General features: G+C 72.4%; 43 protein-coding genes and 1 pseudogene (1 of these 44 cut by a window edge). 30 read left to right on the forward strand and 14 right to left on the reverse strand.

Features of this window, described 5'->3' with window-relative positions; all coding sequences use genetic code 11:
• Positions 1-617: the 5' portion of an aromatase/cyclase gene (locus tag B0I31_RS30500; RefSeq protein ID WP_106618837.1), read on the reverse strand. 280 nt of this gene lie to the left of the window's left edge; the window shows 617 of its 897 coding nt (coding positions 1-617); its start codon is at positions 615-617; its stop codon lies off the left edge, out of view.
• Between the two features lie 163 nt (positions 618-780).
• Here B0I31_RS30500 and B0I31_RS30505 point away from each other — a divergent pair, with 163 nt between their 5' ends.
• Both B0I31_RS30505 and B0I31_RS30510 read left to right on the forward strand, forming a co-directional pair.
• On the forward strand, positions 781-1,932 hold the full coding sequence (locus tag B0I31_RS30505) for a DegT/DnrJ/EryC1/StrS family aminotransferase (protein WP_106618838.1): 1,152 nt from the start codon (positions 781-783) through the stop codon (positions 1,930-1,932).
• The gene (locus B0I31_RS30510; protein ID WP_106618839.1) at positions 1,929-2,339 is read left to right on the forward strand and encodes a nuclear transport factor 2 family protein; all 411 of its coding nucleotides are present in this window, start codon (positions 1,929-1,931) and stop codon (positions 2,337-2,339) included. Before B0I31_RS30505 ends, B0I31_RS30510 begins: the two co-directional genes overlap by 4 nt.
• 21 nt (positions 2,340-2,360) lie before the next feature.
• Here B0I31_RS30510 and B0I31_RS30515 read toward each other — a convergent pair whose 3' ends face one another.
• On the reverse strand, positions 2,361-3,278 hold the full coding sequence (locus tag B0I31_RS30515; RefSeq protein WP_219910867.1) for an MBL fold metallo-hydrolase: 918 nt from the start codon (positions 3,276-3,278) through the stop codon (positions 2,361-2,363).
• Between the two features lie 225 nt (positions 3,279-3,503).
• Between B0I31_RS30515 and B0I31_RS30520 the strand changes: the two genes are divergently transcribed.
• The 19 genes from B0I31_RS30520 (at position 3,504) to rfbH (ending at position 21,501) form a co-directional block, all read left to right on the forward strand.
• Positions 3,504-4,772, forward strand: coding sequence for a beta-ketoacyl-[acyl-carrier-protein] synthase family protein (locus B0I31_RS30520; protein ID WP_106618840.1), 1,269 nt, complete (start codon positions 3,504-3,506; stop codon positions 4,770-4,772).
• The gene (locus tag B0I31_RS30525; protein WP_106618841.1) at positions 4,769-5,998 is read left to right on the forward strand and encodes a ketosynthase chain-length factor; all 1,230 of its coding nucleotides are present in this window, start codon (positions 4,769-4,771) and stop codon (positions 5,996-5,998) included. Before B0I31_RS30520 ends, B0I31_RS30525 begins: the two co-directional genes overlap by 4 nt.
• Positions 5,995-6,243 carry an acyl carrier protein gene (locus B0I31_RS30530; protein ID WP_106618842.1) on the forward strand — a complete coding sequence of 83 codons (249 nt, stop codon included), beginning with the start codon at positions 5,995-5,997 and terminating at the stop codon, positions 6,241-6,243. The genes B0I31_RS30525 and B0I31_RS30530 overlap by 4 nt, the downstream gene beginning before the upstream one ends.
• 34 nt (positions 6,244-6,277) lie before the next feature.
• A complete protein-coding gene (gene accD / locus B0I31_RS30535) occupies positions 6,278-7,984 on the forward strand; it encodes an acetyl-CoA carboxylase, carboxyltransferase subunit beta (RefSeq protein ID WP_245950557.1) in 1,707 nt (568 codons plus the stop codon).
• Positions 7,981-8,487 carry an acetyl-CoA carboxylase biotin carboxyl carrier protein gene (locus tag B0I31_RS30540; RefSeq protein ID WP_106618843.1) on the forward strand — a complete coding sequence of 169 codons (507 nt, stop codon included), beginning with the start codon at positions 7,981-7,983 and terminating at the stop codon, positions 8,485-8,487. The genes accD and B0I31_RS30540 overlap by 4 nt, the downstream gene beginning before the upstream one ends.
• Positions 8,488-8,497: 10 nt before the next feature.
• Positions 8,498-9,868 carry an acetyl-CoA carboxylase biotin carboxylase subunit gene (locus B0I31_RS30545; RefSeq protein WP_106618844.1) on the forward strand — a complete coding sequence of 457 codons (1,371 nt, stop codon included), beginning with the start codon at positions 8,498-8,500 and terminating at the stop codon, positions 9,866-9,868.
• Between the two features lie 8 nt (positions 9,869-9,876).
• Positions 9,877-10,662: a 3-oxoacyl-ACP reductase FabG gene (gene fabG / locus B0I31_RS30550; RefSeq protein WP_106618845.1), complete on the forward strand. Its 786-nt coding sequence runs from the start codon at positions 9,877-9,879 to the stop codon at positions 10,660-10,662.
• A gap of 38 nt (positions 10,663-10,700) precedes the next feature.
• Positions 10,701-11,642, forward strand: a complete 942-nt coding sequence (locus B0I31_RS30555) for an aromatase/cyclase (protein WP_106618846.1) — start codon at positions 10,701-10,703, stop codon at positions 11,640-11,642.
• Complete coding sequence (locus B0I31_RS30560; protein WP_106618847.1) at positions 11,642-12,733, forward strand: acyl-CoA dehydrogenase family protein; 1,092 nt, start codon at positions 11,642-11,644, stop codon at positions 12,731-12,733. Before B0I31_RS30555 ends, B0I31_RS30560 begins: the two co-directional genes overlap by 1 nt.
• Positions 12,730-13,173, forward strand: coding sequence for a nuclear transport factor 2 family protein (locus B0I31_RS30565; RefSeq protein ID WP_106618848.1), 444 nt, complete (start codon positions 12,730-12,732; stop codon positions 13,171-13,173). Before B0I31_RS30560 ends, B0I31_RS30565 begins: the two co-directional genes overlap by 4 nt.
• A 76-nt stretch (positions 13,174-13,249) precedes the next feature.
• Entirely contained in the window at positions 13,250-14,314 is a 1,065-nt protein-coding gene (locus B0I31_RS30570) for an LLM class flavin-dependent oxidoreductase (protein ID WP_106618849.1), read from the forward strand.
• A complete protein-coding gene (locus B0I31_RS30575; protein WP_219910868.1) occupies positions 14,311-15,264 on the forward strand; it encodes a 3-hydroxyacyl-CoA dehydrogenase NAD-binding domain-containing protein in 954 nt (317 codons plus the stop codon). Before B0I31_RS30570 ends, B0I31_RS30575 begins: the two co-directional genes overlap by 4 nt.
• Complete coding sequence (locus B0I31_RS30580) at positions 15,251-15,688, forward strand: nuclear transport factor 2 family protein (protein ID WP_106618850.1); 438 nt, start codon at positions 15,251-15,253, stop codon at positions 15,686-15,688. The genes B0I31_RS30575 and B0I31_RS30580 overlap by 14 nt, the downstream gene beginning before the upstream one ends.
• 51 nt (positions 15,689-15,739) lie before the next feature.
• Entirely contained in the window at positions 15,740-16,585 is an 846-nt protein-coding gene (locus B0I31_RS30585) for an oxidoreductase (protein ID WP_106618851.1), read from the forward strand.
• 104 nt (positions 16,586-16,689) lie between these two features.
• The gene (locus B0I31_RS30590; RefSeq protein WP_106618852.1) at positions 16,690-17,985 is read left to right on the forward strand and encodes an NDP-hexose 2,3-dehydratase family protein; all 1,296 of its coding nucleotides are present in this window, start codon (positions 16,690-16,692) and stop codon (positions 17,983-17,985) included.
• Positions 17,986-17,992: 7 nt separating this feature from the next.
• Entirely contained in the window at positions 17,993-18,574 is a 582-nt protein-coding gene (locus B0I31_RS30595; protein WP_106618853.1) for a flavin reductase family protein, read from the forward strand.
• Complete coding sequence (locus B0I31_RS30600; RefSeq protein WP_106618854.1) at positions 18,568-19,140, forward strand: NADPH-dependent FMN reductase; 573 nt, start codon at positions 18,568-18,570, stop codon at positions 19,138-19,140. Before B0I31_RS30595 ends, B0I31_RS30600 begins: the two co-directional genes overlap by 7 nt.
• A gap of 68 nt (positions 19,141-19,208) precedes the next feature.
• Positions 19,209-20,207 (forward strand): Gfo/Idh/MocA family protein, encoded by a 999-nt coding sequence (locus B0I31_RS30605; RefSeq protein WP_245950558.1) that lies wholly within the window; start codon positions 19,209-19,211, stop codon positions 20,205-20,207.
• Positions 20,200-21,501: a lipopolysaccharide biosynthesis protein RfbH gene (gene rfbH, locus B0I31_RS30610; protein WP_106618855.1), complete on the forward strand. Its 1,302-nt coding sequence runs from the start codon at positions 20,200-20,202 to the stop codon at positions 21,499-21,501. Before B0I31_RS30605 ends, rfbH begins: the two co-directional genes overlap by 8 nt.
• 91 nt (positions 21,502-21,592) lie before the next feature.
• On the opposite strand, the gene B0I31_RS30615 is transcribed toward rfbH, so the two are convergent.
• Positions 21,593-22,432: an AfsR/SARP family transcriptional regulator gene (locus tag B0I31_RS30615; protein WP_245950559.1), complete on the reverse strand. Its 840-nt coding sequence runs from the start codon at positions 22,430-22,432 to the stop codon at positions 21,593-21,595.
• 602 nt (positions 22,433-23,034) lie between these two features.
• On the opposite strand from B0I31_RS30615, the gene B0I31_RS30620 reads away from it, so the two are divergent.
• The gene (locus tag B0I31_RS30620) at positions 23,035-23,877 is read left to right on the forward strand and encodes an AfsR/SARP family transcriptional regulator (RefSeq protein WP_106618857.1); all 843 of its coding nucleotides are present in this window, start codon (positions 23,035-23,037) and stop codon (positions 23,875-23,877) included.
• Between the two features lie 94 nt (positions 23,878-23,971).
• On the opposite strand, the gene B0I31_RS30625 is transcribed toward B0I31_RS30620, so the two are convergent.
• The 4 genes from B0I31_RS30625 to B0I31_RS30640 all read right to left on the reverse strand — a co-directional run bounded on the left by B0I31_RS30625 (position 23,972) and on the right by B0I31_RS30640 (position 28,636).
• The gene (locus tag B0I31_RS30625; RefSeq protein WP_106618858.1) at positions 23,972-25,408 is read right to left on the reverse strand and encodes a multicopper oxidase family protein; all 1,437 of its coding nucleotides are present in this window, start codon (positions 25,406-25,408) and stop codon (positions 23,972-23,974) included.
• Between the two features lie 8 nt (positions 25,409-25,416).
• Positions 25,417-25,977 (reverse strand): hypothetical protein, encoded by a 561-nt coding sequence (locus B0I31_RS30630; RefSeq protein ID WP_146174000.1) that lies wholly within the window; start codon positions 25,975-25,977, stop codon positions 25,417-25,419.
• A gap of 185 nt (positions 25,978-26,162) precedes the next feature.
• The gene (locus B0I31_RS30635; protein ID WP_106618860.1) at positions 26,163-27,584 is read right to left on the reverse strand and encodes a DHA2 family efflux MFS transporter permease subunit; all 1,422 of its coding nucleotides are present in this window, start codon (positions 27,582-27,584) and stop codon (positions 26,163-26,165) included.
• A 149-nt stretch (positions 27,585-27,733) separates the two neighbouring features.
• The gene (locus tag B0I31_RS30640; RefSeq protein ID WP_342751516.1) at positions 27,734-28,636 is read right to left on the reverse strand and encodes an NADP-dependent oxidoreductase; all 903 of its coding nucleotides are present in this window, start codon (positions 28,634-28,636) and stop codon (positions 27,734-27,736) included.
• Positions 28,637-28,926: 290 nt separating this feature from the next.
• On the opposite strand from B0I31_RS30640, the gene B0I31_RS30645 reads away from it, so the two are divergent.
• The 8 genes and pseudogenes from B0I31_RS30645 (at position 28,927) to B0I31_RS30680 (ending at position 35,945) form a co-directional block, all read left to right on the forward strand.
• Entirely contained in the window at positions 28,927-29,982 is a 1,056-nt protein-coding gene (locus tag B0I31_RS30645; protein ID WP_146174001.1) for a hypothetical protein, read from the forward strand.
• Between the two features lie 79 nt (positions 29,983-30,061).
• Positions 30,062-30,871: an SDR family NAD(P)-dependent oxidoreductase gene (locus B0I31_RS30650; protein WP_106618863.1), complete on the forward strand. Its 810-nt coding sequence runs from the start codon at positions 30,062-30,064 to the stop codon at positions 30,869-30,871.
• Positions 30,868-31,764, forward strand: coding sequence for a glucose-1-phosphate thymidylyltransferase RfbA (rfbA, locus tag B0I31_RS30655; protein WP_106618864.1), 897 nt, complete (start codon positions 30,868-30,870; stop codon positions 31,762-31,764). The genes B0I31_RS30650 and rfbA overlap by 4 nt, the downstream gene beginning before the upstream one ends.
• Before the next feature lie 46 nt (positions 31,765-31,810).
• Positions 31,811-32,524 carry a class I SAM-dependent DNA methyltransferase gene (locus tag B0I31_RS30660; protein ID WP_106618865.1) on the forward strand — a complete coding sequence of 238 codons (714 nt, stop codon included), beginning with the start codon at positions 31,811-31,813 and terminating at the stop codon, positions 32,522-32,524.
• Between the two features lie 49 nt (positions 32,525-32,573).
• Complete coding sequence (locus B0I31_RS30665) at positions 32,574-33,623, forward strand: hypothetical protein (protein ID WP_106618866.1); 1,050 nt, start codon at positions 32,574-32,576, stop codon at positions 33,621-33,623.
• A 32-nt stretch (positions 33,624-33,655) separates the two neighbouring features.
• Positions 33,656-33,841, forward strand: a pseudogene (locus tag B0I31_RS43145) (hypothetical protein); the annotation flags it as partial.
• A 95-nt stretch (positions 33,842-33,936) separates the two neighbouring features.
• Positions 33,937-34,620 (forward strand): hypothetical protein, encoded by a 684-nt coding sequence (locus tag B0I31_RS42110; RefSeq protein WP_181320541.1) that lies wholly within the window; start codon positions 33,937-33,939, stop codon positions 34,618-34,620.
• Between the two features lie 155 nt (positions 34,621-34,775).
• Complete coding sequence (locus B0I31_RS30680) at positions 34,776-35,945, forward strand: nucleotide disphospho-sugar-binding domain-containing protein (RefSeq protein ID WP_106618869.1); 1,170 nt, start codon at positions 34,776-34,778, stop codon at positions 35,943-35,945.
• Between the two features lie 224 nt (positions 35,946-36,169).
• Here the strand turns inward: B0I31_RS30680 and B0I31_RS30685 are convergent, their stop codons facing one another.
• From B0I31_RS30685 to B0I31_RS40875, 7 genes are all read right to left on the reverse strand, one after another.
• Positions 36,170-37,192, reverse strand: coding sequence for an LLM class flavin-dependent oxidoreductase (locus B0I31_RS30685; RefSeq protein ID WP_106618896.1), 1,023 nt, complete (start codon positions 37,190-37,192; stop codon positions 36,170-36,172).
• A 232-nt stretch (positions 37,193-37,424) separates the two neighbouring features.
• Entirely contained in the window at positions 37,425-39,806 is a 2,382-nt protein-coding gene (locus B0I31_RS30690) for a tetratricopeptide repeat protein (protein ID WP_106618870.1), read from the reverse strand.
• A gap of 7 nt (positions 39,807-39,813) precedes the next feature.
• The gene (locus B0I31_RS30695) at positions 39,814-40,215 is read right to left on the reverse strand and encodes a hypothetical protein (RefSeq protein ID WP_245950563.1); all 402 of its coding nucleotides are present in this window, start codon (positions 40,213-40,215) and stop codon (positions 39,814-39,816) included.
• Between the two features lie 106 nt (positions 40,216-40,321).
• Positions 40,322-41,311: a hypothetical protein gene (locus B0I31_RS30700; RefSeq protein WP_106618872.1), complete on the reverse strand. Its 990-nt coding sequence runs from the start codon at positions 41,309-41,311 to the stop codon at positions 40,322-40,324.
• Entirely contained in the window at positions 41,308-41,922 is a 615-nt protein-coding gene (locus tag B0I31_RS30705) for an RNA polymerase sigma factor (protein ID WP_106618873.1), read from the reverse strand. Before B0I31_RS30705 ends, B0I31_RS30700 begins: the two co-directional genes overlap by 4 nt.
• 74 nt (positions 41,923-41,996) lie before the next feature.
• Positions 41,997-42,857, reverse strand: a complete 861-nt coding sequence (locus B0I31_RS30710) for an immunity 49 family protein (protein ID WP_106618874.1) — start codon at positions 42,855-42,857, stop codon at positions 41,997-41,999.
• A gap of 22 nt (positions 42,858-42,879) precedes the next feature.
• On the reverse strand, positions 42,880-44,207 hold a 1,328-nt coding region (locus B0I31_RS40875), incomplete at its 5' end, for a hypothetical protein (RefSeq protein ID WP_181320543.1).

Here is a 44,207-nt window from a genome sequence, read left to right on the forward strand (position 1 = left end):
TCGCGCGTCACCACCTCCACGACCTGCGCGTCACCGGCTTCGTACCGGGTCTCGGCGCTCTCGACGTGGGCCAGCGCGTCCGGCCACTTCGCCGCCTGCCACAGGTAGGCGTAGACCTGCTCCGGCGGCCTGGGCACGTCGACGGTGTCCACGACGACGACCACGAAGGCGGGGTCCTGCTCGGCGGCGGCACGCACCGCGGCCGTCTCGCGCGCCGCGATGTCCTCGATGCCCGCACGCACACCGTCCAGCGCGTCCTCGTCGGCAGTGACGCGGTGCGACAGGGTGAGCAGCGAGCCGCCGGCCGGTGCGGGGGAGACCTGCCACGTCCGCTCCATCGCCGTCACCGGCGGGTGCGGCCGTTCGGGGCGGAAGGTGAGGCGGCGGTGGTCGCGGTCGACCTCGCGGAACGCCGCCCAGTGCTCGATCGCGTCGTCGAAGGTCGCCCACATGCCGACGCGCTCGACACCGTCCCGCCCGCCGAGCGATTCCACCAGCACGAACGGCCGGAACAGGCGGGGCCACTGGTCGAGGTCGGCGAGCAGGTCGAAGACGTGGTCCGGTGCCGCGTCGACGTGGACCTCGTGCCGGGCGGTGTGCTCCGCTGACCGTGCCATCTCGCTGCCCCCTTCGTCGTGGACCTGCCGGTGACCTTGGCCGCACCCGGTCGGCGGGCGCTTGAGGCGCGCTGGACCGCCCCACGTACAGCGGCCCTCGACCGGCGGTCGAGCGGGAGCGGCGACGCTGCACCGGAACGGTCGGCCACCACCGGGAGTGCGGATGATCAACCTGTTCCAACCCCAGGTCGGCGACGCGGAGCTGGCCGCGGTCGCCGAGGTGTTCGAGCGCAGGTGGCTCGGGCACGGCCCGCGCACCACCGCGTTCGAGGACGAGTTCGCCGAGCACCTCGGGGTGCCGCCCGACCGGGTGCTGTTCCTCAACTCCGGCACCGCCAGCCTGTTCGTGGGGCTGGACTTGCTCGACCTCGGCCCCGGCGACGAGGTGGTGCTGCCCTCGGTGGCGTTCATCGCCGCCGCCAACGCCGTCGTGTCGGCCGGTGCGCGGCCGGTGTTCTGCGACGTGGACCCGCGCACCCTCAACCCGACGCTCGCCGACGTCGAGCGCGCCGTCACCCCCGCGACCAAGGCGGTCGTGGTGCTGCACTACGGCGGCTACCCCGGTGACGTGGTGGCGATCGCCGAGTTCTGCGCCGAGCGCGGCATCGACCTGCTGGAGGACGCCGCCTGCTCGCCCGCGTCCCGTGTGGACGGTCGGGCGGCGGGTTCGTTCGGCGACCTGGCGATCTGGAGCTTCGACGCGGCCAAGGTCATGGTGACCGGCGACGGCGGGATGCTCTACGTGCGTGACGCCGACCGCGCCGAGCGCGCGCGCAGGCTCGTCTACCACGGGCTGCGCCACGCCAGCGGCCTCGGCCGGGCGCGCACGGCGGGGCAGTGGTGGAAGTTGGACGTGGAGGAGGTCGGCAGGCGCGTCATCGGCAACGACCTGACCGCGGCCATCGGCTCCGTGCAGCTGCGCAAGCTGCCCGCGATGGTGGCGCGGCGGCGCGAGATCGTCGAGCTGTACGACCGGGAACTGGCCGACGTGGCGGGTCTGGCGCTGCCGCCGCCGTTGCCCGCCGGGCACGAGTCGTCCTACTACTTCTACTGGGTGCAGATGGACCCGGCGATCCGCGACGACGTGGCGTCCGACCTGTTCGCCGAGGGCGTCTACACCACGTTCCGGTACGAGCCGCTGCACCGGGTGCCGCTCTACGGCGCCGTGGACGCGGAGCTGCCGGGCACGGAGTGGCTGGCGGGGCGCACGCTGTGCCTGCCGCTGCACCCAGGGCTGTCCGACGAGGACGTGCGCGTCGTGGCCGACCGCCTGCGCAAGGCCGTCGAGTCCCGGCCCGGGAGGGCGGACCGGTGACGGCGGACCTGCTCGCGTCGGTGCAGCAGTTCTACGGCAGGCAGATGCGGTTGTCCGAGGACGGTGCCGTGGACGAGTGGGCGGCCACCTTCACCGAGGACGCCGTGTTCGAGGACTCCACCGAGCCGGAACCGCTGCGCGGGCGTGACGCGATCCGCGAGTCGGTGCGCCGCGGCGTGGCCCGGATCGCCGCCGCGGACCTGGACTTCCGGCACTGGTTCGGCATGGTCGACGTCGAGCCGGACGCGGACGGCGGCGTGTTCACGCGGTACGCCGCGCTGGCGGTCGTCACACCGCGCGGCGGCACGGCGGCGCTGCTCGGCAACGCCGACTGCCACGACCACCTGGTGCCGTCACCGGGCGGGTGGCTGGTGCGCCACCGCGCCGTGCGGTTCGACGGCACCTGACCGGCCGTCCGGTCGGACCGCTCAGGCGCGGCACGGCAGCGGACCGCCGTGGTGCTCCACCATCTCCAGGAACACCGCCAGCACGTCCAGCGGGGTGCCCTCCGGCGCGCCCCGCTGCTCGGCGTAGGCCCGGTGCAGGTTGCCGACCAGCCGCTCGGCGTCGAGCAGCTCGGCGAACGCGCCGAGATCGGTTTCCCGGGCCAGTTCCAGCGGCGTGAGGCCAGCGTCCACCCCGTCCCGGGCGAGGTCGCGCAGCCACCGGAAGTACGCCTCGGTGGCGTCCAGCAGCTCCGGCCCGCCCACCGGGCCGTGACCGGGCACGATCACCGCCGGTTCCAGCGCGCGGATCAGCTCCAGCGTGCGCAACGACCCCGACACCGACCCCATCAGGCAGAACGGGGTGGCACCGTTGAGGACCACGTCGCCCGCGAACAGCACCGACCGGTCCGGCACCCACACCAGGGTGTCGGTGGTGGTGTGCGCGGGACCGGGATGGATCAGCTCCAGCGGCACGCCGCCCGCGTGCACGGTCGCCCGGTCCCGGTAGGTGACCTGCGGCAGCGCCACCCGCAGGTCGCCCCACGTGACGTCCGGCCACAGCCCGCACATGCCGAGGTCCGCCACCCCCGCCTCGGTCCGCGCCGCCTCGTGCGCGACGACGACGGCCTCCGGCTGGAACACGGAGTTGCCGAACGTGTGGTCGCCGTGGAAGTGCGTGTTGACCACCACGCGCGGTGCGGCCGACGCGACCGAGGCGACGGCGTCCCGGAACCGGCGGGCGCGTTCCTCGGTGGCCGCCGTGTCGACCACCACCGCCTCACCGTCGGACACCACCACCCCGGCGTTGCTCAGGCACCAACCTCCGTCCGGCTGCTCGTGGGCGAAGACACCGTCCGCCACCTCTTCCAGCCGGGACGCCGTCCCACGCCGAACCGCCACCGCGCACCCCCACCACCGTTCCGACCGCCCATTGTGGACGGTGCGGTCACCGCTCCCGGGTGAGCGTCACCGCCACCGCACGACCGCGCCTCGAGAAGTGCTGGAGCCCGGTGGCCTGGATCGGGGCTAAAGCGGGACTTCAGGCGCTGTCGTGCCGCTGCTTGAGGTGCGCCTGCGAGGGTTCGACCAGTTCGTTGTTGATTCTTCGATCGGGAGGCGGACCGGGTGAACCGACGGGTGGTGATCACCGGGGTGGGCGTGCTCGCCCCGGGCGGGTCCGGTGTGAAGAGCTTCTGGAGCTTGTTGAGCGAGGGGCGCACCGCGACCAGGCGGATCACGTTCTTCGACCCCTCGCCGTTCCGCTCGCAGGTCGGCGCGGAGGTCGACTTCTCGCCCGAGCAGCACGGCTTGAGCCCGCAGGAGATCCGGCGCATGGACCGCGCCACGCAGTTCGCCGTCGTCGCCGCGCGCGACGCCGTGGCCGACAGCGGCCTGGAGCCGAGCGAGCTCGACCCGCACCGGGTCGGCGTGACGATCGGCAGCGCGGTCGGCGCGACGATGGGCCTGGAGGAGGAGTACCGGGTCGTCAGCGACGGCGGTCGCAAGTGGCTGGTGGACCACGAGTACGCCGTGCCGCACCTCTACCACCACTTCGTGCCCAGCTCGTTCGCCGCCGAGGTGGCGTGGGACGTCGGCGCGCAGGGACCGGCCACCGTCGTCTCGGCCGGCTGCACGTCGGGCCTGGACTCGGTGGGCTACGCGGTGGACCTGATCCGCGAGGGCTCGGCCGACGTGATGATCGCGGGCGCCACCGACGCGCCCATCTCACCGATCACGGTCGCCTGCTTCGACGCGATCAAGGCCACCACACCGCGCAACGACGACGCCGAGCACGCGTCGCGGCCGTTCGACGGTACCCGCAACGGGTTCGTGCTCGGCGAGGGAGCCGCGGTGTTCGTGCTGGAGGAGTACGAGAGCGCCCGCAAGCGCAACGCGCACGTCTACGCCGAGATCGCCGGTTACGCCTCGCGGTGCAACGCCTTCCACATGACCGGGCTGCGGCCGGACGGCCGGGAGATGGCCGAGGCCATCCGGGTCGCGCTGGACGAGGCGAAGCTCGACGGCGACGACGTCGACTACGTCAACGCGCACGGCTCGGGCACCAAGCAGAACGACCGGCACGAGAGCGCGGCGTTCAAGCGCAGCCTCGGCGACCACGCCTACCGCACACCGATCAGCTCCATCAAGTCGATGGTCGGCCACTCGCTCGGCGCGATCGGGTCCATCGAGATCGCCGCGTCCGTGCTCGCCATGCGGCACAACGTGGTGCCGCCCACGGCGAACCTGCGCACACCGGACCCGGAGTGCGACCTGGACTACGTGCCGCTGACCGCGCGCGAGTGGCGCACCGACACCGTGCTGACGGTGGGCAGCGGCTTCGGCGGCTTCCAGAGCGCGATGGTCCTCACCCGGCCCGATCGGCGGGCGGCGTGAACCGCGTGGTGTTCACCGGGATCGGCGTCACCGCGCCGAACGGCCTCGGAGTCGAGGACTTCTGGGCGGCGACCCTGGCCGGGCGCAGCGGTATCGGCCCGGTGCGGCGGTTCGACGCCACGCGCTACCCGGCGCGGCTGGCCGGCGAGGTGCCCGGTTTCGAGGCGGGCGAGCACCTGCCGAGCAGGCTGCTGTCGCAGACCGACCACATGACGCGGCTGGCGCTCGTGGCGGCGGACTGGGCGCTGGCCGACGCGGGCGTGAACCCGGCCGAGCTGCCCGAGTACGGCATGGGCGTGATCACGGCCAGCTCGTCGGGCGGCTTCGAGTTCGGGCAGCGCGAGCTGCAGAACCTGTGGAGCAAGGGCGGCTCGCACGTCAGCGCCTACCAGTCGTTCGCCTGGTTCTACGCGGTGAACACCGGGCAGATCTCCATCCGCAACGGCATGCGCGGCCCCAGCGGCGTGCTGGTCACCGACCAGGCGGGCGGGCTCGACGCGGTGGCCAACGCGCGCCGGCAGATCCGCAAGGGCATCGACCTGGTGGTCTCCGGCGGTGTCGACGGCTCGATCTGCCCGTGGGGCTGGGTCGCGCACATGTCCACCGGACGGCTCAGCGCCGTGGACGACCCGGATCGCGCCTACCTGCCCTTCGACGCCGACGCGACGGGCCACGTGGCCGGCGAGGGCGGCGCGATCCTGGTCATGGAGGACGAGGACGCCGCCCGCCGACGCGGCGTCGAGCGGTCCTACGGCGAGCTGGCGGGCTACGCGGCCACCATGGACCCGAGGCCGGGCGGCGGCGAGCCGGGGCTGCGGCGGGCCGCGGAGCTGGCCATCGCCGACGCGGGGCTGACTCCCGGTGACGTCGACGTGGTGTTCGCCGACGCGGCGGGCGTGCCCGAGCTGGACCGCGTCGAGGCCGAGGCGATCACCGCCGTGTTCGGCCCGCGCGGCGTCCCGGTGACCGCGCCGAAGACGATGACCGGCCGGCTGTTCTCCGGGGCCGCGCCGCTCGACGTGGCGGTGGCCCTGTTGTCCATTCGCGACGGTGTGATCCCGCCGACGATCAACGTGAACCCCGCGCCGGGGTACGGCATCGACCTGGTGACCGGCGCGCCGCGCCACACCCGGCCGCGCACGGCGCTCGTGCTGGCCCGCGGCAGCGGCGGTTTCAACGCCGCCGTCGTCGTGCGCGCCACGTTTCCAGAGGGAGGACCGGCATGACCCGACCGGACATGACCATCGAAGCACTCAAGCGCATCCTCCGCGAGGGCGCGGGCGCCGACGAGGGCGTCGACCTCGACGCGGACATCCTCGACGTCGAGTTCGCCGAACTCGGCTACGACTCGCTGGCCATGCTGGAGACGGCGAGCCGGATCGAGCGCGAGTACGGCATCAAGCTGGAGGACGAGACGACCGCCGCCGCCCGGACGCCGCGCGCACTGCTCGCGGTCGTCAACTCGCGGTGAGCGGCCCGGGCGGTCGTCGAGGGGGTGGGCGCGGGTGACGGCCGTGGCCCACCGGGGCGTCGACCGGGACGAGGGAGTCCGGTGGGTGGTGTGCCCCGGCTGCCGGACCCTGCTGTACGTCCGGCGCCTGGCGCGCGACCTGCGGGTGTGCCCGGACTGCGGGCACCACCACCGGCTCACCGCCCGTGCCCGTGTCGCGCAGCTCTTCGACGACGGCGTGGAGGTCCTCGACATCGGCGCGCGGACGGTGGACGTGCTGGGGTTCACCGACACCACGCCCTACCCGGCGCGGCTGGCCGCGGCGCGGGCGGCGACCGGGCTGGACGAGGCGGTGGTGCTGGCGTCGGGCACGCTCGACGGGCACCCCGTGGTCGCGGCGGTGATGGACTTCCGCTTCCTGGGCGGCAGCCTGGGCACCGCGGTCGGCGAGCTCGTCACCCGGGCCGCCGAACTGGCGCTGGCGCGGCGCGTGCCGCTGCTGCTGGTGTGCGCGTCCGGCGGTGCGCGGATGCAGGAGGGCGTGCTGTCCCTCATGCAGATGGCCAAGACCGCTGCCGCGCTCGGCGAGCTGGACGAGGCGGGCGTGCTGACGGTCTCGCTGGTCACCGACCCGACCTACGGTGGCGTGGCCGCGTCGTTCGCGACCCTGTGCGACGTGATCGTGGCCGAGCCGGGCGCGCGGCTGGGGTTCGCGGGCAGGCGGGTCATCGAGCAGACCATCCGCGAGACCCTGCCCGACGACTTCCAGACCGCCGAGTACCTGCTGGCGCACGGCCTGGTCGACGTGATCACCCCGCGTGCGGCGCTGCGGACCACCCTGAGCCGCGTGCTGGCCGCCGCGCGCACCACCCCGCCGGACGCGCCGGACGTGCCGGACGTGCCGGACGGGGTGGTGCGTGATCACCGCCTGCTGCCCGAGGTCGAGGCGTGGGACGCGGTGCGGCGCGCTCGTGAGCTCGGGCGGCCGACCACCTTGGACTACCTGGCGCTGGCCTTCGACGACTTCCAGGAACTGCGCGGCGACCGCCTCGGCGAGGACTGCCCGGCGGTGGTCGGCGGCATCGCGCGGCTGGCCGGCGCGCCGGTCGTGGTCGTCGGCCACCAGAAGGGCCGCACCGCCGAGGAGATGGCCGCCCGCGACTACGGGATGCCCACGCCCGCCGGGTACCGCAAGGCCGCCCGGTTGATGCGGTTGGCGGCCAAGCTGGGCCTGCCCGTCGTCACCCTGGTCGACACACCCGGCGCGCACCCCGGCAGGGCGGCGGAGGAACGCGGCCAGGCCGTCGCGGTCGCCGAGAGCATCCGCCTCATGGCGCGCCTGCCCGTGCCCGTGGTCACGGTGGTGACCGGTGAGGGCGGCAGCGGCGGAGCGCTCGCGCTGGCCGTGGCCAACGAGGTGCTGATCGGCTCCAACGGCGTCTACTCGGTGATCAGCCCGGAAGGCTGCGCCGCGATCCTGTGGCGCGACCGGCGGATGGCACCGGCCGCGGCCCGCGCCCTGCGCCTGGACGCGGCGAACCTGCTCCGCCTCGGCGTCGTGGACGGCGTCGTGCCCGAACCCGAGGGCGGCAGCGGGCACGACCACGTGCTGGCCGGGCAGCGGCTGCGGGACGCGCTCGTCGCGGCCCTGCGCCGGCTGTCCGGGATGACCGGCGACCGGCTCGTCGCGGCCAGGCGCGCCCGGTTCCGCGCGTTCGGCGCGACCTCGACCGACCACGACGACAGGGGTGAGCAGCGGTGACCAAGAGCCTGGTGAACCACCTCGGCCACGACTTCGACGGCGACCTGCCGCACGACGTCACCCGCACCGAACCTCCGGGTGAGCTGCTGGAACGGCTGCGCGACAGCGCCGTGCGCCTCATCGCGCAGCTGCCCACCCAGCCCGCGGTGCTGCGGATGCGCGCGGGGGAGGTGTCCGTCGAGGTCGAGTGGGCGACCCCCGACCAGCCGACCGGGCAGGCACCCGGCCCGCCACCGGCGGTGCCGCCGGACCGACCGGTCGCCGCGACCACGCTCGACGCGGCCATGGTCGGCGTCTTCTACCGGGGACCGCACCCCGGCGCGGCGCCGTTCACCGACGTCGGCGACACCGTCGAGGTGGGCACCCAGATCGGGATCATCGAGGCGATGAAGCTCATGATCCCGGTCGAGGCCGACCGCGCCGGGACCGTCACCGCCGTGCTCAAGGCAGACGGCGAGCCGGTCGAGTACGGCGAGCCGCTGTTCGCGCTGGACGCGGGCTGAGGGGCGCGGCGTGTTCACCAAGGTGCTCATCGCCAACCGGGGCGAGATCGCGGTGCGCGTGGCGCGCACGTGCCGGGAGATGGGCATCGGCGTGGTCGCGGTGTACTCCACGGAGGACCGCGACTCGGCCGTGGTCCGGCTCGCCGACGAGTCCGTCCACATCGGACCGGGACCGGCCAGGCGCAGCTACCTCAACATCCCGGCGGTGGTCGAGGCGGCGCTGCGCACCGGCGCGGACGCCGTGCACCCCGGCTACGGCTTCCTGTCCGAGGACCCCGACTTCGCGGAGGTGTGCGTCGACAACGGGCTGGTGTTCGTCGGCCCGCCCGCCGACGTCATCGCCAACCTCGGCGACAAGGCCGCAGCCCGCGTGCTGATGGCCGAGGCCGGTGTCCCGGTGCTGCCGGGCAGCACCGGGCCGCTGCGCACCGCCGAGGAGGCGCTGGGCGTCGCGGACGCCATCGGCTACCCCGTGATCGTCAAAGCCGTCGCGGGCGGTGGCGGTCGCGGTATGCGCGTGGTGCCCGACCGCGGCTCGTTCACCCGCGCGTACACCGAGACCAAGGCGCAGGCGCAGATGCTGTTCGGCGACGGGCGGGTCTACGTCGAGCGGTACCTGCCCGACGCGCGCCACATCGAGGTGCAGGTGCTGGCCGACCGGTACGGCAACGTCGTCCACCTCGGCGAACGGGACTGCTCGGTGCAGCGGCGGCACCAGAAGCTGCTGGAGGAGAGCCCGGCGTCCCGGCTCGACGCCGGGCTGGTCGAGAAGATGGGTGCGGCGGCCGTGCGCGGCGCGCGGTGGGCGGGTTACGTCGGCGCGGGCACCATCGAGTTCCTGGTCGGCCCGGACGGCGGGTTCCACTTCATGGAGGCCAACTGCCGCATCCAGGTCGAGCACCCGGTCACCGAGGCGGTCACCGGCGTGGACCTGGTCGCCGAGCAGTTCCGGATCGCCGCGGGCGAGCCGCTGTCGCTGCGCCAGCGGGACGTGGTGGCGCGCGGCGCGGCCATCGAGTGCCGCGTCAACGTGGAGGACCCCGAACGCGGGTTCGTGCCGACGCCCGGCGTGCTGGACGAGTTCGTGCCGTCCGGCGGCCCGTTCGTGCGCGTGGACACCCACGGCTACGCCGGTTACCGCGTCCCCGCGGCCTACGACTCGCTGCTGGCCAAGCTCGTGGTGTGGGCGCCCGATCGCGCACAGGCGGTGGACCGGATGGACCGCGCGCTGGCCGAGTTCCGCGTGGCGGGCCGCGGCGTGCGCACCACCTTGGAGTTCCTGCGCCACCTCACCCGTCATCCCGAGTTCCGGGCAGGCGGCTACGACACGACGTTCGTCGAGCGGGTGCTCGCCGAACGCGCCCAGGACCACACGGAGTAGGGGAGCACATGTCCGAGCAGAACGGCCGGGTCGCCCTCGTCACCGGGGCCACCAGCGGCATCGGCCTCGCCATCACCAGGACCCTGGCCGAGCAGGGCAAGAAGGTCTTCATCTGCGCGCGCAGCGCCGACAGCGTCGCGGACACCGTGAAGCAGTTCCAGGACGAGGGCCTGGAAGTGTCCGGGACGACGTGCGACGTGGGCTCGCCCGAGCAGGTGCGGGCGTTCGTCACCGCCGCCGTGGACCGCTACGGCCCGGTGGACGTCCTGGTCAACAACGCGGGCCGCAGCGGCGGCGGCGTCACCGCCGACATCGCGGACGACCTGTGGTTCGAGGTCATCAACACCAACCTCAACAGCGTCTTCCTCACCACCCGGGACGTGCTGTCGGTCGGCGGCATGCGGGAGCGGGCGTGGGGCCGGATCGTCAACATCGCCTCCACCGCGGGCAAGCAGGGCGTCGTGCTGGGCGCGCCGTACTCGGCGTCCAAGCACGGCGTGGTCGGCTTCACCAAGGCCCTGGGCAACGAGCTGGGCAAGTCCGGCATCACGGTCAACGCGGTGTGCCCAGGTTACGTGGAGACGCCGATGGCGCAACGCGTCCGGCAGGGCTACGCCGCCGCGTGGAGCACCACCGAGGACGAGGTCCTGGACCGGTTCCAGGCCAAGATCCCGCTCGGCCGCTACTCGACGCCCGAGGAGGTCGCCGGGATGGTCGGCTACCTCGTCTCCGACACCGCGGGCTCGATCACCGCCCAGGCGATCAACGTCTGCGGCGGCCTCGGCAACTTCTGACCCACCACCCCACCCCTCTTCCGACGAAGGAGTCGAGCATGTCCCAGCCGGTCGCGCGCGAGGTGGAGCACGAGATCAAGGTGCACGCGCCCGCGGAGGAGGTCTACCGGCTGATCGCCGAGGTGGCGAACTGGCCGCAGCTCTTCCCGCCCAGCGTGCACGTCGAGCACCTGGAACGCGGTGACGCCCACGAGCGCATCCGCATCTGGGCGACCGCCAACGGCGAGGCCAAGACCTGGACCTCGCGCCGCGAGCTGGACCCCGCGGCGCTGCGCGTCGACTTCCGCCAGGAGGTCTCGCAGGCACCGGTCGCCTCGATGGGCGGCGCGTGGCTGGTCGAGCCGCTCTCCGGCGACGAGTGCCGGGTGCGGCTGCTGCACGACTACCGGGCGGTCGACGACGACCCGGAGCGGCTGGCCTGGATCGACCAGGCGGTCGACCGCAACAGCACGTCGGAACTGGCGGCCATGAAGGCCAACGCCGAGCTGGCCTCCGCCGGCCTGCTGACCACGTTCGACGACACGGTGCGCATCGAGGGCTCGGCGGAGGACGCCTACGACTTCATCAACGAGGCCGCGCTCTGGCAGGAACGGCTGCCGCACGTGGCGCGCGTGTCGTTGCAGGAGGACACGCCCGGCCTCCAGGTCCTGGAGATGGACACCCGCACGAAGGACGGCTCGGTGCACACCACCAAGTCCGTGCGCGTGTGCCTGCCGCACCGGCGGATCGTCTACAAGCAGGTCGTGCTGCCCGCCCTGATGACCCTGCACACCGGGCACTGGCTGTTCGAACCCGATGGTGACGGCGTGGTGGTCACCTCGCGGCACACCGTGGCGATCAACGAGGCCAACATCGCCAAGGTGCTCGGCGAGGACGCCGACCTCGACCGGGCGCGGGCGTTCGTGCGCACCGCGCTGAGCACGAACAGCCTGGCGACCCTCGGCCACGCCAAGGACTACGCCGAGAGCAGGCGGCGCTGATGGCACCCCTGCCGGTGGCGGACCTCACCGCGCTGGCCGCCGGGCACGCCGACCGCGCCGACACCGACCGGGTGTTGAGCCCCGAGGTGGTCAAGGCGCTGGCCGCCGCCGGGTTCGGCAGGCACTTCACGCCCGCGCGGTGGGGTGGCGCGGACGGCACGCTCACCGAGCTGCTGGACGCCGTGTCCGAGGTCGCCGAGGGGTGCGCGGCCACCGCCTGGTGCGCCTCGCTCACCGCGGGCGCCGCCCGGATGGGCGCGTACCTGCCGGAACAGGGCCAGCGGGACCTGTGGGACGACGGGCCGGACGTCCTGGTCGCCGGTGCGCTGATCCCGCACGGCCGGGTCGAGCCGACCCCCGGCGGCTGGCGCCTCACCGGCCGGTGGGACGTCACCAGCGGCGTCGACTTCGCCGACTGGGCCCTCGTCTGCGCGACCGGCGAGGACGACAGCCCGTGGTTCTTCGCCGTGCCCCGCACGGACTTCGAGGTCCTCGACACGTGGTTCCCGGTGGGTATGCGGGGCACCGGCAGCAACACGCTCGTCCTGGACGACGTGCGCGTGCCGGCGCACCGCGGCTTCCCCCGCGAGCGGATGCTGCACGGCCGTCCGACAGGCTCGACGGCCCGCTGCCACACCGCGCCGCTGCGCGTGGTCAGCGGAGTGCTGTTCGCGGCGCCGGCGATCGGCGCGGTCCGCGGCGCACTGGCCGACTGGACCCGGGACACCGCCGCACGCACCCTCCCGCCGGACCGCGCCCGCTCGACGCGCATCGCCCTGGCCCGCACCGCCGCCGCCGTGGACGCCGCCGACCTCCTGCTGCGCCGTGCGGCCGGAGTCGCCGACCGCGGTGCGACCCCCGAGGAGGCCGTGCGCAACCCCCGTGACTGCGCCTTCGCCGTCGACCTGCTCGTGGACGCGGTGGAACGGCTCTTCCGCGCCGCCGGATCACGGGGCCAGCGCGGCGTCGTCTCGCGCGCGTGGCGGGACGTGCACAGCCTCGCGGGCCACGTGGCCCTCCAGTTCGACACCGCGGGCGCCGCCTACGGCGACCACGCGCTCGACCGACCAGCGGAAGGAACGACCGCATGACCCGGGCACCACTGGACGTGGAGACCTCCGTCCCCGCCGAGCTGTACGCCGACGTGCAGCAGTTCTACGCCTGGCAGATGGGCCTGCTCGACGACGGCAAGCCCGACGAGTGGGCCGACACGTTCACCGTCGACGCGGTGTTCGGCGAACCCGGCAAGGCGGGCGGCTTCAGCGGCCGGGAGGCGATCCGGGCCTCGGTGCGCGAACGCGCCGAGCGGCTGGCCGCCGAGGGCGTGGTGATCCGCCACTGGTTCTCGATGCTGGTCGTGCGCCCGCAGCCGGACGGCACGCTGCGCACCCGCAACTACGCGCTGACCCTGGCCACCCCGCGGGGCGGCGCGCTCACCGTGCGCGGCCACGCCGTCTGCCACGACCACCTGGTGCCGGACGGCGACCGCCTGCTGGTGGCGCACCGGCTGATCCTCCCCGATGGCCGATGACCCGCCGGCCGACACACCGGCTGACCCGCCGGATGGCCCGCCCGGTGGCACCCGACCGACGAGTACGGAGTGGACGATGAAGTTCGGCGTCGTGTTCTTCCCGACCGTGGGACCGGAGGACAAACCGGCCCACCAGTACTTCGACGAGTGCCTGCGGCTGGTCGACCTGGCCGAGGAACTCGGCTACGACCACGTGAAGATGGTGGAGCACTACTTCTTCGCCTACGGCGGCTACAGCCCCGACCCGGTGACGTTCCTGGCCGCCGCCGCGGGCCGCACCAAGCGCTTGCGCCTGGGCACCAGCGCGACCATCCCGGCGTTCGTGCACCCGGTGAAGCTCGCGGGCAAGCTCGCCATGCTCGACAACATCTCGCACGGCCGGGTGGACGCGGCGTTCGGCCGCGCGTTCCTGCCGGACGAGTTCAAGGCGTTCGGCATCCCGATGGACGAGAGCCGGGACCGCTTCGTCGAGGGCGTCGAGGCGGTGAAGCTGTTGTGGACCACGGAGGACGCCGAGTGGAAGGGCACCTTCCACGAGTTCGGCCCGGTCACCCTCCTGCCCCGGCCGGTGCAGCGCCCCCACCCGCCGGTGTTCGTCACCTCGGCCCGCAGCGTCGACTCCGTGGTGGCCGCGGCCCGCGCGGGCCACCACCTGCAGACCGTGCCCAACGCGATGACCGTGGACGAGTTGCGGGAACGCGTCACGGTCTTCCGCCGCGAGTGGGCCGCCGCCGGCCACGACCGGCCCGGCCAGATCCACCTCACCTTCCCGTGCGTGGTCGCCGAGGACGAGGGGGAGGCCATCGCGCGGGGTCGGCTGGACGAGGAGCGCAACACCGTCGCCATCAGCCAGGCCGTGCGCGCCTGGCAGGACACCACCAGCACCGCCTACCCCGGCTACGAGAAGCTCGCCGACATCGGCAAGCGCGACCTGTTCGACCAGAAGCTGGCCGACGACAAGCTGCTGATCGGCACACCCGACCAGGTGGCGGCCCAACTGCGGTCGATCGCCGACCTCTACGGCGACGACCTGACCCTGAGCCTGGGCATCCACTCCGGCCACCTCCCGGTCGAGCAGGCGGAAACCACCCTCCGCCTGCTCGCCGACCGGGTCATCCCACACCTGAGGCGGGAACCGTGACCGACACCCCGAACCGGACGGTGACCGTCATCGGCGCGGGCACCATCGGCCTGAGCTGGACGGTCCTGTTCCTCGCCCACGGCAACCACGTGCGCGTCAACAGCCGCAACCCGGACGCCGAACGCCTCGTGCGCGACGCCGTCGAGCTGTTCGCGCCCGGCCTGCGGGGCGGGGGAGCGGACCCGGCGGAGCTGGTCTCACGCCTGGAGTTCCAACCCGACCTGGACCGCGCCGTGGAGGGCGCGGACGTCGTGCAGGAGAACACCCCGGAGAACCTGGAGCTGAAGCAGGAGCTGTTCGCCCGCCTGGGCAAGGCGACCGCGCCCGGCACCCTGCTGCTGTCCTCCACCTCCACCCTCCTGCCGGACGACCTCGGCGCCACCACCGACGACGCGTCCCACGTGGTCGTCGGCCACCCGTTCAACCCGCCGCACGTCGTGCCGCTGGTGGAGGTGGTGGGCGGCACCCGTACCGCACCGGAGGCCATCGCCCGCACCACCGCCTTCTACCGCTCCCTCGGCCGGGTGCCGGTGGTGCTGCGCAAGCCGATCGCCGCGTTCGCCGCCAACCGGCTGCAGTCCGCGCTGCTCCAGGAGAGCATCCACCTGGTCCGCGAGGGCGTGGTGACGGTCGAGGAGCTGGACGCGATCGTCACCAACTCCATCGGGCTGCGCTGGGCGACCGTAGGCCCTTTCCGCGCGTTCCACCTCGGTGGCGGTCAGGGCGGCCTGCGCAAGTGGCTGACCACCCTGGGCGCGGGCCTCGAACGGGGCTGGCGCGGTCTGGGTCAGCCGCGCATGGACGAGGAGACCCTCGAACTCCTGCTCGCCCAGGCCGAGGAAGCCTTCGGCGACCGGACGTTCGAGGACCTGTCCACCGAACGTGACGCCAAGCAGAACGCCATCCTGACCGCTCTGTCCGAAGTGGACCGCCACCGTGCCGATCCCTGACCGGCGGCAGGCGGCCGGGATGTCGTTGCACGCCGAGGTGCAGCGCTTCTACGTCCACCAGCTCGGCCTGCTCGACGACGACCGGCCGGACGACTGGGCCGACCTGTTCACCCCGGACGCGGACTTCCGCGAGGTCACCGGCACCCGGCTGCACGGACGCGAGGAGATCCGCGCGTCCGTGCGCCGCCGTCACGAGCACGTCGTCACCACCGGGCTCGACTTCTTCCGCCACTGGCTGGGGATGCTCCAGGCGAGCGCAACCCCGGCGGGCACCGTCCACGCCCGGTCCTACGCGCTGGCCATGTACACCCCGGCGGACAACGCCTTGCGCGTCTACGTCAACGTGGTGTGCGAGGACGTCCTCATCCCCCACGGCAGTACCTTCATGGTCCGATCACGACACCTGCGCGCGGACGGCCGCTGACCTCCACCCCCGGTCCAGCGGTCCTCGAGCCGCCGGCGGCACAGTCGAACCATGAGCCGGAAACCCCTTCGCAGATGGCTGATCACCGGTGCCTCCCGCGGCCTGGGCCGGGCGTTCACCGAGGCGGCGCTCGACGCCGGTGACACCGTCGTGGCCACCGCCCGCACCCCGGAAACCCTGCACGACCTGGTGGAGCTGCACGGCGACCGAGTGGTCCCGATGCTCCTCGACGTCACCGACCGCGCCGCCGTGTTCGCCACCGTCAACGCCGCGGCCGACCGCGTCGGCGGCCTGGACGTGCTGGTGAACAACGCGGGTTACGGCCTGTCCGGCGCGGTGGAGGAGATCTCCGAGCAGCAGGTCCGAGCCCAGATGGACGTGAACTTCTTCGGCGCGCTTTGGTGCGCCCAAGCCGTCCTGCCCGTGATGCGCGGACAGCGCTCCGGGCACCTGTTCCAGATCTCCAGCATCGCCGCGCTGACCGCGTACCCGAACCTGGGCGCCTACTGCGCCAGCAAGTGGGCGCTCGACGGGCTCAGCGACGCGCTGGCGCAGGAGGTCGCCGCGTTCGGCATCGGCGTGACCATCGTGGAACTGGGCGAGTTCCGCACCGACTGGAGCGCGGGCAGCATGGACCGCGCCACTCCGATGCCCGAGTACGACGAGGTGCTGGCCAAGCGCCGCATCGGCATGTCGGGCGCCTACGCCCACCTCCAGCCCGGCGACCCGCGCAAGGCGGCCGAAGCGCTGCTCGCCGTGCTGGACAGCGGTGAACCGCCGCGCCGCCTCCTGCTCGGCAGCGGCTGCGCCGACTTCGCGCCGAAGGTGTACCGCGACCGGATCGAGGAGTGGTCCCGCTGGGACGAGCTCGCCCGCTCGGTCGACCACCCCGCGTAGCACCGTCCACAGTAGAGGGATTTAGTGGCCCTCAAGCGCGCGCTGGCAGTCGCTCCAGGTGGGTGCGGGAACGTGGTCCGCACTGAAGTGCGAGGAGGGCGAGCGTGTTCGAGAACCTGGCGGGTTTCTTCGACTGGCTGGACGAACGGAGGTCCGCGAACTCCTACGAGGTGTCCGTGGTGGGCCTGGACGAGCTCGACGGGTGGCACACGGATCCGCAGACCGGCAACGTGGCGCACGCCAGCGGGCGCTTCTTCTCCGTCGAGGGCATCGAGGTGCACACCGACCACCGGGAGGTGGCCTCCTGGACGCAGCCGATCATCATGCAGCCGGAGATCGGAATCCTGGGCATCCTGGTCAAGGAGTTCGACGGCGTGCCGCACTGCCTGATGCAGGCGAAGATGGAGCCCGGCAACATCAACCTGGTCCAGCTGTCGCCGACGGTCCAGGCGACCAGGAGCAACTACACCCGCGTGCACCAGGGCAACCCCGTGCCGTACCTGGAGCACTTCCTGTCACCCCGGTCCGGCCGGGTGGTGTTCGACTCGCTGCAGTCGGAGCAGGGCTCGTGGTTCCTGAACAAGCGCAACCGCAACATGATCATCGAGGCGGACGGTGACGTGACCGTCCGGGACGACTTCTGCTGGCTCTCCGTCGACCAGCTCCAGCAGCTCGTGCACGTGGAGAACCTGGTGAACATGGACTCCCGCACGGTGCTGTCCGGGATGCCGTTCCTCGCGCCGGGCACGGCCGACGAAGGCGCCCGGCACACCACCGAGGAGCTGCTGAGCTGGTTCACCGAGGCCAAGTCCCGCTACACGCTGGACCGGCGCGTCATCCGGCTGTCGGACGTGAAGAACTGGATCAGGTCGGCCGACGCGGTCAGCCACGAGTCCGAGCGGTTCTTCCGGGTCGTCGGCATCTCCACGCGGGCCAGCAACCGGGAGGTGGGCAGCTGGTCGCAGCCCATGTTCGCGCCCGCGTCGCGCGGTGTGGTCGCGTTCGTGGCCAAGCCGTTCGGCCCGGACGGTGTGCTGCACCTGCTGGTGCACGCCCGCACCGAGCCGGGCACGGGCGACGTGGTGGAGATGTCGCCGACCGTCGCGTGCTGCCCGGAGAACTACGACGACTTCCCCCGCGACCTGCGTCCCCGCTACCTCGACTACGTCCTGGCCGCGTCCGCCGGGCGGGTGCTGGTCGACGTCGTGCACTCCGAGGAGGGCGGCCGGTTCTACCACGCGGAGAACCGGTACCAGGTCGTGCTGGCCGACGACGACTTCCCGACCGAGGTGCCGGAGGACTACACGTGGATGACGGTGGACCAGCTCACCGGTTTCGTGCGCTACGGCAACCACGTCAACGTCGGCGCCCGGTCGTTGCTGACCTGCCTCGCGCGGTGAGGCACCGATGACCGTCGACCTCGACGACCCCGGTGCGCTCGCCGCGGCCCGGTTCAAGGACGCGATGGCCCGCTTCCCCAGCGGGGTCACCATCACCACCACGCTCGACGCGGAGGGCAGGCCGCACGGCTTCACCGCCAGCGCGTTCTGCTCGGTGTCGCTGGACCCGCCGCTGGTGGGCGTGTGCCTGGCCCGGTCGGCGACGTGCCACCCCGTGTTCGCCGAGCGCGACGGGTTCGCGGTCAACGTGCTGCGGCCCGAGCAGGCCGACATCGCGGAGCGGTTCGCCCGCAAGGACGTGGACAAGTTCGGCGACGGCGCGTTCCGCTCCACCGCCACCGGCCACGTGGTGCTGGACGAGGCGCTGGTGGTGCTGGAGTGCACGGTGCACAGCAGGCACGAGGCCGGCGACCACACCATCCTGGTCGGCGAGGTCCGCTGGACCCGCTTGGGCACGGGCGAGCCGATGGTCTTCTTCGACCGCGGTTTCCGCCGTATCGCCGCCACCGCGCACCCCGATCGCACCGACCGACCCGGCAGTCGCGCCGCGGGCGGCGGACGACGTGAATCCGAGGAAGAGCAATGGTGAACGAACCCATCCGCCTGGCCGTGATCATGGGCAGCACCAGGGCGGGCCGCTTCGCGCCGACCGTGACCAGGTGGTTCGTCGCCCAGGCCGAGGCCAGGCAGGACGTGGTCGTCTCGCTGGTCGACCTCGCCGAGGCGAAGCTGCCGGAGGTGCTCGGCATCCCGGGCCAGGACGTGGTCTCCGAGCTGGGTGACGTCCTCGACGCGGCGGACGCCTTCGTGGTCGTGACGCCGGAGTACAACCACAGCTTCCCGGCCGCCCTCAAGACGGCCGTCGACTGGTACTTCGACGAGTGGGCGGCCAAGCCGGTCGGGTTCGTCTCCTACGGCGGGCGCGGCGGCGGCCTGCGCGCGGTCGAGCACCTGAGGCAGGTCTTCGCCGAGGTCAACGCCGTCACCATCCGCGAGGCGGTGAGCTTCCACGGCGCGTGGCGCAGCTTCGACGCGGACGGCAGCCCGCGCGACCCGGCCGAGTGCAACGCGGCCGCGAAATCCATGTTGGACCAGTTGTCCTGGTGGGCGGTCTCGCTCGCCGAGGCCAGGGCGAAGCGGCCGTTCCGGGCGTGAGCGCCGACGCCGGCCGTAGAGGAGGAAGTCATGCGCACCATTCCGGACACCACCGCGGAGCGGAAGAGGTGACCGCACCCCTGCGCCTGGGCCTGATGGGCTGTGCCGACGTGGCCACCCGCCGCGTCCTGCCCGCCGTGGCGGCGACCGAGGGCATCGAGCTCACCGCCGTCGCCAGCCGCGACCCGGCACGGGCCCTGCGGGTCGTCGAGGCGTTCGGCGGCACGGTCGCCGAGGACTACGCGGCACTGCTGGAACGCCCGGACGTGGACGCGGTCTACCTGCCGCTGCCCTCGGGCCTGCACGCGCCGTGGGTCCGCCGGGCACTGGACGCCGGGAAGCACGTGCTGGCCGAGAAACCGCTCACCACCGACCTGGCGGAGACCGTCGACCTGGTCGACCGCGCCACCCGGGCCGGGCTGGTGCTGCGGGAGAACTTCATGTTCGTCCACCACGCGCAGCACCGCCGGGTGCTGGAGCTGCTGGCGGACGGCGCCATCGGGCGGCTGCGGTCGTTCTCCTCGACGTTCGCCATCCCGCCGCGTCCGCCCGGCGACATCCGCTACCAGCCCGCACTCGGTGGCGGCGCGCTGTTCGACGTCGCCGCCTACCCGCTGCGCGCCGCGCAGATGGTGCTCGGCCCGGGCCTGGACGTGGTGGGCGCGACCCTGCGCCACGACCACGCGCTGGGGGTGGACGTCGGCGGCGGCGTCCTGGTGCGCGACGCCGACGACGTCATCGGCCACCTGGCGTTCGGCCTCGAACACCGCTACACGTCGCGCTACGAGCTGCTCGGCAGCACCGGCAGGCTCACGCTCGACCACGCGTTCACCCCGCCCTCCACGCACCGGCCGGTCCTGCGGCTCGACCGGCAGGACCACGTCGAGGAGTTCGCCCTGCCCGCCGACGACCAGTGCGCCAACGCGGTCGCGGCGTTCGCGCGGGCCGTGCGCGAAGGTCCCGTCGCCGACCCCACCACGGTCCTCCAAGCCCGACTCGTGGACAGCAGCCGCCGTGCGGCCGGGCACGTACCGAACCAGCAACCGGATGGGACACCGCATGGATGACACCAAGGCACACATCCTCGATCTCGTGCGCAAGTACCACGTGGAGCGGTCCCGCCCGGGTTTCAGCCCCGGCGAGACCCAGCTCCTGGCCTCCGGCGCCACGCTGGACGAGGAGGACCGCGTCGCGCTGGTGGAGGCGGCGCTGGAGATGCGCATCGCCGCCGGCGTCAGCTCGCAGCGCTTCGAGCGGGAGTTCGCCCGCTACTTCGGCCTGCGCAAGGCACACCTGACCAACTCCGGCTCGTCGGCGAACCTGCTCGCGCTCAGCGCGCTGACCTCACCGCTGCTGGAGGAGCACCGGCTGCGGCCGGGCGACGAGGTCGTCACGGTGGCGGCGGGCTTCCCGACCACGGTCAACCCGATCGTCAACAACGGCATGGTGCCGGTGTTCGTGGACATCGAGCTGGGCACCTACAACACCACCCCGGAACGGGTGGAGGCGGCGATCGGACCCCGCACCAAGGCCATCATGATCGCCCACTCGCTCGGCAACCCGTACGCGGTGGAGGAGATGGCGCAGCTCGCCCAGGACCGCGGCCTGTTCCTGGTCGAGGACAACTGCGACGCGGTCGGCACCACCTACAAGGGCAGGCTGACCGGCACGTTCGGCGACCTGGCCACCACCAGCTTCTACCCCGCGCACCACATCACCACGGGGGAGGGCGGCTGCGTCACGACGGACAACCTGGCGCTGGCCCGGATCGTGGAGTCGATGCGCGACTGGGGTCGCGACTGCTGGTGCGAGCCGGGGCAGGACAACAAGTGCCTCAAGCGGTTCGACCAGCAGCTGGGCACGTTGCCGCACGGCTACGACCACAAGTACATCTTCTCCCACGTCGGCTACAACCTGAAGTCGACGGACCTGCAGGCGGCGCTCGGCCTGACGCAGCTGCGGCGGATCGGGGAGTTCGGCGAGGCGCGCCGGCGGAACTGGGTGCGGATGCGGGCGGCCCTGGACGGCCTGCCGGGCCTGTGGATGCCGGAGCCGACGCCCGGCAGCGACCCGAGCTGGTTCGGCTTCGTCATCACCGTCGACCCGGAGGCGAACTACACCCGCCGCGCGCTGACCGACCACCTGGAGGCCAACCGGATCAGCACCCGGCGGTTCTTCGGCGGCAACCTGACCAGGCACCCCGCCTACGTCGACGTGGAGCACCGGGTCAGCGGCACGCTGGAGAACAGCGACACCGTCACCGAGCACACGTTCTGGGTGGGCGTGTACCCGAGCCTCACCGCGGAGATGATCGACCACATCGCCACCACCATCAAGGACTTCGTGGTGGCGAACGCCTGAGGTGCCGGACCGTCGGCGAAGGGCGCCGGTGCGGAGGTCCGCACCGGCGCCCTTCGGGTTCACGCCACCAGAGCCGCCGGGGCCGCCGGGGTCACTGGAGCAGCTGGCCGTGCAGCGCCTGCGTCTCCGGTGACGGGTCGATGCCCAGTTCGTCGCTCAACGCGCTGCGCAGCGACCGGTACACGCGCAACGCGTCGCTGCGCCGCCCACTGCGCTCCAGCACGCGCATGAGCTGCTGGTGGAACCACTCGTCGAGCGGGTAGACGGCGGCCACGCCGCGCAGCTCGCCGACCAGTTCCCGGTGCAGGCCGAGCTCCATCTCCGCCTCGATGGCGAGCTCCAGCGTGTTGCGCTGCCGCTCCTGCAGGTCCAGCACGTACGCACCCAGCTCGGCGCCCAGCTTGACGTTGGCCAGCGGGTTCTCCGTCCACAGCCGCAGCGCGGCGCGCAGGTCCGCCGACGCCTCGCCGAACCGGCGCTGGGCGAAGTGCCGCTTGCCCCGTTCCCTCAGCTCCTCGAAGACCTGGAGGTCGAGCTGCCCCGGTTCCACCACGAGGGCGTAGCCGGGTGCGCGGGTGATGAGCACGTCGTCACCGCTGCGGGCGAGCTGTTCCCGCTCGAACAGCCTGCGCAACTGGTAGATGTAGGTCTGGATGGTGGTCAGCGCGCTGCGCGGCGGGTTGTCGCCCCACAGCTCGTGGACCAGGGACTCGGTCCGGACCGCGCGATTCGCCCGCACCAGCAGCAGCGCCAGCACTTGGAGCACCTTCGGGGTTTTCGGCGCGCAGGTTCGGTGCCCGTTCCAGATCTGCAGCGTGCCGAGCGTGCGGAATCTGAGGTTGCCCGCCGATTCGTCGTCGATCCGGCGTCCCGCCGACAGTTCCGGCGCGGGTATCGGTCCGTGCTGCCGGGTGGTGCGATCGAGCGCCAAAGACCTCGTGGAAACCACTGTCCGATCCCCCATCATCGTCTTCGTGTCGCACGCGCAGGCGCTGTGCGTTTCCGTGCCGAGACGAGAACGGCGACGCGCAAAGCCGCCGGCCGATGAACTATTGCGTGGTCGACCCCCAGGGTCTTCTCGGAAACTCCGGGCAGCACGGTGCCGGTTCGCTGCCGGTAAATACACACCGCTGTCCATCGGCTGCACAACGTTATCAGCCCTGCGGAGCAGCGGCAAGAACGCCCGGCGCGCGCGAGTTCGGGTCCACGGACCGTCACGAGGTGCGCCGCCTCCGCCGGCGGGCCTTCGTTCGGCCCAGCCACTTTGTCACCGGCTGTGGTTCAAGCCTTGATTGCGTGACCTTCGAGTCGGCATCGAGTCCTGCGATCGACAATCCTCCTCATATTTGTCGGGAGACGCGGGTCATCTCGGTTCACACCTGGTGGAAATCGTGTGAACGGGCTCGCCGACTGCGGTGGGAGGTGCCGTTGCTGCCTCGTCGGGGTCCTGCTAGCGTCCAACTGGACAATTATCGCGGAAGCCGGACGGAATGCTTCTTCGCGAGGTCACGCCAGGGGGAGTTTCCAACACTCATGGAATCAGAATTCGACCCGGGCGACGACCGGGAGTCCGCGCCGGCACCGGTCGGCGATCCCGATGGCACCGCCGGTGGGGGTTACCGGGGTCCGGTCAGGTTCTCCGTGCTCGGCCCCGTCGAGGTGTGGCTGGGTGAGCGCGACTGCACCCCGAAGGCACCCAAGGTCCTCCAGGTGCTGGCCTTCCTGCTGCTGCGCGCCAACCGGACCGTCCGCACCGAACCGCTCATCCAGGAGCTGTGGGGCGAGGACCCGCCGCGCAGCGCCCTGACCACCATCCAGACCTACGCCTACCAGCTGCGCAGGCTGTTCGTCCGGGAAGGACTGGCCGAGAACGGCGAGGACATGCTGGTCACCCGGTCGCACGGCTACGCGCTCTACGTGGAGCCGGAGCAGTTGGACGTGCACCGGTTCTGGGCGCTGCGCGACGAGGGGAGGGCGCTGATGCAGCAGAACCGGTTCGCCGAGGCGGCGCCCAGGCTGCGGGCCGCCCTCGACCTGTGGTCGGAGAACCCGCTGGTGAACGTCCGGCTGGGCGCCCACCTGTCCGCGTACGTGGTGGACCTGCAGGAACAGCGCCGCAACACGCAGCAATTCGCGATCGAGGCCGAGATGGAACTGGGCCTGCACCGGGAGCTGATCGGTGAACTGCGGGCGATGACCGCCACCCACCCGCTCGACGAGTGGTTCCACTGGCAATTGATGATGGTGCTGGACCGCAGCGGCCGGCGCAGCGAGGCGTTGCACGTATACCGCTCCCTGCGCAGCACGTTGAACGACGAGCTCGGTATCGACCCGTCGCGCGAGGTCCAGGAGCTGCATTCGCGGCTGCTGTCCTGAGTCGCCACGCCGTTTGCGCCACGCCGTTCAAGCCACACCGGCCGCGGGGGCACCGGAAAGGTGCCCGCCGCGGCCGGCTTATGTTTAGCGGGTGTTACGCCGTGATTTCGATTTCCAGCATCTGGCTGTAATCGGAGTGCGGGAGCTGGTGGCAGTGCACCACGTAACGCCCGGTGAAGTTCTTCCAGGTCAACGCCAAACGCACGGTGTCGCCCGGGGCCACCATCACCACGTCTTTTTGTCCCGCCTCGGCGGGACGGACCGGCACGCCGTTGCGGTCGAGCACCCGGAACTGCGTCTGGTGCGTGTGGAAGTTGTGGTTGAGGTGGAAGTTCGGCGCGGGCGCTGGTGCGTCCGCGTTCACCACCGTCCAGATCTCCGTGGTGCCCAGTTTCGCCTGCACGTCGACCCGGGCGGGGTCGTAGACCTGGCCGTTGATGGTGTACCGCGCCTGGGCCGCATTCCATTCGAGCACGAATCGGCGTTCGACCGTCGCCGGCGGCAGCGCGGCGGCGGCCAGCAGCACCGGCGGCACCCGGCTGTCGTCGTACGCCGGGAAGCCCACGTCGAACCGCAGCACGTCGGGGTTCTCGGTCGCCAGCGCCGAGGTGTTCTGCAGCACCACCGACGTGCCCGGCTTGTACCGGGAGAAGTCGACCACGACGTCGGCCCGTTCGCCCGCGGACAGCCGCAGCTCCGTGAGCCCCACCGGGGCGGCGAGGAAACCACCGTCCGAGCCGATCTGGACGAACTCGCCGCCGTCGGCGAGCCGCAGGGACATGAACCGGTCGACCGAGACGTTGTAGACGCGGAAGCGGTACTTGCGCGCGGCGACCCGGAAATGCGGCCGTTCCCGGCCGTTGACCAGCAGGTGCGGCCGGGACTGGGCGCGGGTGAAGGTCAGCGTGCCGTCCTGCTCGATCCGCGCGTCCCGCAGCTGCAGCTCGACCTCGTACTTGCCGCTGGGCAGCTTCAGGCCGCGTTCGTGCTCGTCGGTGACCACGTAGGACGCGTGCAGTCCCCGGTAGACGTTCTCCGCTTCCAGCCCGTGCGCGTGGTCGTGGTACCAGAGCGAGGCCGCGGCCTGCGCGTTCGGGTAGTGGTACTCCCTGGTGGCGCCCGGCTTGAGCAGGTCCATCGGGTGGCCGTCGTGGCCGGCGGGGACGTGCCCGCCGTGCAGGTGCACGGACGTGTCGACGGCCAGGCCGTTGTGGTGGCGCACGACGACCTGCCTGCCGCGCGCCGCGCGGATCGTCGGGCCGGGGAACGAGCCGTTGTAGGTGCGCACCCCGGTCACCAGGCCCGGGATGACCTCCGCGGTGGTGTCGAACATCCTGATGTCGTAGAAGTCGGTGTCGCGCGTCCGCGAGGTCGGCCGGAGCACGGTGGGCACCGGCATCTCCGCCGCGAACGGCGTGGCGGACGCCGGGTCGGCCGTCGAGGTCAGCTCCGCCACGGCGGCCTCGACGGGGACGGCGGCGACGATCCCGCCGACGACGGCGAGCTTCAACACATCTCTGCGAGTTGCCATTGTTCGCCTCACTGAGCGGGTTCGGCCGGCACGTCGGCCGGTTTGCCAGGTCCGGGGTGGTCCGCGAGCCACCGGGCGCCGCCGATGACGGCCACGACGAGCGCGAGCAGCACGCTGTACCGGAACGCGCCCGCCGCACCGACCGCCGCCACCTCCGGCAGCACGTCGAGCCCGCCGGTGGTGGCGCGCACCGCCACCCAGCTCGTGGCGACGGCGGCCACCGCGCCCGCGACGCCCGCGGCGAACGCGAACACCAGGCGTGCGACCAGGTCGTCGGCCCGCCGCCGGCGTGACACCAGCGACCTCGCGACGACCACCGCGGCGGGCAGGGTGAACAGCACCGCGTAGGCGGCGAACGCCACCAGTCCCGCGTAGTGGGGGAGCGGTTCGCCCACGATCGGCGCCGGCCCGGCCGGCGTGCCGCCGTGGCCCGCACCGTGCCCGGCCCCGGCATTCGCCACGCGCACCCCCCGGTAGTCGTCCACCACACCCACGACCACCATCGCGATCACCGCCGCCTGCGCCGCGCCGAGCACGACCAGCGGCCACGCACTGGGTCTTCCGGGCATGAGTCCACCAACCGACGTGCGGAATTCCGGGTTACGGCTGAATCGTCGCCGCTCCCACTCGGGACCCACTCGAAGATCGCTCGACGCCCACCCCCACCCACCACGGGACCGCCGGGTCCACTCCACCCCGGCCGTCCCGCCCGAGGCCCGCCTGCCGCACGCCGCCGGTCCGGCTCGGTGGCGCGTTACTCCGCCGTCGCCGTGGCGGGCTTGGTCGTGCGCGGTACTGCGAAGGCTGGGATCAGGGCCAGGACCGTCGTGCCCAGCACCCACCAGAACGTCTCGCCGTACGCCCCCGCGACCTCCGTACCCGCCGCCGTAGGTGAGATCGACGCCAGCGCCACGGCCAGCACGACCGCCACCCCGGCCGCACCCGCCGAAGCGCCCAACCGCTGCACGATGCTGATCGCGCCAGTGGCCTGGGCGATGTCGTCGGCCGCCATGCCCCGGTACGCGGCGGTCAGCACGGAGATGCCGATGAGCCCGAGGCCGAGTCCGCGCACGAACAGGGACGCGCCGAGCAGCACCTCGTGCGGTTGGGCCGAGAGCTGCGTGAACACCACCGTGCCCGCGATGGTGCCCACCACACCGGTCAGCACCAGCGGTCGGGCGCCGTAGCGGTCGGCCAGCACGCCCGCGAAGATCACCGCCAGCAGCGTGCCCGCGCCCTGCGGTGCGAGCAGCCAGCCGGTGGTCGCCGCGTCGTGCCCACCCACGCGGGTGAAGAACAGGGGCAGCACGACGAGTGGCGCGTAGCTGCCGACGCCGTGCAGGAACGTCAGCGCCGCCGACGACGAGAACCCGCGGAAGCGGAACAGCCGGAGGTTCACCAGGGGTTCGGGCACCCGAAGGGCGTGCACGCAGAACCACGCGATCAGCCCGACGCCGACCAGCAGCACCGAAGCCACCACCGGGTCGGTGAACGCGGACGGCGAGTCGATCCGGGAGAACCCGTAGACCACCAGCACCAGCCCCGGCGGCAGCAGCAGCATGCCGACCCAGTCCACCGACGTGGCGCGCCGCGGCCCGTTCGCGGGCATGAAGCGCAGGGCCAGCACCAGCGCGAGCAGGCACAACGGCACGTTGATCAGGAACACCCAGCGCCAACCGAGCCCGTCGACGATGAACCCGCCGACCACCGGCCCGAGCACCGGCGCCGCCAGGCCCGGTATCGAGACCAGGCTCATCGCCCGGCCGAACCGCTCCGGCCCCGCCGCCCGCGCCAGGATCGCCTGGCACAGCGGCAGGACCATCCCGCCGCCGATGCCCTTCAAGGCCCGGAACACCACCAAGCTCGTGGTGTCCCACGCGAGAGCGCACAGGACCGACCCGACCAGGAACGAGACGATCGCGAAGTGCCACATGGTGGTGGACCCGAACCGGTCGGCACCCCACCCCACCAGCGGCGTGATCAGCGCCAGGCTGAGCAGGTAGGACGTGGTGACCCAGACGACCGAGCCGTCGGTCGTGCCGAAGTCCCGGGCGATGGCGTCGAGCGCGACCCCGACGATGGTGGTGTCCAGCAGCGCGGCCACCGCGCCGACCACGACCGTCCCGGCCAGCACGACGAGCGGCCGGTCCAGTTTCTGCCTGCCTTCGGCGACCATGCCGCGACAATAGCGGTGAAAATTTCACCCGATACCGCCCGGTACCCCGGTTCAGCCATTTGCCGGTGGGTATACCGAAGCTTTCCGGTGGAATGCCGGAAACCGGTGCCGCCGATTCTTCCGGCGGCACCGGTCGCATTACCCGTCGCTCACCCCAGGGTGAGCACCACCTTGCCCCGACCGTGGCCGCTGCCGGCGTCACGGTGCGCTTCCACGGCGGAATCCACCGGGTAGACCGCCCTCAGGTGCACGTGCAGCAACCCCCGGCGGTACAGGTCGACCATCTCGGTGAGCCGGGCCGCGCTGCGCACACCGGTCCAGTTGTGCACGCCCAGCGCGGCGATCTCCTCGGTGTGGACCATGGTGACCACCCGGGCGATGTCCTTGGTGACCGCCACGGCGGCCTTGAGGCCGTCGACGGCCGCGCCCAGCGAACCGTCGACGCCGTCCGGCGCCACCTCGCGGACGCGGTCGACCAGACCGTCGCCGTAGGCCACCGGCACCGCGCCCAGCGCCCGGAGGTACTCGTGGTTGTCCGGGTGCGCCGTGCCGATCACCAACGCCGCGCCACGCCGGGCGGCGAGCTGCACGGTCATCGTGCCCAGACCACCCGCCGCGCCGTTGACCAGGACCGTTTCCCCCGGTGCGACCTTCATCTGCTCCAGCGCCATGTGCGCGCCCTGCGCCGCGCCGGAGAACGCGCCGGCCACCTCCCAGGGCATCCCGGACGGCTTGGCCACCACCTGGTCGGCGCTCACGACGACGAACTCGGCGTAGCTGCGCAGCGTGGCGAAGCCCAGCACGGCGTCGCCCACCGCGACGGTGTCGACGCCCTCGCCGACCTGGTCGACGACCCCGGCGAACTCGTTGCCGGGCACGATCGGGAAGTCACCGGTCAGGGCGGTGGGGAACCCGCCCTCGCGCGCCCGGACGTCGAACGGCATCACGCCGGCCGCCTTCACCCGGACCCGGACCTGGCCCGCGCCGGCCGTCGGCTCGGCCAGCTCGACCACCTTCAGGACTTCGGGCGGGCCATAAGTCGAAAAGGTCACAGCTCTCACGAAAAGAATCCCCCATCACGGCCATTGCCGTTGCGGTGTCGGAATAGGACGACGACGAATGCGGTGCGCACGACAAGGCGGTGGGCGACCCACTCCGACCGCGACCGTACCACGCGGTCAACCCCTCTCCAAGGTACTCCGCACGGCGGCTCAAGCAGACCTTGAGCCGTTCGTGTGGTCGCACTTCAGACCCGGCGGCCAGACTTCCGCACTGTCCGAGGAACGAATCACTGGGGATGTCTGCCGCAGTCGATGCTCCCGGTACCACGAAAAGGACGGATATGACGCTTACCGACGTCCGGACCACATCAATGGCGAAGCTGCTGGTCGCGGCGCTCGCCGCCACGGCCGTGGCGGTGTCCGGCACCGCGAGCGCCGACCCCGCCGCGCAGAACGCCGGTCCCCGGGACCTGGGCACGTTGCCCGGCGGTGAACTGAGCTGGGCCTACGGCATCAACGACCACGGCGTGGTCGCCGGGTTCTCGGAGATCGCCGGTGGCAAGTCGCGCGCCGTGCGCTGGGACGCCAGTGGCCGCATCCAGAACCTCGGCGTGCTGCCCGGGTACGCCGAGAGCAGCGGTTTCACCATCAACAACTCGGGTGTCGTGGCGGGCCGGTCCTACAACGGCCACGTGGTGGAGGAAGCGGCCACCGTGTGGGACGAGGCGGGTCGGATGACCAAGCTGCCCACCCTGCCCGGCGCCAAGCTCAACCGCGCCTACGCGATCAACGACATCGGCACCGTCGTGGGCGTGTCCAGCAACGCGGCCAACGTGTTCCAGGCGGTCCGCTGGAACAAGGACGGCACGCTGACCAAGTTGCGCGGCCTCGGCGAGGGCGAGCCGTTCAGCGGTTCGGCCTGGATCAACGCGGGCGGCACCACGTCCGGGTTCTGGGGCTCGGAAGCCGTGCTGTGGGGCCCGGAGGCCGATCCGGCGCCGCGGCTGCTGGAAAACCTGACCCTGCCGTCCGGCCCGACCATCGACAAGGCGTACGCCCTGAGCGACACGGGCATCCCGGTCGGCGCGGCGATCGACAAGGGCGGCTTCACCCACCCGGTGAAGTGGAACAGCGAGGGCAAGGTCACCGAGCTGCCGATGCTGCCTGGTGACGTGGCCGCCGCCGCGTACGGCGTGAGCAACGACGGTTCCGCCACCGGCTACTCGATGAACCCGATCGGCGTGAAGCGCGCCGTCCGGTGGAACGCCGCGGGTGAGATCTCGCTGATGGTGCCCACCACCACGGCCAGCGAGGGCTACATGATCAACGAGCGGCGCACCGCCGTCGGCGTGATGACCACCCGCACCAACAAGATCCACGCGGCGCTCTACAACTGAGCGGCGGACGCCTCCGGGTCCGCGCGGGCAGGCTCCGGCCGCCCGCGCGGACCTCCCACACCGACATCGGGGGACGCGCATGACGGACTTGTCCGACCAGGTCGCGCTGGTGACCGGCGCGGGTCGGGGCATCGGCAGGCAGATCGCGCTGTCGTTGGCCGCGGCGGGCAGCCGGGTGGCCGTGCTGGCCAGGACCGGTGCGGAACTGGAGGAGACCGCGGCGCTGGCACCGCCGGGTCGGGTGCTGCCCGTCACCGCGGACATGACCGACGAGCGGGCGGTGGGCGCGGCCGTCGACCGGGTCGCCGACCGCTTCGGGCCGGTGACGCTGCTGGTGAACAACGCCGCCGTGTACGTGCCGGGCCAGCCGCCGCTGTGGGAGTCCGACTTCGCCGACTGGTGGCGGGTGTTCGACGTGAACGTGCGCGGCCCGCTGGTGTGCGCCCGCGCCGTGCTGCCCACCATGGTCGCCCGCGACATCGGCCGCGTGATCACGGTCGGCAGCGACAGCGGGGTGCTGCCCGGTCCGCTCAACCCGTACCCGCTGAGCAAGAACGTGCTCGTCCGCGTCACGGAGTCGCTCACCGAGTCGCTGGCCGCCGCGGGCAGTTCGGTGCGGGCGTTCACCATCTCGCCCGGCACCGTGAAGACCGCGCTGACCAGTTCCTTCGTCGCCCGCTACCCCGACCAGGAGTGGACTCCGGTCGAGTGGAGCGGCCGGTTGGTGGTCGACCTCGCCTCGGGCCGGTACGACGCGCTGCACGGCCGGTACCTGTCGGTCTTCGACGACCTCGACGTGCTGCTGACCCGTGCCGACGAGGTGCGCGAGCGCGAGCTGCTCGTCCAGCGGATGCGCGTGCTGGAGCCGGCGCCGGGGGTGGCGCGGTGAAGGGGATCATCCTCGCGGGCGGGCGCGGGACGCGGTTGCACCCGGCCACCCTGGGCGTGTCCAAGCAGCTCCTGCCCGTCTACGACAAGCCGATGGTCTACTACCCGCTGTCGGTGCTGATGCTGGCGGGCATCCGGGAGATCCTGGTGATCTGCTCGCCGCCGGACCTCGACGGTTTCCGCCGGCTGCTCGGCGACGGCGGCAGGCTCGGCCTGTCCATCGACTACGCCGTGCAGGACGAGCCGCGCGGCCTGGCCGACGCGTTCCTGATCGGCGCCGACCACATCGGCGCGGACCCGGTGGCGCTGGTGCTGGGCGACAACCTGTTCCACGGCCGCGGTTTCCCCGAGCTGCTGCGGCGGGCCAGGCGTGACCTCGACGGCTGCGTGCTGTTCGGCTACGAGGTGCGCGACCCGGAGCGCTACGGCGTCGGCGAGGTGGACGCCGGGGGACGGCTGATCTCCCTGGAGGAGAAGCCCGCCCACCCGCGCTCGAACCACGCGATCACCGGCCTGTACCTCTACGACAACGACGTGGTGGACATCGCCCGCGGCGTGCGGCCCTCCGCGCGCGGTGAGCTGGAGATCACCGACGTCAACCGGGTCTACCTCGACCGCGGCCGGGCCAGGCTGGAGAACCTCGGCCGCGGCTTCGCCTGGCTCGACACCGGCACGCACGAGTCGCTGCTGGAGGCGGCCGAGTACGTGCGCGTCATGGAGAACCGGCAGGGCATCCGCATCGCGTGCGTCGAGGAGGTCGCGCTGCGGATGGGCTTCATCGACGGGGCGGCCTGCCACCGACTCGGCGAGCAGCTCGCCGGTTCGGCGTACGGCGAGTACGTGATGCGAGTGGCGGCGGCGGAACCGGCGCGGCTCGGCGCGCGGTCGGCCTGAACGGCTCCGCCGCCGCGATGTCCACGACCACGATGCGGAGTGCCCGATGTACCTCAACGACGGCGAAGCCGACCTCTACGACCTGCTCTACCAGGACCGCAAGGACTACCGGGCCGAGGCCGAACTGGTGGCCCGGCTCGTGCGGGAGCGCACCGCGGACCCGACCTCGCTGCTCGACGTGGCCTGCGGCACCGGCCTGCACCTGGCCGCGTTCGCCTCGGTGTTCGACCACGTCGAAGGCGTCGACCTGGCCGAGCCGATGCTGGCCGTGGCGCGACGGCGGCTGCCGGGCGTGCCGCTGCACCTGGCCGACATGCGGGACTTCCGCCTCGGCCGCGAGTTCGACGCGCTGGTGTGCATGTTCAGCTCGATCGGCTACCTGCGGTCCACAGTGGACCTCGACCGCGCGCTGGTGAGCATGGCGCGTCACCTGTCGCCCGGCGGCGTGCTGGTGATCGAACCGTGGTACTTCCCGGAGAACTTCCTGGACGGCCACGTGTCCGGCCACGCCTTCACGGTGGGCAACCGCACCATCTCGCGGGTGTCGCACTCCACCCTGGACGGTGACGCGGCCCGCATGGAGATCCACTACGTGGTGGCCGAGGGCGGCGTCGGCGTGCACCACCGCAGCGAGGTCGACCGGCTGACGCTGTTCGCCCGGGACGACTACGAGCGGGCCTTCCGCCAGGCGGGCCTCAAGCCGGAGTTCGTCGGCTCCGAGGGCTCCGGGCCGGGCTTCTTCGTCGGCGTCGCGGAATGACCGCCCGCCTTCCGGCACACACCAACCGCTCCAGGACTGGGGGAACGACGTGAGGATCGAGTCCGGATCACCCGCGCGGTTACCGCGCTTCCTCGGCGTCGCCGTGCTGGCGGCGGCGCTGACCACCGGTGCGGCGACGTCCGCGACGGCCACCACCGCACCGGTCGGCCACGAGTTGGCCGCCCTGCCCGGCGGCACGACCGGTGGCGCGTACGGGATCGGCGAGCGGGGCGTGGTGGTCGGCTACTCGTCCACGGCGTCCGGCGCGAACCGCGCGGTGCGCTGGGACAACGGCGTGCCGACCGACCTCGGCACGCTGCCGGGCGACACCGACAGCACCGCGTACGGCGTGAACCGCGCCGGCACCGTCATCGGCCGGTCCGTGCTGCCCGGCACGCACAACCGCGCCGTGCGCTGGGACGGCGCGGGCCGGCCGACCGAGCTGCCGGGCCTGCCCGGTGCCACCATCGCCCGCGGCTACTCCATCAACGACGACGGCACGGCGGTGGGCATCTCCGTGGTCGCCGGCGGGTACCACGCGATGAGGTGGAGCCCGACCGGCCAGGCCGCCGAGCTGTCCCCGCTGCCCGGCGACACCGGTGCGGCGGCCGGCTGGGTCAACGCGGCCGGTGTCGTGGCCGGGTTCTCCCTGACCGCCGAAGGCGTGGCGCGGCCGGTGCTGTGGCGACCGAGCGGTGCCGTGACCCGGCTCGCGGTGGTGCCCGGCCACAGCTCCGGGCAGTCCAGCGCGATCAGCGACGCGGGCCTGCCGGTCGGGAACTCCTACACCCCGGACGGCGTTTCGCACGCGGTGCGGTGGAGCCTCGACGGCCGGACGGTCACCGAACTGCCCGCGCTGCCGGGTGACGTCGGCACGGCGGCGTACGGGGTGAACCGGGACGGCTGGGTCGTCGGCTGGTCGAGCACCCCCGCCGGCGTGCACCGGGCGGTCCGCTGGAGCCCCGCCGGTGTCGTGTCCGTGCTGCCGTCCGCCGGGGCGGGCGCGGCCGAGGCGTACGCGGTGGGCCGCAACGGCGCGGTGGTCGGGTTCCACACCGCGGCGGACGGCAGGACCCGCGCGACGCTGTGGGCGTGCTGACGCGGTGGGTTCCGCTGGTCGCGGTGGCGTTGGTGCTCGCCTCGGGCGGAACCGCCACCGCCGCCACCGGAACCATCCACTTAGGAACGCTACCGGGCGGGACCACCAGTTGGGCGTACGGGATCAACGACCGCGGCACGGTCGTCGGTTTCTCGGACGCGGCCGGCACCGGGCCACGCGCGGTGCGCTGGGACCGGGGCGTCCCCACCGACCTGGGCACCCTGCCGGGTGACACCGAGAGCACCGCGTACACGGTCAACGACCACGGCGTGGCGGTGGGCCGGTCGTACACACCGGGGAGCGCCAGCGCGCGGTGCGGTGGGACCGGCGCGGCAGGACCGCCGAGCTGCGCGGGCTGCCGGGTGCCGTGCTCGACCGGGCCTACGCGATCAACGACGCCGGCACCGCTGTCGGGGTCTCGCTCACCGCGGACGGCGTGCTGAACGCGGTGCGGTGGAACCGGTCCGGCGCGTTGACCCGGCTGCCCCCGCTGCCCGGTGACGTCGGGACCGGCGCGGGCTGGATCAACGGCGCCGGTACGTCGGTCGGGTTGTCGTCCACCCCGGACGGCACGACCCGCGCGGTGCGGTGGGACGAGTCCGGTGCGGTCACCGCGCTCGGCGCCCTGCCGGACCACGCCTGGAGCAAGGCGTTCTCGGTGGACGAGCACGGTGTCGTGGTCGGCACGTCCCACGCTTCGGCCGATTCGCCGACGCACGCCGTGCGATGGCGCGAGGACGGCTCGGTCGTGGAACTGCCCGCCCTGCCCGGCGACGTCGCCGCCGCGGCGTACGCGGTGGACGACGGCTGGGCCGTGGGCTGCTCCACGTCGGCCACGGGCGTCTCGCGACCGGTCCGCTGGAGCCCTTCCGGCGAGGTCGTCGCGCTCGGCCCACCCGGCGAGGCCTACGCCGTCACCGGTGACGGCGTGGCGGTGGGCTCCACCTCCACGTCCGCGGGCACGACGAGCGCCACGCTGTGGCGTGCTCCGAGGTAGGCGACCACCGTTCGGCGAAGGCCCCGGGAGCACACCGCTCCCGGGGCCTTCTTCCTGCCCTGCCGGCGGTTCTTGAGCAGGCGTTGAACGTCGGCGGGCATCGTCGGGTCGACAGTCGGGAAACAGCCACCGCCCAGCGGATCGAGGTCGACGCAATGCGCGTTCTGTTCACCATGTCCCCGGGACTCGACCACGTCTACCCGGCCATCGGCCTGGCGTGGGCGCTGCGCACCGCCGGGCACGACGTCCTGTTCGCGACCTCCGGCGAGTCGGTCGGCGCGGCCGTCCAGGCGGGGTTCCCCGTGGTCGACGTCTCGCCCGGCGCGCAGGCCCGGTTCGACGCGATCTTCCCGCGGGTCGGCCCACGGGAGGTGCGGGCGAAGGCCATGCGGGAGCGCGGGCTGGCCATGGTCGACTCCCAGGCGACGCCCGAGATCATCCTGAAGAAGTTCGGCGAGGTCAGCGCCGTGATGGCCGAGCGGACCCTGGAAGTGGCCAAGGACTGGCGGCCGGACCTGGTGGTCTACTCCCGGTTGCAGGGCGCCGGTCTGCTCGCCGCCCGTGCGCTCGACGTGCCGGCGGTGGAGCACGGGTTCAGCTTCCTGCGCGAGGGCGACATGCCCGCACGCTTCCTGCCGCACCTGGCCGGTCTGTTCGAGCGGTTCGGCGTGCCGGTCGAGCTGCCCTCGGTCACGTCGGTCTACATCGCTCCCGAGCACATGATGCACGGCCGGGGCGAGGGGTTGACGATGCGGTTCGTGCCTTACCACGGCGGCGGTGAACTGCCGGGGTGGCTGGTGGAGCCGAAGCGTCGCCCGAGGGTGTGCGTCACGTTGGGCACGACCGTCCCGCATGTGGCGGGCGTCGGCAGCCTGGAGGGCCTGCTGGGCGCGATCGACGGGGTGGACGCGGAGTTCGTCCTGGCGCTGGGCGACGACCCGGAGCTGGACGGGTTCGGCACCCTGCCCGACAACGTGCGCGTCGTCGGCTGGACCCCGTTGAGCACGCTGCTGCGGTCGTGCGACGGGATCGTCCACCACGGCGGCTCGGGCACCACGCTGGCCTCCGCGCACGCCGGTGTCCCGCAGCTGGTCATGCCGCACGGCGCGGACAACTGGATCAACGCCGCGATGATCGAGCGCTGCGGGCTCGGGATGAGCCGGGAGCCGCAGGACGTCGACCGGACCGTCGTCGAAGCGCTGCTGCACGACGCCGACCTGGCCGCGTCGGTCGCTACCGCCGCCGCGGACCTGGCCGCGCAGCCCGGTCCGGACGCCTTGGTCCCCCGTCTGGTGGACCTGACCCGCACCACGACTTCGGTGTGACGGGTGTCACCCTATACCTCGGGTTAACTGGAGGTCCCATCCTTCTCGCAACCGGTCGGCTGCCGGGAGCACCGGTCTCGTGGGCGGTGGACGGTACACCCCATCGTTCCGCCCCGCCCCGGAACCGGCCCGGCTCGTCCCGCGCAAGGACGACCAGCCCCGCACCGACCGGGGCGCGGCCCGCACGCCACCTTGTCCAGTGGCGCGCGGGCACTGCGCCCGCGTCAGCGCCAGCCGAGGGCGGGGGCGACGTGGGTGAGGATGCTGTCGAGCACGTGGACGTTGTAGTCGACGCCGAGCTGGTTCGGCACGGTCAGCAGCAGCGTGTCCGCCTCGGCGATGGCCTCGTCCCCGGCCAGCTGCTCGACCAGGACGTCGGGTTCCGCGGCGTAGCTGCGGCCGAAGATCGCCTTGGTGTCGGCGTCGATGTAGCCGATCTTGTCCGTGCTCCCGCCGTCCGCGCCGAAGTAGGCGCGGTCGAGGTCGGAGGTCAGCGCGAAGATGCTGCGCGAGACCGAGACGCGCGGCTCGCGCTGCCACCCGGCTTCCGACCACGCCTTGCGGAACGCCCGGATCTGCTCGGCCTGCTGGACGTGGAACGGCGCACCGCCCTCGTCGTTCTTCAGCGTCGAGCTCATCAGGTTCATGCCCTGCTCGGCCGCCCAGGCGGCGGTGGCGTTGGAGCCCGCACCCCACCAGATCCGCTCCCGCAGCCCCGGCGAGTGGGGCTCGACGCGCAGCAGCCCCGGCGGGTTGGGGAACATCGGACGCGGGTTCGGCTGGGCGAAGCCCTTGCCCTCCAACACCGTCAGCAGCACCTCGGCGTGCGTGCGGGCCATGTCGGCGTCCGTCTCGCCCTCACCGGGCTGGTAGCCGAAGTACCGCCACCCGTCGATCACCTGCTCCGGCGATCCCCGGGAGATGCCGAGCTGGAGCCTGCCGCCCGCGATGAGGTCCGCGGCACCGGCGTCCTCGGCCATGTACATCGGGTTCTCGTACCGCATGTCGATCACGCCGGTGCCGATCTCGATGCGCTCGGTCCTGGCGCCGATCGCGGCCAGCAGCGGGAACGGGGCGGTCAGCTGCCTGGCGAAGTGGTGCACCCGGAAGTAGGCACCGTCCGCACCCAGCTCCTCCGCGGCCACGGCCAGGTCGACGGCCTGCAGCAGCGCGTCCGAGGCAGTCCTCGTCTCGGAGTGCGGGCTGTCGGACCAGTGCCCGAAGGACAGGAATCCGATTTTCTTCACGCCGGTGGAACGCATCACCACACCGATTGATTCCTCAACTACCCGGCCCGCGCCGCCGCCGGTGACCTCGTTCACCACCCACCGCGCGCCTCTGCTCAGCGGTGCGCACACCGCCGGAGCGCCGCCCAACCGCCCGTTCCCGGCAGCGGGTGTCCGTCGTGGACCGAGCCGCGCCCTCGCCGGACTTCGGACAGCCCGCCGAACCGGAGGGATCGTCCTGGTGCCGAGTGGTTCACGGGTCGCGGAGCAGGTGGTCGACCGGTGACGCGGCCTCCGTCGTGCGGTGGCGTGCCCGCCAGTGGGCGAGGCTGCGGCTGGTCGCGGTGGTCTGGACGTGGTCGGGGCCCAGCACGCGTTCCTGGTCGGTGAGCAAGGTGTGCAGTTCCGCGGTCGCGGTGGCGGTGTCGCCGGCTTGGCCTCGCCAGTGGGCGAGGCTGTGGCGGGTCGTGAGGGTGTGGGGGTGGTCGGGGCCGAGGACGCGCAGTTGGTCGGCGAGCAGGGCCTGGAGTTCCGCGGCCGCGGTGGCGGTGTCCCCGGTCTCGCCTCGCCAGTGCGCGAGGTTGTGGCGGGTGGTGAACGTGTGGGGGTGGTCGGCACCCAACAGGTTCCGGTAGTCGCCCAGGAGTGCCTCGAAGTCCGCGACGGCGCTCACGGGGTCTCCGGCTTCGCCCTTCCACCGGGCCAGTTCGTGCCGGACCATCAGCGTGGCGGGGTGGTCGTGCCCCAGCACCAGCGTGAAGTCGACCAGCAGCACCTCGCACTCCGCCGCCGCCTTCGCCGGGTTCCCGGCTTCGCCCTTCCACCGGGTGATGTTGGCCCGCGTGTCGAGCGTGTCGGGGTGGTCGGCGCCCAGCACCCGCTGCTGGTCGACCAGCAGCGCCTCCAGTTCCGCCACGGCGCCGGCCGCGTCCCCGGTTTCACCGCGTCCGGACGCCAGGTCGTTGCGCGTGTCCAGGGTGTCGGGGTCATCGGGACCGAGCACGCGGTGCTGGTCGATCAGCAGTGCTTCCAGTTCCGCCACGGCACCCGCGGTGTCTCCCGTCTCCCCGCGCCAGTAGGCCAGGTACCACCGTGCGCGCAGCGTGTCCGGGTGGTCCGGGCCGAGTCGGTCCTCGGCCTGTTCGCGCAGCAGCCGGAAGTGCTCGACGGCGGCGGCGACCTGCCCGCTGCCGCCCAGGGAGACGCCGGCGCGGAACAGCAGGGTGTGGCCTTCCGGCCGCCAGAGGGCGGGCGCGGTGCAGGCGTGCAGGCTCTCGGTGGCCGAGCGCAGCGCCTGCGCCAGGTCCGGGTCGGTGGTGTCGATGCCCGGCCAGGCGCCCAGCACCGCGTTGGCGGCGACGTGGGCCAGGTCGTGCAGCTCCGCCGGGGTGAGGGTGTCGCGCACGACGCGTTGCACCATCGCGTGGACCGCGAGCGTGCGCGCCGGTCGCCTCGTGTCGAGGGTCGCCAGGCTGAGCCGGTGCAGGACCGCGAGGGCGTCGGTCACCGCGTCCCGATCGACGTCACGCCCGACGATCGCCGTCAGGTGCGCGAGGACGGCCGTGGTGGTGAAGACCGCCGGCGGTGTGCCGTTGGGGTCGAGCAGACCGGCCAACGCCAACAACGGGCGGGCGGCGCCCGTGGGCGGGAGCCGGTCGGCCAGGTCGATGGACAGCGACCACGTGGCGGCCACCGTCCGCTCGTGCGGGTCGGGCAGCTCGGCCTGGGTCGGCATCACGTCAGCCAGGCTCCTGCGCCGGTCCGCCAGCCGCTCCCGGTACTGCTCGACGGTGAGCAGCGGTTTGTCGGCGATGAACGCCACCGCCTGCGTCAGGGCCAACGGCAGCCGGCCCAGGTCGTCCGCCAGCCCGCGCAACTGCTCCGGGTCGGTGTCCCGGCGGAGGTCCTCGGGCAGGGCGCCGTCGAGGTAGTCGAAGGCTTCCCGCTCGGTGAACACGCCCACCTCGACCAACCGGTCACCGCTCCCGGCGAGGGCGGTGTCGCGGCGGCGGGTGGTGATCACGACCTGGCCGACGGGGCTGTGCGGAGGCCGCAGGTCGCGCAGGTCCGCGGGGGCCTGGACGTCGTCGAGGACGATCAGCCAACGCCGGTCGGTGCCCGCCAACCACGTCCGCAACGACCGGGCCGCCTCCTCAGGGGTCCGGTTCGCGATACCGGGGTCCTGTTCCCGCAGGACCTGCCGCGCCACCTCGGCGTAGGCGCTGATGACGGCGTCACGGGACAGCGCCGACACCCACACCGCCACGTCCAGCGACCGGTCCCGCCACCACCGCCAGGCGTAGTCGGCCGCGAGCTGCGACTTGCCGACCCCGCCCAACCCCGACACCACCGTCGCGCCCGACCCGGCACCCACCACCACGGCGGCCCGGCCCACCGACAGCGCCTCGGCCAACTGCGAGCGTGCGGCCCGGTCCTGGAAGTGGTGGACCACCTGCGGCGGCACGCCGACGCGCACGGGCCACGCCACCCGCGCCGGCGGCAGGGTGACCGCGATCGTGTTGTGCTGGGTGTTGTGGTCGCCGATCTGGGGACCGAGGTTGCCCCGCACGTCGAACCCGCCCGCCCGCGCCGAGGCGGTCGAGCGGTCGTCCTCGTCCGGCGGCGCCGAGGCCATGCGGCGGTCAGGCGCCGAAGTGGTTGGTCTGGGTGTTGTGGTCGCCGACCTGCACGCCCTTGTTGTCCCGCAACTCCACCCGGTACTTGGTCAGCGCCGGGTCCTCCGGGTCGACCAGGTCCAGCAGCCTGCGGGCCGCGACGAGCAGCTCGGCCCGTTCCTCGGGGTCGGCCCGGGTCAAGGCGGCTTCGAGTTCGTCGCGGTGGGTCCCCGGGTCGGCGAGCCGCTCCTCGACCACGGCCTCCACCTCGGCGTCGTCCGCTTCCGCGGTGACCTTGCGGCGCAGCACCCGGCCGGTCGCGGTCTTGAGCCCCCGGTAGGCGTCCTGGACCGCGGTCGAAGCGGTCTCGCCCGCACCCACCGCCGCGCCCGCGGCCAACGCCAGCAGCACCGGCTCCACGAACTCCATCACCACGGCGCCACCCCTTCGTCCCCGGACCGCTCCTCCCCGCCAGTATCTCCACTCCGCGCCCGCCCGGCGCACCAACCCGACCGTGAACCGCGGGCGTGGCCGGTCAGCTGACGCTCTCGGCCAGTTCGACCACCTGTTCCCGGGTGAAACCGGCGGGCACCTGGAGCTGGAACGCCCGACCGTCCGGCAGGGGGGCCTGCAGCATCCACCGACCGTCCGCCAGGTGGACGAGATCGCCCCGCCGGCCGTTGACGGACACGGGATCCACCGGACGTGAGCCGTCTTCGAGAACCTCACCGTAATTCGGCACGAGGCTGAGCATGGTGCTCACGTGGATGACTCGGGCCGGCGCGCGCGGGTCCCGCAACGAGGTGACGGCCCCGTCGCCGTCCGGTCCGGCGTCCTTGAAGGCGAACAGCTCCCAACCGGCCGGGGCGACGCTGATGTCCAGGCTCAACCTCTCCTCCGTGTCGACCAGCGTGTCGGCGAGCGAGCGCACGGCCTGCTCGTCGGCGTAGTCACCTCTTCCGGTGAGCGTGATCCACCGGCCGGGCGAACGTTCCCAGGTGAGCGACACCGAGTGGTACGCCGGTTCCTCCTGGTCGACCCGCCCGACCACGGCCGGCTTGCCGGAGTAGGTCGTGTCCCGGCCGCCGTCCGCGCTCGGCCGGCCCTGGTGGGTCATGACGGTGATGCCGGTCGGTGCTCGGCCGGGCCGCCGGTCGGCGTCGCCGTACACCGCCGCGAACCACCCGGGTTCCGCGGTGAAGCCCGGTTCGGTCACCCCGGCGGGGATCGGGTCCAGCACCGGCGGCAGCGTCGGCATGTCGAACCGCACCAGCACCGGCGGCTCCTCGGTGGTCGACGGTGGTGTGGGGGTGTCGGTGCTGTCGGTGGCGACGATCCCGGCGACCACGACGACGGCGGCCGCGGCCGCGATGAGCGCCGTTCGGCGACGGAGGCGGACCGGCTCCACGGCCGCGGGACGGGCCAGGATCTCGGCCAGCAGGTCGGCGCGGGCCTTGGCCAGGACGTCATCGGACAGGGGGGTCGGCTCCGGGCCGTGTTCACGGAGCGCGCTGACCTCGTTCACGGGGTCTCCTCGGTGGTCGGCCGGTGGCCGGTGAGCTGGGTGCGGACCTTGCCGCGGGCGCGGTGCAGCCGGGACCGGACGGTGCCGACCGGAACGCCCACCGCGGCGGCGATCTCGGCGTAGGACAGCTGCGCGTAGGTCCACAGCAGCAGCACGTCCAGGTCTTCGCGCGACAACGCGGCCAGCGCGACCGCCAGTTCACCCCGCAACGCCTGGGCGTCGACCCGCCCGGCGACCTCGCCCAGGTCCGTGGTCGACTCGGCGTGCCCGGCGGCACGGCCCAACGCCCGGTACCGCCGCTCCTCGTCCCGGGCGTGCCTGCGCACCAGGTTGGTGGCGATGCCGAACAGCCAGGCCCGCACCGGCGCGCGTCCCGGGTCGTAGCCGGTGCGGCCGCGGAACGCGAGCAGGAACGTCTCGCTCATCAGGTCGTCCGCCGGCGTGCCGACCCGGCGGGACAGGTAGCCGTGCACGACCGGCGCGTACCGGTCGAAGATCACCGCGAACCGCTCCGGGGTGGCCAACGACTCCAGGAGCAGGTGTTCGTCGGTGACGGCGGGAGGCGACTCCGCCTGCGGCACCGGTTCGGCGGTGGGTGGTCGCGTGGTCATGCTCCCTGTTGCCCGAAGTCGCGATCCGGTTCGCCGGACCCGGGCCCGACGCGTCCGGTCGACCGGCTCCCCGGTCAGGTGTTCTCGACGCGGGTCGTGTCGTCGAGCAAGGCGGACGGCAGGTAGTCGGAGACCACGGTGATCGTGATGCCCGCGTCCTGGGCGATCCTGGACAGCGCCAGCGGGCCCGGCGCGAGGTAGCCGAGAGGGGAGGCGCGGCGTTCCTCGGTGCGTGACCAGTACGTCCGGTGCGCCCGCAACGCCTCGGCCAAGGCGCTGTCGAACTCGGCCCCGGCGTCGGCCTTGAGCACGTAGTGGAACAGGGTGAGCTGGGGGAAGTGGAGCAGGTCCGCGGTCTCGCGCTCTTCGCCGCCCGTCAGCGCTTCCGGTTTGCTGTTGGTCAGGGCCGCGCCCAGGGACTGGCCCACGCCGTCCTCGCGGCGGAAGAACCGCTGGAACACCTCGACCATGTCGAACAGGTACTCCGGCTGCGGGCCGGACGCGCGCAGCACGTCGAGCGGGAACGCGGCGAGCCGGTCCAGCACGTCCTGCTCCCTCGCCACGATCGCGAGCCAGAGCGTCGTCAGCCAGTTCTCCGCCGTGGCGTAGTAGACCGGCCCCGTGCCGGAGGTGTTGACCACCTCGTCACCCAGGCGGACCGGGACCAGCGCGCCCTTCTCCGCCGCCGCGACGGTGAACACGGCCGCGCCGGTGTCCAGCGCGGCACGCAGCGCCAGCCACGTTTCCCGTTCTGCGCCGGCCGGGTCGAGCACCGTCCGGTGGCCGAGAAGCGACAGGGCGGCGAGGAGTTGCAGGTTGAGCGCGTCGGGATAGCGCTGGATCTTCTCCACGCCCTCCGCGACGTCCTCGGTGAGTTGCCGGATGGCCCGCTTCGAGGCGTTCGGATAGGTCTTGTGCCGCTCGACTTCGACCATTGCGGTGCTGCGCCTTTCCGGATCAGGAGGCGGGGGTGATGTCGCGCTGCCAGCCCATCAGGAATTGTTGGGCGACATATCCGTCGTACACTTCCCGACCGTTCTCCACTCTCACCTTCGCGGTCACCAGGGTGTACTCGACCATACCATGCGTGCGGGTGCGCTCCAGTTGCCCGGCGAGGTCGCGGTCGGCTTTGTTGTCGCTCTTCGCGAGTTCGTCGATGTGATTCTTGAAGAACTCGTTGTAGCCTTCCGTTCGCTTGAAATTCTGGAATTCCTCGGGGGACATGCCGGCCACGTCGTCGCCGTGCCGGTTGCGCAGGAAGTCGTCGATGTCGTGCTCCGACACCCCGGCCCGCCCGCGCAGGTGGTCGGCGAGCACCTGCGGGTCCCGGGCGCGTTCGAGGATCTTGGCCAGTTCGCGGTCGCTGTCCAGCTTCGCGAGGTGGTCGTCCACGGCCCGGTCGATGTCGTCGGGCGACATGCCCTGGTCGGCGAGCCGTTTGCGCATGTTCTCCTCGGCCTCGCCGGACAGCGTGGCCGTCTTCATGTCGTGGAGCTTCTTGTCCCAGTACTTGTCGTGGCCCTGCTCGACGTATGTGCCGTCGAGCGCCTTGGCCTCGCCCACGGACGCGGACGGGCCCTTGGCCTCGACCACGGCGTGCCGGCCGTCCGGCAACTCCGCCACGATGTCGAACCGGCCGCTGCCGGCCAGCTGTGCGTCCACCCGGTCGACGTCGCCGTACACGTCGTCCAGGTAGTGCCGACCGGAGGTCTCGCCCAGCTCTTCGCCGAGTTTGGTCGCCTGGTGCTGGGCGGGCGCGTAGTCGTCGGTGCCCTCAGTGGCCTTGGCCTCGTCGATCGCCCGGCGGCGGTCGTCGATCAGGTCCTGGTGGCGGTCGACCGTGTCCTGGTCGAGCGTGCCGCGGACGTCCCGGACGTTGTCGTGGTACGTGGCGGGCTCGGCCGGCGGGCGGTCGTCCTTGAACTTGACCTCGACCTCGTCGAGGTCAAGCTGGGACAGGTCGCGGTCCTTGGGCGGGGTCCAGCCTTCCGGCACTTCGAGGTCGAGCGCTTTGACGTTGGTGGGCGGGTCCCACCTGTCGGTGCCGGGTGAGCGGGTGACCAGCTCCCAGTCACCGTCCTTGCGCTGCCGCAGGTAGTAGTGCTCTTTGAGGTAGTCGTTGCTGGCGATCTTGTCGAGCGGTGTCTTCTTGCTGTCCTTGCCCGGCTCGTTCTTCCAGCTGTCGTCCTTGCCCCGGTCCCGCGCGCCGTCTGCGTCGGTGTGGCCGGTGCGGTGGCTGTCGGGGGTGTTGGGGGCGTAGCCGTCGTCGCCGGTGCGGGTGGTGG

The organism is Saccharothrix carnea (assembly GCF_003014735.1).
Taxonomy (GTDB): Bacteria; Actinomycetota; Actinomycetes; order Mycobacteriales; family Pseudonocardiaceae; genus Actinosynnema; species Actinosynnema carneum.

Excerpts from the sequence above, each read along its gene's own strand:
- B0I31_RS30505 (WP_106618838.1), top strand. The coding sequence starts at position 781 with ATGATCAACCTGTTCCAACCCCAGGTCGGCGACGCGGAGCTGGCCGCG.
- B0I31_RS30530 (WP_106618842.1), top strand. The coding sequence starts at position 5,995 with ATGACCCGACCGGACATGACCATCGAAGCACTCAAGCGCATCCTCCGC.
- fabG (WP_106618845.1), top strand. The coding sequence starts at position 9,877 with ATGTCCGAGCAGAACGGCCGGGTCGCCCTCGTCACCGGGGCCACCAGC.
- B0I31_RS30555 (WP_106618846.1), top strand. The coding sequence starts at position 10,701 with ATGTCCCAGCCGGTCGCGCGCGAGGTGGAGCACGAGATCAAGGTGCAC.
- B0I31_RS30560 (WP_106618847.1), top strand. The coding sequence starts at position 11,642 with ATGGCACCCCTGCCGGTGGCGGACCTCACCGCGCTGGCCGCCGGGCAC.
- B0I31_RS30565 (WP_106618848.1), top strand. The coding sequence starts at position 12,730 with ATGACCCGGGCACCACTGGACGTGGAGACCTCCGTCCCCGCCGAGCTG.
- B0I31_RS30570 (WP_106618849.1), top strand. The coding sequence starts at position 13,250 with ATGAAGTTCGGCGTCGTGTTCTTCCCGACCGTGGGACCGGAGGACAAA.
- B0I31_RS30585 (WP_106618851.1), top strand. The coding sequence starts at position 15,740 with ATGAGCCGGAAACCCCTTCGCAGATGGCTGATCACCGGTGCCTCCCGC.
- B0I31_RS30595 (WP_106618853.1), top strand. The coding sequence starts at position 17,993 with ATGACCGTCGACCTCGACGACCCCGGTGCGCTCGCCGCGGCCCGGTTC.
- B0I31_RS30600 (WP_106618854.1), top strand. The coding sequence starts at position 18,568 with ATGGTGAACGAACCCATCCGCCTGGCCGTGATCATGGGCAGCACCAGG.
- rfbH (WP_106618855.1), top strand. The coding sequence starts at position 20,200 with ATGGATGACACCAAGGCACACATCCTCGATCTCGTGCGCAAGTACCAC.
- B0I31_RS30620 (WP_106618857.1), top strand. The coding sequence starts at position 23,035 with ATGGAATCAGAATTCGACCCGGGCGACGACCGGGAGTCCGCGCCGGCA.
- B0I31_RS30625 (WP_106618858.1), bottom strand. The coding sequence starts at position 25,408 with ATGGCAACTCGCAGAGATGTGTTGAAGCTCGCCGTCGTCGGCGGGATC.
- B0I31_RS30630 (WP_146174000.1), bottom strand. The coding sequence starts at position 25,977 with ATGCCCGGAAGACCCAGTGCGTGGCCGCTGGTCGTGCTCGGCGCGGCG.
- B0I31_RS30635 (WP_106618860.1), bottom strand. The coding sequence starts at position 27,584 with ATGGTCGCCGAAGGCAGGCAGAAACTGGACCGGCCGCTCGTCGTGCTG.
- B0I31_RS30645 (WP_146174001.1), top strand. The coding sequence starts at position 28,927 with ATGACGCTTACCGACGTCCGGACCACATCAATGGCGAAGCTGCTGGTC.
- B0I31_RS30650 (WP_106618863.1), top strand. The coding sequence starts at position 30,062 with ATGACGGACTTGTCCGACCAGGTCGCGCTGGTGACCGGCGCGGGTCGG.
- B0I31_RS30660 (WP_106618865.1), top strand. The coding sequence starts at position 31,811 with ATGTACCTCAACGACGGCGAAGCCGACCTCTACGACCTGCTCTACCAG.
- B0I31_RS30680 (WP_106618869.1), top strand. The coding sequence starts at position 34,776 with ATGCGCGTTCTGTTCACCATGTCCCCGGGACTCGACCACGTCTACCCG.
- B0I31_RS30690 (WP_106618870.1), bottom strand. The coding sequence starts at position 39,806 with ATGGCCTCGGCGCCGCCGGACGAGGACGACCGCTCGACCGCCTCGGCG.
- B0I31_RS30695 (WP_245950563.1), bottom strand. The coding sequence starts at position 40,215 with ATGGAGTTCGTGGAGCCGGTGCTGCTGGCGTTGGCCGCGGGCGCGGCG.
- B0I31_RS30705 (WP_106618873.1), bottom strand. The coding sequence starts at position 41,922 with ATGACCACGCGACCACCCACCGCCGAACCGGTGCCGCAGGCGGAGTCG.
- B0I31_RS30710 (WP_106618874.1), bottom strand. The coding sequence starts at position 42,857 with ATGGTCGAAGTCGAGCGGCACAAGACCTATCCGAACGCCTCGAAGCGG.